Source organism: Aromatoleum sp., from assembly GCF_032027225.1.
Classification (GTDB): domain Bacteria; phylum Pseudomonadota; class Gammaproteobacteria; order Burkholderiales; family Rhodocyclaceae; genus Aromatoleum.
The window spans coordinates 57,672-106,974 of record NZ_JAVSMM010000019.1; the positions used below are offsets into that span (position 1 = coordinate 57,672).

The window sequence follows — 49,303 nt, forward strand, 5'->3', positions numbered from 1 at the left end:
TCTTCGACCTGCAAGCGATCCTCGATGAAATCTTCGTCGACAACTGGCTCTATCCGTGGCGGCTGACCGACGACCGCCGGGCGAGCCGCCGATGAGCGCGCTGATCCGGCAACTCGTCCGCTCGCCTGTAGTTTCAATGGGAAGCGCCATTGTCTGGGGTCTGCTCGAGTTCGTCGCGTTGCAACGGGCGCATCGCGGGCGACGCACCTCCAGGCCTCATCGACGCCGGGGCCACGCCTCAATGTAGCGCGCGAAACCGGGCTGTGGAATAAGGAAAAAACAGCTGCTCCGTCACCCTCGGAGCGACCTTTCCGCACGCGCCGAAACGCACGAGCGGACGACCGCGGTCGCGCCCGCGGCGCTGCGGAAACTGGCCGGCAACGCACGTGGCGGGGAATCCGCTGCCGGCCTTCCCGGCGGACGAACGTGCTTAAGCCTCGCTTAAGCCCCGACCGCAAGAATCGCATCCTGTCTTCGACTGCGATGCTCCCATGGACCCTCGAAACGGCTGTTGTCCCGATGCGATCGCGCGGATCGGGCGAGACCCTGCGCTGACCTTGCGCACGCTCACGCCACACGACGCGAACGGCCGGCGCGACGCGGCGGAAGCCTTCATCCGCGAACGCTTCGCTGCACGATACCGCGCGTCGGTGCGACAGTTCATGCCGACCCTTCTGCAGCTGGAGGACGACGCGGGGCGCATCCACGGCGCGGTCGGGGTGCGCGGCGCGATCGAGGAGGCGCTGTTTCTCGAGCGCTATCTCGACCGCCCCGTCGAGGCGGAACTCGGGCAACGCCTGGGCACCCCTGTGGCGCGCAGTCGCATCGTCGAGGTCGGCAACCTCGCCGCGCGCGGCCCCGGGCACGCGCGATTGCTGATCGTCGCGCTCACCGATCTCCTGGTCGCGCACGGCTTCGACTGGGTCGTCTTCACCGGGACGCCGGAGGTGCTGAACAGCTTCCGCCGCCTCCATCTCAGTCCGCTGGCGCTCGGCGAGGCGGACCCGGCACGCATGGGCGACGAACTCGGCGACTGGGGCAGCTACTACGACAGCCATCCGCAAGTGATGGCCGGCGACATCCGCGCCGGGCACGAGCGTCTCGTGAGGCAGGGCGCCTACCAGCGGCTGGGCTATCGGGGGTTTCTTCGAGACTTCGGAGGCTGCGATGTCGCAGTTGCCTGATTGTCCCGATAGCCTGTTTGCGGCAATGCGGGCGCACGGCGAGCGCCCTGCGCTGCGCGAGGACGGCCGCGAACTCGACTTCCGCGAAACGCTACGGGAAGTCGCGGTGCGCGCGGAGCGACTGCGCAGCGTCGGCTGCCGCCGCGTCGCGATCGCGCTCGATAACGGCATCGACTGGGCGCTGTGGGATCTCGCCGCGCTTCACGCGGGAGTGGTCTGCGTGCCACTGCCGGCCTTCTTCTCGACCGCGCAACTCGCGCACGTGCTCGACAGCGCCGGCATCGACACGCTGATCGCCGACCACAGCAGCGCGTTCCACGCCGCCGGTTTCGGCGCGAGCCAAGATCAGCTCGCGCAGCGCCTTGTCGAGCAACCGCCCCAACTCCCCGCGGGCACCGTGAAGATCACCTACACCTCCGGCAGCACGGGGCAGCCGAAAGGCGTGTGCCTCGACGCCGGCACGCAGTTCGCAGTCGCCCGCAGCCTGTGGCAGGCGAGCCTGACTAGCCTCGTGGCGCGTCACCTGTGCGTGCTCCCGCTCGCGACGCTGCTCGAAAACATCGCCGGCCTGTACGCCCCGCTCCTCGCCGGCGCCCGCGTCGAGCTGCTGCCGATGGCGGACATCGGTCTGGGCGGCGCGACCCGCTTCGACGTCGAGCGCTTTATCGCCACGCTCGTCCGTACCGAACCGCACAGCGTGATCCTGTTGCCGCAACTGCTGCTGATGCTGGTTACCGCGGCCGAGCGCGGTGCGCCGCTGCCGCAATCGCTGCGCTTCATCGCCGTCGGCGGCGGCCGCGTGTCGCCCGCGCTGCTGCGCCGCGCCGACGCGCTCGGGTTGCCGGTGTTCGAAGGCTACGGGCTGTCCGAATGCGGCTCCGTCGTGTGCCTCAACACTTCGACCGAGCGCCGCATCGGCACCGTCGGACGCCCGCTGCCGCACGCCGAGGTGCGGATCGCGCCGGATGGCGAAGTCCTCGTCCGCGGCCCCCGGATGCTCGGCTATCTCGGCGAAGGCGAATGCAGCGACGAGTGGCTCCCGACCGGCGATCTCGGACATTTCGACGACGGTTTCCTCGTGCTGCACGGGCGCAGCAAGCATCAGTTCATCACCGCCTACGGGCGCAATGTGAACCCGGAATGGGTCGAGGCGGAGCTTGTCCAGCAACTGCCGATCGCACAGGCGTGGCTGCACGGCGAAGCCCTCCCCGCAAACGTCGCGGTGCTGGTGCCGCGGCGGTCCGACGTGCCGGACGCTGCGCTCGCCGAAGCGGTCGCCGCCGTCAATCGCGAGCTGCCCGACTATGCGCAGGTGCACCACTGGCTGCGCGCCGACGAGCCCTTCACGCCGGCGAACGGACTCGCGACCGCCAACGGCAGGCTACGCCGTGCGGCGCTGCTCGAGACCTACCGCGACGCAGTCGAAACAGGCTCCGCCGCTGCAACCCTTTCAGGAGAGCGCTGATGTCGTTTCACGAATCCCTGCTCGAACAGACCGCCGCCGAGCGCGACTACCTGTTGAGCGCGCCGATCATTCGCGACGCGATGGCCGGCACGGTGACGCGCGCGAGCTATGTCGCCTTTCTCGGCCAGGCCTATCACCACGTCCGCCACACCGTGCCGCTGCTGATGGCCTGCGGCGCGCGCCTGCCGCCGCGGCTCGACTGGCTGCGCACGGCCGTCATCGACTACCTGCGCGAGGAAAACGGCCACGAGAAGTGGATCCTCGACGACATCCGGGCCTGTGGCGCAGACGCCGACGCCGCGCGCGACGCGACGCCGAACCTGCCGACCGAGCTGATGGTCGCGTATGTCCACGACCGCATCGCGCGCGACAACCCGGTGAGCTTCTTCGGCATGGTTCTCGTCCTCGAGGGAACGAGCGTCGCGCTGGCAACCCGCGCCGCCGGTGTGATCCAGGATCGCCTCGGCCTGCCCGCGACGGCTTTCAGCTACCTGACCTCGCACGGCAGCCTCGACCAGGAACACATCGAATTCTTCCGCTCGCTGATGGACCGCCTCGACGACGACGGCGACAAGGCGGCCGTCGTTCATACGGCACGCGTCGTCTACCGTCTGTACGGCGACATGTTCCGCAGCCTGCCGCGGGCGGCGTGAGGGGATCGTGATGAAGATCGATGATTGCCGGGTCCTGATCACCGGCGCGAGCGGCGGCATCGGCCAGGCGATCGCCGAGGCCTTGTGCGGCGAGCGCGCGCAGGTGCTGCTCGTGGGCCGGCGCACCGCACCGCTCGAAGCCTTGTCGCGCCGCTTTCCGGGCCGAGTCGACATCGTGCAGGCGGACATTCGCACGACTGCGGGGCGGCAAGCGGTGGAGGGGGCGGCCGAGCACTTCGGCGGGGTGAACTGCGTGATCAACGCGGCGGGCGTCAACCGCTTCTGCCTGCTCGAAAATCACGACGAGGACGCGATCGCCGAGCTGATCGGGCTCAACGTCACCGCGACGCTGCAGCTCACGCATCGCCTGCTGCCGATGCTGCGCCGCCGCGAGCGCGCGGTCGTGCTGAACCTCGGATCGACCTTCGGTTCGATCGGCTATCCGGGCTTCAGCGCGTACTGCGCGAGCAAATTCGCGCTGCGCGGCTTCTCCGAAGCGCTGCGCCGCGAACTCGCCGACACCCATGTCCGCGTGCTGTACGTGGCCCCGCGCGCGACACGCACGACGATGAACGGCGACGCGATCATCGCGATGAACGCCGACCTCGGCGTCACGATGGACGATCCGTCGGTCGTCGCATCGGCCGTCGTGAAGGCGCTACGCCACGAGCGCGAAGAGGTCTATCTCGGCTGGCCCGAGCGGCTTTTCGTGCGTCTGAATCAGCTTCTGCCGCGCCGGGTGGATCAGGCGCTGCGCAAGCAGTTGCCCGTCATCAAGCGTTTTGCCGGCACCCGATCCTGAAAGGAGGAACCCTCGATGCAAATCCTGCGCAATCTCGTTGTCACCGCCGCCTGCCTGTGCAGCCTGCCTGCTTTCGCGCTCAGCGACGAAGGCCGCCAAGCGCTCGCCGGCTTGCAGTCACGCTGGGCCGAGATCAACTACCGGCTGCCGAAGGACGCGCGCGAAGCGGCATTCGAGACGCTCGGCCAGACGGCCGACCGGGCCGTCAAGGCCGAGCCCGACGCCCCCGAACTGCTGATCTGGCACGGCATCATCCTGAGCACCTGGGCCGGCGCGAAGGGCGGGCTGGGCGCGCTCAGTCTCGTCAAGGAGGCGCGGGCGAACTTCGAAGCCGCCCTCGCGATCGACCCGCGCGCGCTCGACGGTTCGGCCTACACGAGCCTCGGCTCGCTGTACTACCAGGTCCCGGGCTGGCCGATCGGGTTCGGCGACGACAAGCGGGCCGAGGCGATGTTGCAGAAGGCCCTCGAAATCAATCCGACCGGCATCGATCCGAACTATTTCTACGGGGATTACCTGTACCACCAGAAGCGCTATGCTCAAGCCCGCACGGCGTTGCTGCGCGCGCAGGCGGCACCGGACCGACCCGGCCGGGCGCTCGCCGACGAGGGGCGTCGCGGCGAAATCCGCGCGCTGCTGGGCAAGGTGGAAGCCGAGCTGCACTGACCGGACCGGCGGCAGCCCGAACAAGGACGCGAAGGAAATCGCTGGATGCGAATACTGCTGGTGGAGGACGACGAAGGGCTCGGCAAGGGCATCCTCACGTCGTTGAAACCCGAGGGCTACACGGTCGATTGGGTGCGCGACGGCGCGAGCGCGCTGCATGCGCTGACGCATGAGAGCTTCGAGCTGGCGGTGCTCGATCTCGGCCTGCCGCGCGTCGACGGACTCGAAGTGCTGCAGAAGCTGCGCGCCGCCGGGAACCAGGTGCCGGTGCTCGTCCTGACCGCGCGCGACGCGACCTCGGACCGCATCGCCGGGCTCGACGCCGGCGCCGACGATTACCTCGTCAAGCCGTTCGACGTCGCCGAACTCAAGGCCCGGCTGCGCGCGCTGCTGCGGCGCAGTTTCAACCGCGCGCAGCCCGCCCTCGAGTACCGCGGCATCACGCTCGACCCCGGCAGCCAGTCGGTGACCTGGAACGGACAGCCGGTGAGCCTGCAGCGCAAGGAGCTGATCCTGCTCCGCGAACTGATCGCGCAACCCGGGCGCGTGCTGACGCGCGACAAGCTGCAGCAGGTCCTCTACGGCTGGGGCGAGGAAGCCGAAAGCAACGCCCTCGAAGTGCATATCCATCACCTGAGGAAAAAGTTCTTTCCCGAGCTGATCCGCACCGTGCGCGGCGTCGGCTACCTCGTCGATAAAGCCTGATGCGCTCGATCCGCACGCGCACGCTGGCCCTCGTGCTCGGGCTGCTCGCGGTCTCGCTGGCCGGGATCTCGTGGAAGAGCTACAAGGACGCCGCACACGAAATCGAGGAGCTCTTCGATGCGCAGCTTGCGCAGACCGCGCGCCTGCTCGACGGCATGGTCGCGCGCGACATGCCGCGTTCGGCGCGCGAGTCGCTGCAGCGCGCGCTCGACCTTGCCTCCGGCGCGGGCGATGCCACGCGGCCGGGGCATCGCTACGAAGGCAAGCTCGCGTTCGAGGTGTGGGGCGACGGCGGCGGCGTCGTCCTGCGCTCGGCGAGCGCGCCAGCGGACCTCGTCGCCGGACTGCCGTCGGCGCCGGGCCCCGCCGCACCCGCGGCCCGCGCGCCCGCCCCCGCATCCGCACACGCGCCGGTGCGCCCGCTCGTCGGCTATCACAACGTCACGGTCGGCGAGCACCGCTGGCGCGTGTTCGTGCTGCAGGACGTCCGCGACGCGCAGTGGATCGTCGTCGGCGAACGCGAGGACGTGCGCGGCGAACTGGTGGGCAAGATCGCATTGCGCAGCCTGCTGCCGGACCTCGTCGGCCTGCCTCTGCTCGCGCTGCTCGTCTGGCTCGCGATCGGCTGGAGCCTGCGGCCGCTAAAGCAGATGGCTGCGCTGATCAAGTCGCGCAGCCCCGGCAACCTCTCCCCGCTCGCCTTGGCGCGCCTGCCGCAGGAACTCGAGCCGATGGTCGCCGCGCTGAACCGCCTGCTGCAGCAGCTCGCCGCGCAGCTCGAGCGCGAGAAGCGCTTCCTCGCGGACGCTGCGCACGAGCTGCGCACGCCGCTCGCGGTGCTGCGCATTCACGCGCAGAACGCGATCGACGCGCCGACCGCGGCGGACTGCGCCGAATCGTTGCGCCAGCTCGTGCAGGGGGTCGATCGCGCGACGCGTCTCGCCGCGCAGCTTCTGACCCTCGCGCGACTCGAACCGAACGCGGCGCAGTTCAGCATCGAGCCGCTCGACCTGCACGTCTTCGTCCGCAACGAACTCGCGGAAATCATCCCGCTGGCGCTCGAACGCGGGCAGACCTTGACGCTGCTCGCCGACGAAACGGGTGATTACCGGATCGAAGCCGACCGCACGAGCATCGGGGCGCTGTTGCAGAATCTGGTCGCGAACGCGATCCAATACACGCCCGACGGCGGGCGGGTGCGCGTGGTGCTGCACGCGGCGCCCGATCGCGTGACGCTGCACGTGCAGGACAGCGGGCCGGGTGTACCCGAGGCGATGAAAGCGAAGCTCTTCGAACGCTTCGTGCGGGGGGAAGCGGGCACCGGCGCCGGTCTCGGGCTGTCGATCGTGCAACGGGTCGTCGAGTTGCACCGCGGGACGATCGCGCTCGCCGACACGCGCTTGGGCGGACTCGACATCAGCGTCACGCTGCCACGCCGTCGCGCCGGCGCGGCGGTCGACGTCGCGCGGAACTCTTCCGGCGTGTGAATTGCCGATAGGATGGCGACTCTTTCACCGCCTTGCCCAATTCCAGGACTGTCCATGCACGTCGTCGTCCATGATGGCGCTTTCCACTCCGATGAAGTCACCGCCGTCGCGATTCTCCGTTTGTCGACGCCCGACCTCACCTATGCGCGGTCACGCCGTCCCGAAATCATCGACGCGGCCGACGTCGTCTTCGATGTCGGCGGAAAGTACGACGCCGACGCGGGCCGCTTCGACCACCACCAGATCGAGGGCGCCGGCGCTCGCCCCACCGGGGTTCCCTACGCCTCGGCAGGCCTTTCGTGGCGGCACTTCGGCGCCCGCGCGATCCGCGCCCTCGAGCCCGACCTCGACCCCGACCAGGTCTCGAGCGCGTACTTCAGCATCGATGCAACCTTCATCGCGAACATCGACGCCGTCGATTGCGGCGTTGACGTGCCCGGCCCGTTCCGCTTCGGCTATTCGAACCTGATCGGCGGCTTCAATCCCGGCTGGCGGGACGACCGCTCGGACGACGCCTATCTCGCAGCCTTCGAGCGCGCGACGCGCTTCGCGGAGCTGGCGGTGGGCAACCTGATCCGCGATGTCGCCGACGGCATTCTCGGCGCAAAGATCGTCCGCGAGATCTATGCGGCGACGCCGACCGCCGACAAGGCGATCCTCTTGCTCGAGAGCTACGTGCCGTGGAGTTCGGTCGTCACGCGGGAGTGTCCGAAAGTGCAGTTCGTCGTCTTTCCCGACACCGGCGGCGGCTGGCGCGTGCGCGCGGTGCGCAAGCGCGTGGACTCCTACGCCTCCCGCCGCGAACTGCCCGAGTCGTGGGCGGGGCTCGAATGGCAGGCGCTCGACGCGGTCACCGGCGTGCCCGGCGGGATCTTCTGCCACCGCGGCCGCTTCATCGCCGGACACGCGACGCGCGAAGGCGCCCTCGCGCTGGCGAAACGGGCGCTAGCCGACGGCTAGAAGACGAAGAAAAGGCGACCGCGGCACGGGTCTCCATTCGCGACCGGTGATCGTGAACCGGACTTCCCGGCTCCGTTGCGAGCGGTTCGCCAAGGGGCGTCCGATACGCCGAAGGTCATAGTCGGCCGCCCCTTCCGCCTACCGTCTGAACCGCTTTCCGTTCGCCCCGGACTGTTACATTTCGAAAGTTTGACTTTCTCCGAATTCATTGTTTTCATGGAGTCCTCGTCCTCGCGGGACGGGTTTTTCTACCGTCCATTCAAGAGGATGATTCATGCGGAAAGTTTTGTGCCTGCTTGCTGTTCTCCTGGCGGGCACCACTCGCCTGGCGGTCGCGGGCGAGTTCGACACCACGGTGGATATGCGCGCGAACAGCGCCACCACCTTCTACGTCAAAGGTCAGATCGCGGGGCTCGGTGAAGTCGACCTGATGGTCGACACCGGTTCGGGCTACATGACGATCAACGAGGAAATGCTCTCCGAGCTGGAGAGTGCAGGTCGTGCGCGCTACGTGAAGCAACTGCGCGGCAGGCTCGCGAACGGCAACGAGATGAACGTGCCGGTCTACGCGATCGAAGCGCTCAGCATCGGCAACGGCTGCTGGCTGAACAACGTCGAAGCCGCGGTGTTCCCGGGCAAGACCCGCGCCATTCTCGGGCTCAACGCACTGCAACGCGCGGCGCCCTTCATCTTTTCGTTCGAGCCGCCTCGGCTCGTGCTGAGCAATTGCACGACCACGGCGGAAGCGTCGGACCCGGCCCGCACATCCGATCTCGCGGCCTTTGACGCGCAGTAAACGAGGATGCGCCGGGCTGCCCTTTCGGGTTTCCCGGCACAAGCTCCTGTCGAGCGGCTAGCTGCCGCCCGTGCGCGTTTCGTAAATTACGGGGTGACCCGGTTGCCTTCCGGGTAGGGTTTGTCGCGCATCGTGGGGTCACGGTCGCCCGGCATCATGTCGAGCCCTTCGTGAGTCCCTGAGCGCTGCCAAGTCGCGCCCCTATCGCTAGGCACTGTCTCGAATGCCGAGAACTCGCTGATCGGTTGGTCGACGGGTTGCAGTTCGACGAACTTTTCGGACTGGTACGCCGGCCGAGCCTTCAGTTGGTCCTCGGTCGCGCTGGTCCGAAGCTTTTCACCGTCGTAACGCAGGCTGTTCAGGGGTACCGCGACTTCCCTGTCGCCGACGCCCATCAAGCCGCCGGCGGAGATCACCGCCTGGATGTTCTTCTCGTCACGACTGCGTACGACCGCCTTCACGGTTCCGACTTTCTCGCCCGCAGGCCCAACCACTTCGGTCCCGCGCAGCTGGCTTGGTGTCATGCCCCGCAGACTGGCCGACTCGGCCGTCCCCGAGCGGTACTCGCTGGTGGGTTGCCCCGTTTCGCCCCGCTCGTTCCACGTCCTGCCGCCTTCCGCACTCGCCAGCATCGGCGCCGCCGCTAGCGCAGCCACTGCACCCGCCAGCAAGGTCCTACGAAATATAGTGTTCATGTCACCCTCCTGTGCCGTACTTGGTCATCGAGGACCGGTCCCCTTTCGCCCATGGCGAACGGCCTCCGGTTTGTCGTCCAATAGACCCGATGCAAGATGCGAGCCACCCCGATGATGTCGGCGGCCGGTTCGGAAGGGTAACGCCAACTCTTTGATTAAACGGCAATTCAAACTAGAAAAGAGTTTCACCAGGCGCGTTTGGTATCGCCCCGGGTAAGCCGTCGAATGGCCGCAAGCACATGGATCGGCGCGGAAGTCGTCCGACGCCGGTAGGGCTGCGCACCTGTCCGTAAGAGTCTGATTAAACGTCGCTTTTCTTGAGACTCGTGATTCCGGACGGGCGCTGAGCGGGACAGCGCTGTGAAGTCGCTTATGAAACTCGTCGTCCGCAGGCGACATTCGCGGACCGCCCCGATCAACAGTCAGATAACCGTTTTCCTGCACGCGCGGGCGGAAGGCAGCGGACACGCGCCGCTTCCGGGACGTGGCGTCGCAGTTCGACGACAATGAATTTCATTAGGAATCTCGGGCTTAGCATTGATGTCGACACATCCGTCGTCACTCGGCGACAGAATTGCGCGCTCCCGTCCGAGAAGCGGAGCGTGAAACGCGGAAACGGCGCGGCCCCGATCATTCCGTGCCCCGTAGCGAACGTACGAAACATCATCCAGTCGACGTAGGGAGTGCCTCTCCCGGCCATGTGAAATGGCCCGGGCGTCGGAAATCACTAAATCGAAAGCGTTATTCTTGAAATTTTTTTGGGCAGCGTTGAGCGATGCATATCCCCGACCTTTCCACGGTAGCGAAATGGCCAGACGTGCCCGCGAGCTACGGCTGGCTTTCCCTCGATCGGCGCGGAAACTGGCGCCTGCAGGGCGAGGCGGTGACGCACGCCGGTCTCGCCGCATTCATGAATCGCAATTACGGCAGCGACAGTGCAGGCAGGTGGTTCGTGCAGAACGGGCCGCAACGCGTGTTCGCCGCGCTCGACTACACGCCTTTCGTGTTGCGGCTCGAAGTGGACGGGCGCGTCACCGCCCATACCGACGCTGACGCGGGCGGGGTCGAGAGTGTGCACCTCGACGACGAGGGCTGCGTGCTGTTGAAGACCACGCAGGGGGTCGGACTGCTCGACGACCGCGATCTCGCCAACTTCATCGCGAACTGCTGCCGCGACGACGGCACGCCGGCGAACGACGTCGACTTCTTCGACGTGATGAGCGGCGCGTTTCTCGCGCTCTTCTGGCGAGGCAACCGCGTGCAGCCGATCGGGCGCGACGAGGTCCCAACACATTTCGGCTTCGACCCCAATCCCGCGCCCTGAGCGTGCGCGATGGTCACCGCGACGTTCCGCTTCTACGAGGAACTGAACGACTTCCTCCCCCCGGCGCGGCGCCGGCGGGAGTTCGACGCACCCTGCGCGCAAGCGGCGAGCGTCAAGCACATGATCGAGGCCCTCGGCGTGCCGCACACCGAGGTCGAACTCGTCCTCGTCAACGGCGAGTCGGTGGATTTCGGACGGCTGCTGCGCGATCGCGACCGCGTCTCGGTGTATCCGAAGTTCGAGACGCTCGACGTCACGCCGCTGCTGCGCGTGCGCGCCGCGCCGTTGCGGACGAGCCGTTTCGTCGCCGACGCGCATCTCGGCGGCCTCGCGCACCTGCTGCGGATGACCGGGTTCGACACGCTGTACGACAACAACTTCCACGACGCGGAGGTCGAGGCCATCGCAGCGCGGGACAGCCGCATCGTCTTGACGCGCGACCGCGAGCTGCTGAAACGGCGGACGGTGACGCACGGCTGCTACGTCCGCGCCCTCAAGCCGGCGCAACAGGTGCGTGAAATCTTCGAGCGGCTCGATCTCGCCCGCAGCGCGCGCCCGTTCACGCTCTGTCTCGACTGCAACGCGCCGCTGCGCCCGATCGACAAGACGCTCGTCGCCGACCGCCTGCCGCCCGGAGTGCGCGCGAGCCGCAGCCACTTCAGCACCTGCGACGTGTGCCGGCGGGTGTTCTGGGAAGGCTCGCACTGGCAGCGGATGCGCACGCTCGTGGACGAGTTGCTGGGGCCGCCGGCGGACGCCGGCGCGGACGGCGAGCGCGGCCCTACTGCACCATCGGCAGCTTGAATTCCTCGGCACGCAACGCGACGTCGGGCGGAAACGGCTGCGACTTGCGGGTGACCGGGTTGAGGCAGACGACGGTGAATTCGCACTCCGAGCAGACCTCTCCGCTTTCGGTATTCACGAGTTCGTGGCGAAAGCGCAGCACCTTCTCGCGCATTTCGATGACGCCGGTCCGCACGAGAATCGTGTCGCCGGGATACAGCTCCTTCTGGTAGCTGATGTTCTGCTGCACCGCAGCGAGATGCACCACCCCGGCACGCAGCAGCGACGCGGTGAGGCCGAGCATCGAATAGAACTGCCAGCACGCCTCCTCGTGGAACTCCATGTAGGCGCGCACGTTGATGTGCCCCATGTGATCCCGCTGCCATTCGTGCACCGTGCCCCGTGCCGTCTCGACCATCGCCATTCGCGTCTCCTCGTGTGCGTGTTTTTCCGTGGTGCGGGAACGATATGTCGTCGGCGCGGAAATCGGCAATAGCAGAGCAACCGGCGCGCATTGCCGCGCTATCATCTGCCGCACTGCAACATCCCCGCTTCTTCATGGAAATCCTCATCGACATCATCCTTCGGGCCGGCCGCTCCGCGATCGAGCTCGCGCTTTTCGTGCTGCTGCCGGTGATGGTCGTGATGCTCGCGCTGATGCGCCTGCTCGAAGCGAAAGGCGTCGTCGACCGCGTCGTCGAGCGCCTCGCGCCCTTGCTGCGTCCGGTCGGACTGACCGGGCTCGGCGTGTTCGCGGCGCTGCAGATCAACTTCGTCAGCTTCGCGGCGCCGGTGGCGACGCTGACGATGATGGAAGGCCGCGGCGCATCGAGCCGGCATCTCGCTGCGACACTCGCGATGGTGATGGCGATGCAGCAGGCGAACGTCACCTTTCCGATGACCGCGATGGGGCTGGACTTCGGCCTCACGCTCCTGCTGTCGCTCGTCGGCGGGCTGATCGCCGCGGCGGCGACGTATCACGGCTTCGGCCGCGAGCTGTCGGCGCGCGAAGGCGACGTCGACGAGACGCTGCACCACCGCGTCGCCGAGGACGCGAAAGGCGTGCTCGACGTCATCAACCGCGCGGGGGCCGAAGCGTTCAAGATCGCGGTCGGCGCGATCCCGATGCTGGTGCTCGCGCTCGTCGCGGTGATGGCACTGCGCACGAGCGGCGCGATCGACCTCCTGACCCGCGCGCTCGCGCCGCTGCTCGCCGCGCTCGCGATCGACCCGGCGCTGATCCTGCCGACGCTGACGAAATACATCGGCGGCGGCACCGCGATGATGGGCGTGATGGACGAGATGATCCGCAACGGCAGCGCGACCGTCGCGTCGATGAACCGCAGTGCCGGCTTCCTGATCCATCCGCTCGACATCCCGGGCGTCGCGGTGCTGATCTCCGCGGGCCGGCGCGTCGCCGAGGTGTGGAAGCCCGCGGTGTTCGGCGCCATCGTCGGTATTGCAGTGCGCACGGTCGGTCACGTGTTGTTCGGCTGACCGGCACGCAGCTCGCGGCGCGCCGCTAGAATGGCGCGACGTTCAGACTCTTCATCGGCGCCCCGCGCTCCCGCCGCGCCCCCGCGCGTTGCCCGAACGACACTCCAGGAGACATCCCGATGATCGGCGCCCTCACCGTCCTCCTCGTGCTCCAGCTCGTCGGCGAGGTGCTCGCGCGCGCGCTGAACCTGCCGGTTCCGGGACCGGTGATCGGCATGGCGCTGATGTTCGTCGCACTGATCGTCCGTGGCGGCCCCGGCGAACCGTTGCGCGGCGCCGCCAACGGCCTGCTGCAACACCTGTCGCTGCTTTTCGTGCCGGCCGGCACCGGGATCATGCTGCACTTCGGACGCCTCGGCCACGAATGGCTGCCGCTGACGGTCGCGCTCGTCGCCAGCACGCTGCTGTCGATCGCGGTGTCCGCGCTGTTGCTGCAGGCGCTGACGCGGCGCTCGCGCAACGGCGGGGAGCAGACGTGAACCCCGCGTTCGGCGAGATCTGGGTCTACCTGGCGGCGACGCCGCTGCTCGGCCTGACGCTGACCCTGCTCGCTTATCAGGCCGCGTTGTGGCTGTACCGGCGCGCCGGCCACCATCCGCTGCTCAATCCGGTGATGCTCGCAGTGATCATGCTCGTCACGGTGCTGACGCTGACCGGCACGCCGTACCAGACGTATTTCGACGGCGCGCAATTCGTGCATTTCCTGCTCGGCCCGGCAACCGTCGCCCTCGCGATTCCGCTCTACATGCAGTGGGCGCGGCTGCGCGCGATGCTCGGGCCGCTGCTCGTGACGCTCGTCGCCGGCTCGCTGACCGCCGCGCTGTCGGCGGTCGGGATCGCCGCGCTGCTGGGCGCGAGCGACGAATCGACGATGTCGCTGGCGCCGAAGAGCGTGACGACGCCGATCGCGATGGGCGTGGCCGAGCGGCTCGGCGGCCTGCCGTCGCTGACCGCGGTGCTCGTCATCATGACCGGCGTCCTCGGCGCGGTCTTCGCGCGTTATGTGTATCGCCTCCTGCGCATCGACGACCCCGCAGTGCGCGGCTTCGCGCTCGGCATCGCGTCGCACGGCATCGGCACCGCGCGCGCGTTCCAGGTCAGTGAGCAGGCCGGCGCGTTCGCGGCGCTCGGCATGGGTCTCAACGGGCTCCTCACCGCAGCGTCGCTGCCTTGGATCGTGCCGCCGCTCCTCGCGTGGCTCGACGGGGTCGCCCGGTGAGCCGACCGGCGCGACGCGACGGCATGGCGGGCGATCGCCTCCCGCGGCAATTTCCCAACCCCTAACCGGATCGCGCCCTTGACCCACGCCCTATTCCGCTGGTTCGACCGCAACATCCTCGAACTCAGCCGCGAGATGCGCCTGTCTTACCTGCCGCCGCTGATGGTGTACGTCGCGGCCGGCGTCTCGGGCCTGACCGGCATTGTCGGCACGTTTTTCGTCAAGGACTACCTCGGCCTGTCGGCAGCCTTTCTCGCCGCGCTCGGCTTTTGGGCCGGCATCCCGTGGGCGCTGAAGATGCCGATCGGCCACCTCGTCGACCTGTGGTGGCGCCACAAGGCGGGGCTCGTGTATCTCGGCGCGAGCCTCATCGCGGCAAGCCTCGTGATCATGATCGGGCTGATTTCGCGTCCGGACGAGATGCGCGCGGTGATGAGCGCCGAAGCGTGGTTCGTGCTATCGACGCTGCTCGCGCCGCTCGGCTACGTGATGCAGGACGCGGTCGCCGACGCGATGACCGTCGAGGCGGTGCCACGGATCGACGCCGAAGGCCGCCCGCAAACGCCCGAGGCGCTGCGGCTGATGCACACGACGATGCAGATGCTCGGCCGCGTCGCGATCATCGGCGGCACGGTGCTCGTGTCGCTTGCGAACGTCGTGATGTTTCAGGGCGCTGAGACCTTGCCCGAAGCGGCGAAGGTCGCGATCTACGTGCGGATCTACGAACTCGCGCTGGTGATTCCGCTGCTGTCGATCAGCGGCGTGATCCTCGCGAGCGCACTGAAGCGGCGCGAAGCCCGGCGACTCGCGGCGCTCGGCCACGGACGCGACGAGATCGAGCGGCTCATCCACGTACCGGAAGACGCGACGTCGCCGAATTGGTGGATCCTCGGCGGCAGCGCGGTGTTCGTCGCGCTGACGCTCTCGGTCGGCCTGTCGGGCGTCGAGTATGGCCAGGAACTGATCTTCGCCGCGTCGTTCGGCATCATCGGCTTCATGATCATGAAACTACTGCGCGAGCTTTCGCCGGAAGCGGCGCGCACGCTGCTCGGCACGGTCATCGTGATCTTCGTGTTCCGCGCGATGCCGACGGCGGGCGCCGGCGCAAGCTGGTGGATGATCGACGAACTCGGCTTCGACCAGAGCTTCCTGTCGCGGCTCGACCTGATCACGAGCACGCTGACGCTCGCGGGCCTGTTCCTGTTCCGCCGCTTCATGGCCGAAAAATCGATCGTGCAGATCGTGATCTTCCTGACGATCGCCGCGACGCTCCTCTCCGCGCCGATCGTCGGCATGTACTACGGCCTGCACGAATGGACGGCGCGCCTCACCGGCGGCATCGTCGATGCCCGCTTCATCGCGATTGCGAACACTGCACTGGAGTCGCCGCTCGGCCAGGTGTCGATGGTGCCGATGCTGGCGTGGATCGCGAACTCGGCGCCCCCGCACCTCAAGGCGACCTTCTTCGCGGTGATGGCGTCCTTCACGAACCTCGCGCTGTCGGCCGCCCAACTCGGGACGAAATATCTGAACCAGCTCTACATCGTCACGCGCGAAGTGCGCGACGCCGCGACCGGCGCCCTCACCGTGGCCGCCGATTATTCGCAGCTCGGCACGCTGCTGATCGCCGTCACGGTGATCGGCTTTTCGTTGCCGCTGCTGGCGATCGCGATGACGCGGCTGTTCGGCCTGCGCAGCGTCTGAGCGCGCGGGCCGTTGCGCCGGGGGCGCGACAGGCGGAAACTCTCGCCCAACGACCACGGGAGGACAGCGCATGACACCGACCTCGGTAAACGACATCCGGAACGTCGCCCTGCTCGGCCACGCCGGCAGCGGCAAGACCAGCCTCCTCGAAGCCCTGCTCGTCGCCTCCGGGACGATCGGCGCGGCCGGCAGCATCGAGCGTGGCGACACCGTCGGCGACTTCGACCCGCAGGAAAAGGCGATGGGCCACTCGCTCGCGACCGCGGTCGCGCATTTTGAGTGGGCGCAGCACTGGGTGAACATGCTCGACACGCCGGGACTGCCGGACCTCGCCGGCCGGGCGCTGTCGGCGCTGCCCGCGGTCGAAACCGCAGCCGTCGTCGTCAGTGCGCAGGCCGGCATCGAAAGCGGGACGCGGCGGATGATGGAGGCGGCGGCGGGCAAGTGCCGGCTGGTCGTGGTGTCGAAGATCGACGCTGCAAGTCCCGCCGACCTCTCGGCGCTGATCGAGCACCTCGCCGCGACCTTCGGCCGCGAATGCCTGGCGATCAACCTGCCCGCAGCCAGCGGCGAGCGCGTCCTCGACTGCTTTTTCTCTCCGGACTACGACGCCGAAGCCGCCTTCTCGAGCGTGCGCGCTGCGCACGACGCGATCATCGACCAGGTCGTCGAGCTCGACGAGGCACTGATGGCGAGCTACCTCGAGCAGGGCGAGACGCTCGACCCGGAACAGCTCCATGCACCGTTCGAACAGGCGCTGCGCGAAGGGCACCTGATTCCGGTCTGTTTCGTCTCGTCGCGCTCGGGCGCCGGCGTGAAGGAGCTGCTCGACATCCTCGGCCGCCTGATGCCCGACCCGACCGAAGGCAACCCGCCGCACTTCCTCAAGGGCGAAGGCGCGAGCGCGCGGCCCGTCGAGGTCGCGCCCGATCCGGCGCGCCACGTGATCGCGCACGTCTTCCAGATCGCGAACGATCCCTATCGCGGCAAGCTCGGCCTGTTCCGCATCCACCAGGGCAGCATCGGGCCGAACACGCAGCTCTACATCGGCGACAGCCGCAAGAGCTTCAAGGTCGCGCACCTCCTGCGCCTGCAGGGCAAGAACCAGGTCGAAACCCCGCTCGGCGTGCCCGGCGACATCTGCGCCGTCGCGCGGGTGGACGAGCTCCATCCGGACGCGGTGCTGCACGACTCGCACGACGAGGACCTGTACCACCTCGAAGCGCCGCGCTACCCGCAGCCGGTGTTCGGCCTCGCGCTGATCGCGAAGAAGCACGGCGACGAACAGAAGCTCGCCGAAGCGCTCGCGCGGCTGACGGACGAGGACCCATGCCTCGAAGTCGGCTTCGACAACCAGGCGCGCCAGACCGTCGTGCGCGGACTCGGCGAGCTGCACCTGAAGATCGTCCTCGAGCAACTGCGCACGCGCTGGAACCTGCAGCTCGACACCGCGACGCCGAGCGTGCCCTACCGCGAGACGATCGGCGGCACGGCCGAAGCGCGCTACCGGCACAAGAAGCAGAGCGGCGGCGCCGGCCAGTTCGGCGAAGTCGCGCTGCGCGTCGAATCGCTGCCGCGCGGCTCGGGCGTCGAACTCGGCAACGAGGTCAAGGGCGGCACGATCCCGACGAACTTCCTGCCGGCAGTCGAAAAGGGCGTGCGCCAGGCGCTCGCCGACGGCGCGCTCGCCGGCTTCCCGGTACAGGACGTGCGCGTGGTGCTGACCGACGGCAAGCACCACGCGGTCGATTCGAACGAGGTCTCGTTCGTCACCGCGGGCCGCCACGCGACGCTCGAAGCCCTGCTCGCGGCGCGGCCGACCGTGCTCGAGCCGCTGGTCAACGTCACGGTGAAAGTCGAGGACAGGCATTTCGGCGACATCACGGCGGAGTTCTCGACCCGCCGCGGCCGGCTGACATCGACCGAAAGCCCGGCGAGCGGCTGGACGCTGATCACGGCGACGGTTCCGCTCGCCGAGATGGAAGGCTTCGAAGCGCGGCTGAAGGCGATCTGCGCCGGCGAAAGCGAGTTCGTGCTGACCGCCTGCGGCCACGAGCCGGCGCCGCAGGAAGTCCAGCAGCGGCTGGCGAAAGCCTATTCGAGCCGCAATGCCGCACAGTGACGTGCCCCGCCGGTGGGCATGGCGTGCGGGTTCGGGGCTGACGGCGGGGCCGGAACCGGAGACCCGCCAAATCCCGCGGCGCGGCGGAACGGTTGCCGCCGTGTCGTGCGGGAACGCGAGCGCGCTGGTCATCGGCGGCTGCGGGGACGTGAGCATGTCGATCACCGGCGGCTGCGGTAACACGGTCGACGATCGGGTGACGTCGGCGTCTTCGTCCGTCGGAGTGTTCGTCTGATGAAGCTCACCGACCAGCATCGCACCTATTGGCGCCGCAACCTGTGGCTGACGCTCGCACTGCTGTCGGTCTGGTTTTTCGTCACCTTCGCGTCGGGCTTCTACGCCGACGAACTCAACACGATCACCTTCCTCGGCTTTCCGCTCGGCTTCTACATCCTCGCCCAGGGCTCGCTGATTACCTACCTCGTCATCATCGGCATCTACGTCCTCACGATGAACCGCCTCGACCGCAAGTACGGCGTCGCCGAGCGCCGCTGACCGCGCAGTCGGGCTCCTGAAACGGCGAAGCCCCCTCGCGGGGGCTTCCATAGGCAGCAGGGAACCGGCGCGCGCGGACGCGGCGACTGCCGACGCGCGGGATTTACATGCGCGCGATCATCGCCTCGCCGAAGGCCGAGCAGCTCACTTCGGTCGCGCCGTCCATCAGGCGCGCGAAATCGTACGTGACCTGCTTGTCGCCGATCGCCGCTTCCATCCCCTTGATCACGAGGTCGGCCGCTTCGGTCCACCCCATGTAGCGCAGCATCATCTCGGCCGAGAGGATCAGCGAACCCGGATTCACCTTGTCCTGGCCCGCGTACTTCGGCGCGGTGCCGTGCGTCGCCTCGAAGCACGCGTACTGGTCGGAGATGTTCGCGCCCGGCGCGATGCCGATGCCGCCGACCTGCGCGGCGAGCGCGTCGGAGATGTAGTCGCCGTTGAGGTTCGTCGTCGCGATGACGTCGTATTCGGCCGGACGGAGCAGGATCTGCTGCAGGAAGGCGTCGGCGATCGCGTCCTTGACGACGATCTCGCGCCCGGTCTTCGGATTCTTGAACTTGCACCACGGACCGCCGTCGATCGGCTGCGCACCGAACTCTTCCTGCGCGAGCTTGTAGGCGGTGTCGCGGAACAGGCCTTCCGTGAACTTCATGATGTTGCCCTTGTGCACGATCGTCAGCGACTTGCGGTCGTTCGCGATCACGTAATTCAGCGCCGCGCGCACGAGGCGCTGCGTGCCCTCGACCGACACCGGCTTGATGCCGATGCCCGAGGTCTCGGGGAAGCGGATCTTCTTGACGCCCATCTCGTTCTGCAGGAAAGCGATGACCTTCTTGACCTGCTCCGAATTCGCCGCCCATTCGATGCCGGCGTAGATGTCTTCGGTGTTCTCGCGGTAAATCACCATGTCGGTGAGTTCGGGCTGTTTCAGCGGCGACGGCACGCCCTTGAAGTAGCGCACCGGACGCACGCACTGGTACAGGTCGAGCTCCTGGCGCAGCGCGACGTTGAGCGAGCGGATGCCGCCGCCGACCGGCGTCGTCATCGGCCCCTTGATCGAAACCGAAAACTCCTTGAGCGCGTCGAAGGTTTCCTTCGGCAGCCACTCGTCGGGGCCATAGAGCTGCGTCGACTTTTCGCCCGCGTAGACTTCCATCCAGTGGATCTTCTTCTTGCCGCCGTAGGCTTTCTGGACCGCCGCGTCGATGACCTTGATCATCACGGGAGTGATGTCGACGCCGATGCCGTCGCCTTCGATGAACGGGATGATCGGTTGGTCGGGAACAGCCTGCCCGGGGACGATCTTCTGGCCGCCTGCGGGAACCTTGATCTTGGATGCGCTCATTCCTACTCCCTCTTCGTGTGGACGTTTCGATCGATTCAGCTTGTCGCTGAAAACCCTCGCGTTGAGCCTGGGCACCCCACGCACGCCCCGTCCCCGAGAAAGCGGAAGCGCGTCGCGCGACGATGCATCCCTCCAATCCAGGCCAATAATTATGGCCCAAAATCCGGCCGCTTCGTGCCCGCAGGCCGAATCGGCGGTTCGGCTCGATCAGGGGTGGCCGCACGAGGACGAGGAGTTCCCCCCGCGCATACGTCGGTGATTACAGGAAAGGTCCGCGCAGAAGTCCGCGATCGTGGGGTTCGAGACGGCATTCAGCCGTTCATCGCGTCATCGCGGGAAACGAGGGAGGACGCGCACCCCGTCTTGCCCCTCGCCCGGCTTACTCCGGGGATCGCGGACCGACCGCGCGCAAGGCGCCGCGGGCCTCGCAAGACCGCGGGATCACGCCCCCGCGGCCGGGTGGGTCAGACGCGACGGCCGCGCGGGTGGTCAAGGACTGCGAATATCCAGATGGACGACGAGGTTGGCCTCGAAGCCGCGCCACCGCAGGGGGATCACGTAAGGCGTGCCCGACGCGGGTGCGCCGACCCGGCACGCGCCGCGCAGGCTGGAACGCGGCGTGGAGATTTCTAGGGTTTCGCCGAAGTGTCGGCGGGCGCGTCCCGACATCATGTTCGCGATCTCGCCGACGACGTCCAGGCACTTCGACGTGGACTGATCGTTCTCGCCCATCACGCCGAGCAGCTGCGCGAGCATTCCGTGCGGCGCCGAGAAGGCGATGCTGCCGCGGAACCCGCCGGAGACGTCGATCACGCCGTTGAAGTCGCCGCGAAGCTCCGGCGCGGCGCCTTCCAGCAGGTACGCCGTGCGCACTGCTGCGGCCTCTTGCGTCATGTTCAGGAAGAACGCGGATATCGCTTCCGAGAAGACCTCGATGTCTTCGTTGGCGAGGGCGCGGTAGGTCAACTCATCAGCTCCAGCAGGGCTTCGACCAGTTGGTCGTCGGTGAAGGGTTTGTGCAGGAAGCCGTGCGCCCCCTTGCTGATCGCGCGCAGCGCGGTGGCTTTGTCGCTGAGCGCGGACACAACGATGATGCGCGCGTTGGGCAGGGCCGCGGACAGGTGCTCGATGCATGTCTCGCCGTCCATGTGCGGCATCGTGAGGTCCATGGTGATGACGTCGGGCTTCTTCACTTTCGCCAGCGCGAGGGCCTGCTCGCCGTCGCTCGCGAGCCCCACGACGTCGATCGGAGGCAGGCGCCGGTCGATCATCTGCCGCGCGATCAGGTTGCGGATGACCATCGAGTCGTCGACGATCAGCAGTCTTGCGGTCATGCCGGACTCCATTGCAGGGTGAAGCGCGTGTAGGCGTTCGGTGCGGAAGCGAGCTTGAGGCGCGCGCCCGTCTCCCGCGCCAGCGTGCCCACGACGTCGAGGCCGACGCCGCGGCCCGCGTGGCGCGTGATTTCCGCCGCCGTCGAAACGCCTGGCTCGAAGAGCGCGGCGACGACTTCGCGGTCGCTCATTGCGGCGACGGCCGATGGCTCCCTCGCGCCCGATTCTTCGAGGCGGCGGCGCACCCCGGCGACGTCGATCCCGCGTCCGTCGTCGGAGATCGTCAGCTCGATGCCGCCGTCGTCCGCCCGCAGGAGCTCGATGCGCAGCCTGCCTTCCTCCTTCTTGCCCAGTCGGCTGCGCTCGGCGGCCCCCTCGATCCCGTGCACGACCGCGTTGCGCACCAGCTGCGGCAGGCCTTCACGCAGCACCTTGTGGACAGCCGCGGGCAGTCCGGGCAAATGCGGGACGGACGTCTCCACCCGCAGCTTCTTGCCGAGCTCGGACGCCACCCCGAGCGCAAGGCGCTGGATGCGCTGGACCGCATCGAATACCGCGTGGTCGCCGCCTTCGTCGGCAGCGGCTTTTGCCGTCGCGACCTCACCTGGAGCCGCACCGCGGCCTGCGTAGTCGGCGAGCCGGCCGACCACCGCTTCCACCTTCGCCACCTCCTGCATCAACCGGGCGACGGCTGTCGCGACGGGAATCAGGTCTTCGCCTGCCAGGTTGCGGCGCTTGCGCAGGGCTTCCAGTTCGTCCTCGAAGCCATGGGCGTGATCGGCGATGGTCGTGAGCGACAGTGCGGATGCCTCGCCCTTGATCGCATGGATCTGTCGGAACACCTTCGTGACGAGGAGCTGGTAGGCGTGCGCATCGGGTTGCACGTCGCGCAGGGCGTCATTCAGGACCGTGATGCGCGCCCTCGCGTCGACGAGGAAGCGTGCCACTTCCGAAGGGTCGGTTTCGAGCACGCCCAGTAGGAGCGACACTTCACGCTGCGCCCGCGACTGGGCCGCGGCGAGTTCCTGCTCGAGCCGCACTTCGCGGCTGACATCGACCGCAGCCACCAGCAGCGCGCTCACGCCGGGCCGCCCCTCGCTGCGCACCGGGTGGAAGCTGAAGTTCAGATACATCGGGCCGTCGCGCCCCGCGCGGCGCACTTCCACCCGCTGCAGGGGATTGAGCTCGAGCAGGAGTGCGGGCTTGACCCGCTCGTTGAAGAGCAGCTCCACGTATTGCCGCGCCGCCTGGACCGTTTCCTCCGACACCAGCGCGCCCAGCGTGAGCAGGAAGTTGTCACCCGGCTGCAGCGGGTGCGGAAAGACCTTGTCGAGGTGGGCCGAGCGCTGGGTGCCCACCGTGCCATCGCGTGTCATCAGGAACAGTCCCTCGCGCACCGTGCGAAGGATGTCGCCCGTTTCGCGGCGCGCCTGCTCGGCTTCGCGTTCGCTGCGCTGCAGCCTCCGGGCGACATGGACGACGATGAACAGGAAATTCAGCAGCGCGAGCGCGATGGCACCGAACTGGATGTATCGCAACTCCTGCGCGCGCTCGGCCGCGCGGCGCTCCTCATGGCGGGTGAAGTCGTCCGCGAGCTGCAGCAGGCGCACGTTGCGCGTATTGACGAGGGTGACCGCCGCATCGATGTCGGCGGGGGTCACGGTGTCGCGCAGAAGCGCCCGCGCCGCCTCGCGCAGCGGCTGCCACTGTCTGTCGATCGTGGCCACCAGTTGGCGCGCTACCTCCTCGTCCGGACGCTCGATCGCACGGATGTCGGACAGGGAGGTGTCGAACGCGAGTTGTGCTTCCGAAATCTGGGCCCGGCTCGTCTGCATGGGATCACCCGCTGCGAACTCCTGTGCGAGCGTGAGGACGGCTTTCGCGAACTGCTGCGAGTAGCCCCGCAGCTTTCCGCCTGCGTTGATCCGCGCCGCATCCAGCCCGACCTGGCTCAGGAGGAGGTAGTTCAGCGTGTAGACGCCCACGCTCAAGCTGAAGAACGCTGCGATCGCGGCGACGAGAACACGGTACTTGCCGAGGAAGGACGAGAGCACGAGCCGGCCCGGAAAACAGGTAGAGCCGTGCAGCGTAGCCGGTCCGTGTTGCAGTTCCGTTGCGGAGGGGCTGCGGCGCGGGCGCCGGCAGCGAAATGGAAGGCGCGCCCTCCGCCCAGCGGGCGGAGGATGGCGGCAAGTGCGGGGGCGCGACGAAAAGCCGCGCCCCCCGCGGGGGACCGATCAACGATCGCGGACGGACCGCCGTGCGGACGGACCGCCGGACTTCGCGCCCGTCAGGCGGCGGACGTGGCCAGGAGCGAGTTCAGCGTCGCGCTCGGACGCATCACGGCTTCGACCTTCGCCGGGTCGGCGGCGTAATAACCACCGACGTCCGCCGGTTTGCCCTGCACTGCGTTCAGTTCGCCGATGATCTTCTGCTCGTTGTCGGCGAGCACCTTGGCGAGCGGCGCGAAGTGCGCCTTCAGCTCCGCGTCCTCGTTCTGCGCGGCGAGCGCCTCGGCCCAGTACAGCGCGAGGTAGAAGTGGCTGCCGCGGTTGTCGAGCTGCCCGGTGCGCCGCGACGGCGACTTGTCGTTGTCGAGCAGCTTGCCGGTCGCCTCGTCGAGGGTCTTCGCGAGCACCTTCGCCTTCGCGTTGCCGGTCTTGATGCCCGTGTCCTCGAGCGATACCGCCAGCGCGAGGAACTCGCCGAGCGAATCCCAGCGCAGGTGGTTCTCTTCGAGGAGCTGCTGCACGTGCTTCGGCGCCGAGCCGCCGGCGCCGGTTTCGTACATGCCGCCGCCGGCCATCAGCGGGACGATCGACAGCATCTTCGCGCTGGTGCCGAGCTCCATGATCGGGAAGAGGTCGGTGAGGTAGTCGCGCAGGATGTTGCCGGTCACCGAGATCGTGTCGAGACCGCGCTTGACGCGCTCGAGCGTGAAGCGCATCGCGCGCACCTGCGACATGATCTGGATGTCGAGCCCGGCCGTGTCGTGATCCTTCAGGTACTTCTGCACCTTCTTGATCAGCTCGCTCTCGTGCGGACGGTACGGGTCGAGCCAGAACACCGCCGGCGTGCCCGAGTTGCGCGCGCGCGTGACGGCGAGCTTGACCCAGTCGCGGATCGGCTCGTCCTTCACCTGGCACATGCGCCAGATGTCGCCCGCCTCGACGTTCTGCGACATCAGCACTTCGCCGGTGTCGAGGTCGGTTATGTTCGCGACGCCGTCTTCGGGGATCTCGAAGGTCTTGTCGTGCGAGCCGTACTCCTCGGCCTTCTGCGCCATCAGACCGACGTTCGGCACCGTACCCATCGTGGCCGGGTCGAAGTTGCCGTGCCATTTGCAGAAGTTGATCATCTCCTGGTAGATGCGGGCGAAGGTCGACTCCGGCATCACCGCCTTGCAGTCGTACTGCTTGCCGTCAGCCCCCCACATCTTGCCGCCGCCGCGAATCATCGCCGGCATCGACGCATCGACGATGATGTCGTTGGGCGAATGGAAGTTGGTGATGCCCTTGGCCGAGTCGACCATCGCCAGACGCGGACGGTGCTCCTGGCACGCGTGCAGATCGCGGATGATCTCGTCGCGCTGCGATTCGGGCAGCGTCTCGATCTTCTCGTACAGCGTCGCCATGCCGTTATTGACGTTGATGCCGAGCTCGTCGAACAGCTTGCCGTGCTTCTCGAACGCTTCCTTGTAGTAGATCTTCACGCAATGACCGAAGACGATCGGGTGCGAGACCTTCATCATCGTCGCCTTCACGTGCAGCGAGAACAGGATGCCCGCTTTACGGCAGTCGTCGAGCTGCTGCTCGTAGAACTCGCACAGCGCCTTCTTGCTCATGAACATCGAGTCGATGATCTCGCCGTCGAGCAGCGCGGTCTTCGGCTTGAACACGATGGCCTTGCCGCTCTTGGTAAGGAGTTCCATCTTGACGTTGCGGGCGCGGTCGAGCGTCATCGACTTCTCGCCGTGATAGAAGTCGCCGTGCTCCATGTGCGAGCAGTGGGTCTGCGACCACTGCTTCCACTCGCCCATCGAGTGCGGGTGCTTCTTGGCGTAGTTCTTGACCGCGAGCGGGGCGCGGCGGTCGGAGTTGCCTTCGCGCAGCACCGGATTCACCGCGGAGCCGAGGCACTTGCCGTAGCGGGTCTTCAGCGCCTTCTCTTCGTCGGTCTTCGGGTGTTCCGGGTAATCGGGGATCGCATAGCCCTTCGACTGCAGCTCCTTGACGCAAGCGATCAGCTGGGCGACCGACGCGCTGATGTTAGGCAGCTTGATGATGTTCGTATCCGGGTCCTGCGTCAGCCGGCCGAGCTCGGCGAGGTTGTCGGGGACCTTCTGCGCGTCCGTCAGGTAGTCCGAAAACTCGGCGAGCACGCGCGCGGCAACCGAGATGTCGCTCTTCACGATGTCGATGCCGGCCGGCGCAGTAAAGGTTTCGATGATCGGCAGCAGCGAGTAGGTCGCCAGCAGCGGCGCCTCGTCGGTGAGCGTGTAGATGATCTTCGGACTCTTGGTTGTCATGCATTTCTCCCGGATTATCTTCCTGTGGCGCGAAGCCGAACGGACGCAAGGACCGGCGCGCCGAGCCCCCTTCCCGGCTCGATCGCACCTCATCGTCTCTTGACGGCGCATGATTATAGACCTCTGGGCGGGCTCGCACGCGCGCCACGCGATCATGCTCTTATATAAGACTGAAGAGCGGGGGTATCACCGCCGACCGAGATCCGGTATTCGGTCACCATTGAGGGAAATGCGCACCGCCCCGCAACGAGCGAATGCGCCACCGCGCGCGATCACGTTACAATGTTTGCCCAAATACGGAACCGCGCATCGGCGTGACCCCAGCCCTTCGCTCGGATTGAGACCGCTTTTCGGCTCGGCAGGTCCCCGCGCGCCCTCGCGATGGCGAACCTCCTTCTTCCGATCGTCGCGCTGCTCTGCGGCATCGCACTACTCCTCCTCGGCTCGGGCCTGCTGACCACGCTGATCGCACTGCGCGGCGCGCTCGAAGGCTTTTCCCCGGAAGCGCTCGGCCTCATCGGCTCGGCGTATTTCTTCGGCTTCTTCCTCGGCACCTTCGTCGCGCCGCCGCTGATCCGCCGCACGGGCCATATCCGCGCGTTCGCATTCTTCGGCGTCGCCATCGCGGTAACCGTGCTGCTGCATGCGCTGATCGTCGCCCCGACCTTGTGGTTCGTGCTGCGGCTGCTGACCGGCATCGCGCTCGTCGGCTTCTACACGGTCATCGAGAGCTGGCTCAACAGCGAAACCCACGGCGGCCGGCGCGCGAAGATCTTCGCGATCTACATGGTCGTGAACCTCGGCGCACTCGCGGCGGCGCAGCAGTTGCTGCACATCGCGTCGCCCGCCGGCTTCACGCTTTTCGCCATCGCCGCGATCTTCGCCTGCCTGTCGGTGATGCCGGTCGCACTGACGCGGTTCGCGCCGCCGGAGCTTCACGACTCGCCGCACCCGGACGTGCGCAAGCTGTGGCAGGTCGCGCCGCTCGCATTCGTCGGCGCGTGCGCGTCGGGGCTCGGCATGGGTGCGTTCTGGACGATGGCGCCGGTCTACGGGCAGCGGATCGGCCTCGAACAGGGCGACGTCGGCCTGCTGATGTCGCTCGCGATTCTCGGCGGCGCGGTGGCGCAGTGGCCGGTCGGGTATTTTTCGGACCGACACGACCGCCGCCGCACCCTCGGCTGGGTCGCCGCCGCGGCGGCGGCATCGGCGGCACTGATGGCCGTGCTCGGCCACTTCGGCGCGATCGTGCTCGCCGGCGCGTTCCTGTTCGGCGCGGCCGGTTTCGCGATCTACCCACTCGTCATCGCACACCTAATCGACCACCTTCCGCATGGCGAGATCCTCGCCGGCAATGCCGGAATCCTGCTGCTGCACGGGCTCGCCGCGGCGTTCGGCCCGGCGCTCGCCGGTGCGTTGATGGGCCTCATCGGGCCCTCCGCGCTGCCGCTGCATTTCTTCCTGGCGTTCGCGCCGCTCGCGGTGTTCGGCCTGTGGCAGGCGCGCCGCCGCGCCGACGAGATCGTCGAGGAGCCGGCGCACTGCGTGCCGATGCTGCGCACGTCGCCGACGGTCCTCGAGATGATGAGTCCGAACGACGACGCGACGAGCACCCCACCAGCTCCCATCGGGGATTGAGCCCCCGATCTTTCCATCCAGTCGGCAACGATGTCGGCGTTCAACCAGAAACTGGAGGATTTTCATGCTACTTGCGACCGATCTCGACGGCACCTTTCTTGCCGGTCACCCGGAACAGCGGCTGCGCCTGTATCAGTTGATCACCGCGCACCCCGAGATCGGATTGGTCTTCGTCACCGGTCGCGGGCTCGAAGTCGTGATCCCGCTACTGTCCGACCCCTCGGTGCCGACGCCCGACTACATCGTCTGCGACGTCGGGGCATCGGTCGTCGACGGCCGCACGCTGCAGCCGGTGCAGCCGCTGCAGGCGGACATCGACGCGCGGTGGCCGGGGGAGCGCGTCGTCGTCGCGGCAATGGAATCGTTCGCGGGACTGGAACGCCAGGAGGTGCCGCAGCAGCGCCGCTGTTCGTATTTCTGCGCCCCCGGCACCGTCGGCAGCGACATCCATACGATCGCCGCCGGCTTCGGCTGCGACGTGCTGTATTCGGCCGACCGCTATCTCGACATCCTGCCGAAGGGCGTCAACAAGGGCAGCACCCTCGACGCATTGATCCGTCACCTCGGCCTCGACCGCGAAAGCGTCCTAGTCGCCGGCGATACGCTCAACGACCTGTCGATGTACAACCAGGGCTTCCTCGGCGTCTGCGTCGGCGAATCCGAGCCGGGGCTGCTGGACGCGACGCGCGACCGCGCGCACGTGCTGCACGCGCGCCAGCAGGGTTGCGGAGGCATCCTCGAAGCGATCGGGCACTTCGGCTTCCTCGGCCCGGCGGGCGTCGACGCCGAGCTGCGCGACGCCGACGCGCCCGGGCGCTCGGAGCTCGTGATGGTCTACCACCGGCTGCCGTACGAGGAAGTGCGCGACGACAGCGGGCGCGTCACGCGACGACCGCCGACCTCGCCGAACGGCATCATCCCGACGCTGCTGAGTTTCTTCGGCGACGGCCGGCCCGGGGCGTGGGTCGCGTGGTCGGTGCACGATGCGAAAAAGGCGATCCCGTTCGAAGTGCATACGACGGTCGACCGCGAGCGCTATCCGCATCTCGTCGCCGCGCGCGTGGCGCTCTCGAAGGAGGACGTCGACGTGTTCTACAAGCGCTTCTCGAAGGAGGCGTTCTGGCCGACGTTGCACACCTTCTGGGAGCGCGCACAGTTCAGCGAGGACGACTGGCGCATCTACCTGAAGGTCAATCGGCTGTTCGCCGAGCGCGCCGCCGCCGAAGCCGCCGAGGGCGCGGTCGTCTGGCTGCACGACTACAACCTGTGGATGGTGCCCGCAGTGTTGCGGGAGTTGCGGCCGGACGTTCGCATCGCGTTCTTCCATCACACGTATTTCCCGTCGGCGGACGTATTCAACGTGCTGCCGTGGCGCCGCGAGATCATCGGCAGCCTGCTGCAGTGCGACTACATCGGTTTCCATATTCCGCGCCAGGCGGAGAACTTCGTCGACGTCGCGCGCGGCGTCGCGCCGCTGACCGTGCTCGAACGCCGCAACTGCGCACCGCGCTACCTGACTTACGGCTGCGCGGTCGGCCTTGACGAAGTGACCACTGCAATCGAGGTGCACGGGCGCCGCATCGGCCTCGGCGCACATCCGGTCGGCCTCGACGTCGGACGCGTGCGCGCGATCCTCGCGAGCGAGGCGACGCAGGCGCGGATGGCGAAGCTGCGCGAAGAGCTCGCAGCGACACGCGTGATCCTGTCCATCGAACGGCTCGACTACACGAAGGGCACGCTCGAAAAGCTCCTCGCATTCGAGCGCCTTCTCGACGACCACCCGGAACTGCAAGGCAAGGTGTCGCTGATGGCCGTGTGCGTGCCGGCGGCAAAAGAGATGACGATCTACGACGCGTTGCAGACGCAGATCGAGCAGGCGGTGGGCCGCATCAACGGGCGCTTCTCGCGGATCGGCTGGACGCCGGTGCAGTTCTTCTTCCGCGCGCTGCCGTTCGATGAAGTCGTCGCGTGGTACGCGATGGCCGACGTGATGTGGATCACGCCGCTGCGCGACGGGCTCAACCTGGTCGCGAAGGAATACGTCGCGACGCAGGGTCTGAACGGCGGGCGAGGCGTGCTCGTGTTGTCCGAGTTCGCAGGGGCGGCTGCCGAACTGCACGGCGCGGTGCTGACGAATCCGCACGATGCCGCCGACCTCGCCGCGCGCGTATACCAGGCGATCGCGATGAACGCCGCGGAGGCGGAATCGCGGCTGCGCGAGCTCTTTGCGATCGTCGAGCACAACGACATCCACGCGTGGGGCAAGGACTTTCTCGACGCTGCCACCGCCGCCGACTCGCGCACCGGAGCCGTGCCGCTTCCGGGTTAAGATAAGCGCGCAGCGACGTCAGGCGGGTGAGGCCCGCCACACCGGCACGAGGGACGCATGGACGCACCGCTGGGGGAAATCCCCGTCGCCCATTCGATCGCGCAGGCGATGATCGAAGGCTTCAACAAGCACTACCGCATCTTCCGCGAGACCTCGCGCCGCGCGAAGGAGAGCTTCGAAGCCGCCGACTGGCAGGCCCAGCTCGAGGCGGTGCGCGTCCGCGTGCAGTTCTACGACAACCGTGTGGACGAAGCGGTGCGGCGGCTGCGCGACGAATTCGACGCCGACTCGCTCGACGACAACACCTGGCAGCAGCTGAAGCTCCAGTACATCGGCATCCTGATGCGGCACAAGCAGCCGGAGCTCGCCGAGACCTTCTTCAATTCGGTGTGCTGCAAGATCCTGCACCGGACCTACTTCAACAACGACTATCTCTTCGCGCGGCCCGCCGTCTCGATCGAATACATCGAGTCCTACCCGCCGGTCTACAGCAGCTATTACCCCCAGGACGAGGGACTGCGCGCGACGGTCCGGCGCATCATCGAGGACTTCGACTGGCAGCGGCCATTCGAGGATCTCGACCGCGACGTCGACAACATCCTGAACGCGACGCGCGCGCATCTCGGCGAATGGCCCGACATGGAGGTCAACTGCCAGATCCAGGTGCTGTACTCGGCCTTCTACCGCAACAAGACCGCGTACATCATCGGCAAGGCCGTCAATGGTTACCAGGAATACCCCTTCGCGATCGCAGTGCGTCACAACCGGGCGGGGCTCCTCGAAATCGACACGATCCTGCTCGACCCGTGGCGGATCTCGGTGCTGTTCTCGCTGTCGCGCGCGTATTTCCTCGTCGACATGGAGGTCCCGTCGGGCTATGTGCAGTTCCTGCGCTCGATCATGCCGAACAAGCACCGCTCCGAGCTCTACACCATGCTCGGCCTCGGCAAGCAGGGCAAGACGATGTTTTTCCGCGACCTGATCGCGCACCTGCGGCACTCCAACGACCAGTTCGTCATCGCGCCCGGCATCCGCGGCCTCGTGATGCTCGTATTCACGCTGCCGTCCTATCCCTACGTGTTCAAGATCATCAAGGACGTCTTCGGCCCGTCGAAAAACATGGACCGGGCGACGGTGAAGCGCAAATACCTGATGGTCAAGCAGGTCGACCGCGTCGGCCGGATGGCGGACACACTCGAGTTCTCGTACGCCGCGCTGCCGCGCTCACGCTTCCACCCCGAACTTGTCGAAGAGCTGCGCACGCTCGCGCCGTCGGCGTTCGAAATCGAAGGCGATTCGGTGATCATCAAGCATCTGTATATCGAACGGCGGCTCACGCCGTTGAATATCTATCTCGAACACGCCGACGACGCGCAGGTCGACTACGCGGTCAAGGAGTACGGCAACGCGATCCGCGAGCTTGCGAGCGCGAACATCTTCCCGGGTGACATGCTGTGGAAGAACTTCGGCGTCACCCGTTACGGTCGTGTCGTGTTCTACGACTACGACGAGATCGAGTTCATGACCGACATGAACTTCCGCAAGATCCCGCCGGCGCCGTTCCCGGAGATGGAGATGGCGAGCGAGGCGTGGTACGCCGGCGGACCGATGGACGTGTTTCCCGAAGAATTCGCGACCTTCCTGCTCGGGCCGCCGCGCGTACGCAAAGCCTTCATGAAATATCACCGCGACCTGCTCGAGCCGAAGTTCTGGCAGGACGTGCAGTCCTCAATCCGGCGCGGCTACCTCGAGGATTTCTTCCCGTACCCGCTGGAACTGCGCTTCCGTTACCGAGCGGAAGCCGAGCCGGCGGGCGAAAGCAGCGCTGCGTGAAGCCCGGCAACGTCGCCGGGCATCCGCTCTCGAGCCGGACTCACCAGCCGAGTTCGATCACCCACGGCCCCGCGCCCGCATCGAGCGCGGCGCGGATGTAGGGCACGACGTCCGCCGGCAGCCGGTCGCGCTCGAACCAGCGCAGCTCGTCGCACTTGTCCGGCTCGAGGTTTCGCGGTTCGGCGGGACAGTCAGGTGCCCGGCAGAAGAAATCGACACGGTTCGTATCCGACAGCCGATGCACGACGCCGACGTACGTGAGCGAATCGGCATCGAAGCACAATCCCGTCTCCTCGCGCATCTCGCGCACCGCCGCGGTCCGCAACGATTCGCCGGGCTCGACGTGTCCGCCCGGCAGGCTGAACAGCCCGTCGAAGAAACCGGTGCCGGCGCGGCGCATCAGCAGGACGCGCCCGTCCCGCTCGACGATGACATGCACGCCGACCGGAATCCCGGCGCGCATCGTCAGTGCTTGCCGGTGCTGCCGAAACCGCCCGTACCGCGGTCGCTCTCCGCGAAATCCTCGACGATGTTGAAGCCGACCTGCAGGACGGGCACGACGACGAGTTGCGCGATGCGCTCCATCGGCTGCACGGTGAAAGTCTCCCGCCCGCGGTTCCACACCGAGACGAAGATCTGCCCCTGGTAATCGGAATCGATCAGGCCGACGAGATTGCCGAGCACGATGCCGTGCTTGTGACCGAGACCGGAGCGCGGCAAGACCATGGCCGCAAACCCCGGGTCGGCGAGATGGATCGCGAGGCCGCTCGGGATCAGCGACGTCTCGCCGGGATGAAGGCTGACCGACGCGTTGAGGCACGCGCGCAGATCGAGGCCTGCGGCCCCCGGCGTCGCATAGCCCGGCATGTGCGTACGCAAGCGGTCGTCGAGAATCTTGACGTCTATTCGGTGCATGGTTCCCCCCCGCAACTTGAGAATTCATCGCGCGCCGGACGAGCCGCGCAGCCGCTGCGGAATGTACACGACTCGCGATCGTTGCGGCAGCTTGCCGCGGCGGCCGACGCGTCAGCGCGCGGCCGGCCCGCCCGCGCACGCTGCGAGCAGCGCGGCGAGATGTTCGACGATCTTCTTCGCGACGACGGCCTTCGCAGCGCGCGGCTGCGGATGGCGGCCCGCATCGTCATACAGGACCACCTGGTTGTCGTCGCTGCCGAGGCCATCCTGCACGAGGTTGCCGACGAGCATCGGCAGCCGCTTCGCGCGCCGCTTGCCTTCCGCGTAGGCGTCGAGATCACGGCTCTCGGCCGCGAAGCCGACGCAGAACGGCGCATCCGGCCGCGCCGCGACTTCGGCGAGGATGTCGGGGTTCGGCGTAAGCGTCACAGTCAGTTCCGCGTCGGACTTCTTGACCTTGTGCTCGGCCGCGTCGACCGGCCGGTAATCGGCGACGGCTGCGACGCCGATGAAGACGTCCGCGTCCGGCAGCGCCGCCACGACCGCGTCGCGCATCTCGAGCGCGCTGCGCACGTCGACGCGCTCGACGCCGAGCGGCGCCGCAAGCCCGGTCGGACCGCTGACGAGCAGCACGTCCGCACCGGCGCGCCGGCAGGCCTGCGCGATCGCGTAGCCCATCTTGCCGGAACTCGTGTTCGTGATGCCGCGTACGGGATCGATCGCCTCGAAGGTCGGTCCGGCCGTCATCACGACCTTGCGACCCGCGAGCCGCTTCGGCTCGAAGAACGCGATCAGGTGTTCGAGCAGTTCGTCCGGTTCGAGCATCCGCCCCATGCCGACTTCGCCGCAAGCCTGGTCGCCGGCGCCGGGGCCGAGGACGGTCGCGCCGTCCGCCGCAAGCTGGGCGACGTTGCGGCGCGTGGCGGGGTGCTCCCACATCTGGCGGTTCATCGCCGGCGCGACGAGCAGCGGGCACTCGCGCGCGAGGCACAGCGTGGTCAGCAGATCGTCGGCGAGGCCGTGCACCAGCTTCGCGATGACATCAGCGGTCGCCGGCGCGACGAGGATCGCATCGGCACCGCGGGTCAGGTCGATGTGCGCCATGTTGTTCGGGACGCGAGGATCCCAAAGGTCGCTCCACACCGGATTGCCCGACAGCGCCTGGAAGGTCACCGGCGTGACGAAGCGGGCGCCGCCTTCGGTCAGCACGACGTGGACTTCGGCGCCCGCCTTCCCGAGCAGCCGCACGAGTTCCGCCGCCTTGTACGCCGCGACGCCGCCGGTGACGCCGAGCACGATCCTGCGTCCGCCCAATTCTCTCATGTCATATTCCGTATAATTGGCCGCACCACCGCTTCCGCCCGAAACCATGGCAATCACCGACTGGCCGGCAGACGAACGGCCGCGCGAAAAACTTCTCGGACGCGGCGCGGCCGCACTGTCCGACGCCGAACTCCTCGCGCTCTTCCTGCGCGTCGGCATCCGAGGCAAGACCGCCGTCGACCTCGCACGCGAGCTGCTCGGCACTTTCGGTTCGCTGACCCGGCTGTGCGCCGCGCCCGCGAACGAATTCGCCGCGATCCCCGGCATGGGCCTCGCGAAGTATGCCCAACTGCAGGCAGTCATGGAACTGGCGCGGCGCGCGCTGTCCGAGCAGATGAACGACGCCGACGTGTTCGAGTCGCCGGCGACGGTGCGCGACTGGCTGCGCCTGCGGATCGGCTCGCTGCCGCACGAGGTGTTCTACGTGCTCCTCCTCGACGCGCGCCACCGCCTGATCGAAGCGGCCGAACTGTTCCGCGGCACCTTGACGCAGACGAGCGTCTATCCGCGCGAAGTCGTCAAGCTCGCACTCGCCCGCAACGCCGCCGCAGTGATCCTCGCGCACAACCACCCTTCCGGCGCCGCCGAGCCGAGTTCGGCGGACGAGCTGCTGACGCGCAGCCTCAAGCAGGCGCTCGAGCTCGTGGATATCCGCGTGCTCGACCACTTCATCGTGACCGCGCACGCGAAGCCGCTGTCCTTCGCCGAGCGGGGCTTGCTGTAGTGAAACAGCGCGGAAGGCATTGAAATCCTTGACGAACGAGCGCCGCGTGATTAAAGTGCCCGATTCTTTTGCAAAACCATCAACTGGAGCAACACCATGTACGCGGTGATAAAAACCGGCGGCAAGCAGTATCGCGTCGCGGCCGGCGAAAAGATCAAGGTAGAACAGATACCGGCTGACGTGGGCTCCGAAATCACCATCGACCAGGTCTTCATGGTCGGCGAGGGCGAGTCGGTCAAGATCGGCACCCCGGTGGTTTCCGGCGCCGTAGTCAAGGCCACCGTGGTTTCCCACGGCCGTCACGACAAGATCAAGATTTTCAAGATGCGCCGCCGCAAGCATTACCAGAAGCACCAGGGGCATCGTCAGAACTACACCGAGCTTCGCATCGAAGCGATCTCGGCCTGATTCGCCAGTAGGAGGTAATTCGTCATGGCACACAAAAAAGCTGGCGGTAGTTCCCGTAACGGCCGCGACTCGGAATCGAAACGACTCGGCGTCAAGCGCTACGGCGGCCAGTTCGTGCTCGCCGGCAACATCATCGTTCGCCAGCGCGGCACCGAATACCACCCGGGCGAGAACGTCGGCATCGGCAAGGACCACACGCTGTTCGCGCTGACCGACGGCACGGTGCAGTTCACGATCAAGGGCGCGCAACGCCGCCGCACCGTCGTCATCGTGCCCGAAGCTGCCTGATCTGGCGGCGTTCCGGTTCGAAAAGCCCTATCCTTGCGATAGGGCTTTTTTGTTTTTGGCACAGGCTTACCACACATGAAGTTCATTGACGAAGCGCGCATCGAAGTCATCGCCGGCGACGGCGGCAACGGCTCGGCATCGTTCCGGCGCGAGAAGTTCATCCCGCGCGGCGGTCCCGACGGCGGCGACGGCGGGCGCGGCGGCAGCATCTTCGCGGTCGCCGACCGCAACCTCAACACGCTCGTCGATTACCGCTTCACCCGCACCCATCGCGCCCAGCGCGGCGAAAACGGCGGCAGCAAGGACTGTTACGGCAAAGGCGGCGAGGACATCGTGCTGCGGATGCCGGTCGGCACGACGATCACCGACCTCGAGACCGGCGAACCGGTCGCCGACCTCGATGAAGACGGCAAGCGGGCGCTCGTCGCCCGCGGCGGCAAGGGCGGCCTCGGCAACCTGCACTTCAAGTCGAGCGTCAACCGCGCGCCGAGAAAGCGCACGATGGGCGAGGAAGGCGAACGCCGCGGCCTGCGGCTCGAACTCAAGGTGCTCGCCGACGTCGGTCTCCTCGGCATGCCCAACGCGGGCAAGTCGACCTTCATCCGCTCGGTGTCCGCCGCGAAACCGAAAGTGGCCGACTACCCGTTCACGACCCTCGCGCCGAACCTCGGCGTCGTACGCACCGACGAGAACCGCAGTTTCGTGATCGCCGACATTCCGGGCTTGATCGAGGGCGCGGCCGAAGGCGCCGGTCTCGGGCACCAGTTCCTGCGGCACCTGCAACGGACGCGCGTGCTGCTGCATCTGGTCGACCTCGCGCCGTTCGATCCCGACACGGACCCGGTGCGGGACGCGAAAGCGATCGTCGAGGAGCTGCGCAAATACGACGAATCGCTGTACCAAAAACCCCGCTGGCTCGCGCTGAACAAGCTGGACCTGATTCCGGAAGACGAGCGCGCTGCCCGCGTGGCCGCCTTTCTCGAGGCCTATGGCCCGGTCGAGCGGCACTTCGAGATCTCTGCGCTGACCGGAGACGGCTGCCGGAAACTGATCTTCGCGATCCAGGATTTCCTCGACGCCGGACGTGCGGAAGCGGAGGCCGAGCGCGCGGCGCGCGCCCATGCGGAAGCGCTCGCGGCGGCCGAAGCCGAAGCGCGGGTGGAAGCCGCGTACCAGGAACGGCTGCAGGCGATCCTCGCGGACGACAGCGACGACCAGGACAGCGAAAGCGAAAACGACGCTTCGGCCGCCGACCAAAAAACGCCCCGTACCCGCTAGCATTCCCGTCCGACATCATGAGAAACAAGATCCGCAATGCGCGTCGCCTCGTCGTGAAGGTTGGCAGCGCGCTGGTCACGAACAACGGCGCCGGACTCGACAAGCGCGCGATGGCGGACTGGGCGCGCCAGATCGCCGCGCTGCGCGAGAGCGGCCGGCAGGTCGTGCTGGTGTCGTCCGGCGCAATCGCCGCCGGGATACAGCGCCTCGGCTGGACCAAGCGCCCACAGGAGATGCACAAGCTGCAGGCCGCGGCAGCCGTCGGGCAGATGGGTCTCGTCCAGGCCTACGAGGACGCGTTCTCGCGGCACAACCTCCATACCGCCCAGATCCTGCTGACCCACGACGATCTCTCCGACCGCAAGCGCTACCTCAACGCGCGTTCGACGCTGACGACGCTGCTCGATCTCGGCGTCGTGCCGATCATCAACGAGAACGACACGATCGTCACCGACGAGATCAAGTTCGGCGACAACGACACGCTCGGCGCACTCGTTGCGAACTTGATCGAGGCCGATGCGCTGATCATCCTCACCGATCAGCAGGGCCTGTACACCGCCGACCCGCGACGCGACCCGGCGGCGACGCTGGTGTCGGAAGGACGCGCCGAGGACCGGGCTTACGAGGCGATGGCCGGAGGCGCCGGCAGCGGCATCAGCAAGGGCGGGATGATCACGAAGATCCGCGCCGCGCAGCGCGCCGCACGAAGCGGAGCGCATACCTGCATCGCGAGCGGCCACGAGGCCGAAGTGCTCGTCCGCCTCGGGGACGGCGAGCCGCTCGGCACGCTGCTCTTCGCGACCAGCTCGCCGTTGCAGGCGCGCAAGCAGTGGCTCGCCGACCATCTGCAGCTCGCCGGCGACCTGATCCTCGACGACGGCGCGGTGTCGGCGCTGCGCAGCGGTCGCAGCCTGCTGCCGGTGGGCGTCGTCGACGTGCGCGGAGACTTCGAGCGCGGCGCCGCGGTGGCGCTTCGCAACGGCACCGGCGAAGAAATCGGGCGCGGGCTCGTCAATTACAGCGGCAACGAATGCCGCCGCGTCGCGCGCAAGGCGAGTGCCGAGATCGAAAAGCTGCTCGGTTATATCGACGAGCCCGAACTGATCCACCGCGACAACATGGTCCTGCGATAGCCGCGCGAACGCACGACCGTCACCGGACTCGAGGATGACTGCGCAGAACGCTCCGGCCAACCGCTTCCTGATGCAGATCGCCGACGACCTGTCGTCCGGCGACGTGAACTTTCCGACCTTCCTCGACGCGGCGATGAAGATCCGGATCGCGATGAACAATCCGGACATCACAGTCGAGGCGTTGAGTCGGCTGATTCTCACCGAACCGCTGGTGGCGGCAAAGATCATCCGGCTCGCGAACTCGGTCGCGCTGAACCCGTCCGGCATCGAAGTCGGCGACGTGCGCAGCGCGGTGATGCGCGTCGGTTTCTCATCGATCCGGTCGATCGCGATCTCGGTCGCGATCGAGCAACTGATGCTCGAAAAGCAGATGGGCCCCTACCTCGCCGGGGCGCGGCAGCTGTGGGAGCACAGCATCGAAGTCGCCGCGTTGTCGTTCGTCATCGCGCGCCGGATGACGAACATCAATCCCCATGAGGCGATGTTCGCCGGCCTGGTGCACGACATCGGCCACTTCTACCTGCTGTCGCGGATCGCCCACCATCCCGAGATGCTGCGCGACCACGACGATGTCGGCCGCCTGCTGTTCGAGTGGCATGCGAGCATCGGTCACGCGGTGCTCGGCGTGCTCGAAACGCCGGACCGGATTCTCGAGGCGGTGTCGGATCACGAGATCGCATTCGACGGAGACGTTCCCGTCACGCTGGCGAACGTGCTCCACCTGACAAATCGCCTCGCGGCGAACGTCAATCCGTTCGCCCCGCCCGAAGGGGCGTGCGCGGCGCCCGCCGATGTGGCCGTCGCGGCGATCATCGACGAGTCGCGCGACGAACTGCGTTCGCTCATTACCGCGGTAAAGGGCTAGGCGCGCCCGGCCCCGCCGCGTTGGGCGGAAGGCCATTCGGCACCTCGCCTCCTCCGCCTTCCTCGGCACTCCTCACAGCCGGCCGGAAAATCCACTCCGAATACTTCTTCGCCCCATCTTTCGCACCCGCGAGCTCGGGCGGCAGGTCGCGCTCGCGAATCGGCGTCCCCCGCGCGAGGCTGTAGACCCCCGTGATCTGTCCGGCCGCCTTTTCCAATCCCCAGTTCGTCTCGCCGGTGAACGGATCCCGGTAGATGCGTCGCAGATGCCGGACGGGCACGCCACTGCGTCGGTCCTCGACGAGCGGCTGCAGGCTTCCGGGCAGCACACCGTCAGGTGACGCATCGCGATAGCGCGCAAGCGCGCGGGCAAACTCGACGCCGATCGCGAGGAGTTCAGCCTCACGTTCGCGCTGGGTCGCATGATGCCAGACGACTCCGGTCTGCGCGGCGAAGACTCCGAGCGCAGCGACGAGGAACAGCACGAGCAGGTAGGTGAAGCCGCTTTGAACGCTCCGCGACGCGCGCCGTCGTGAGCAGGCCGCCGCGACCGGCGCCCCCATCGTCCGCCCAAACCCGAGCGTGCCTGCTTCGTCCCGCGGCGCCCGAGGCCCGCCCCCGCGCGCGCACCCCGACTCACCATTCGGCATAGCGCGTGCCGTCCTTTGCCGTGTCTTCGGACCCGCTATGCACGTCCCAAACTCCCTCGCCGTCGTCGCCGGACGGGGGTTCGACAAGCAGCCAGGTCTCCCCGCTCCCGGTGATCGGGTCGACCGGCACCTTGCGCAAGTAACGCTTGCTGACCAGCGTTTCGATGTTCTCGGGCCACTTGCCGGTATCCGCGTGGTACTTGTCGATCGCATCGCGCATGACTTCGAGCGACTGCCGCAGCGTCGCTTCGCGCGCGCGGTCGATGTGGTCGAAATAGCGCGGCGCGGCGATCGACAGCAGCGTCGCGATGATCGCCATGACGACGAGCAGCTCGATCAGCGTGAAAGCGCGCGACAACGCGTTGCGGTCGGTCCGGTCGCGACGGCGGCCGACCTTTTCCCGCCCGCATTTGCGGTCGGAATCGGCTGCAACGATGGCTGCGCGGCGATCGCTCATCGCGTCGCTCCTACCATTCCCGGTACGGCACGCCGTTCAGTCCGACGCGCGGCGACAGCGAATAGACATCGAACACGTCCTTGCCCTCGGACGGCTCGTCGGGCGGACTCGCATAGCTGCGCTTACCCCAGGTCTCCTCCGCGGGAACGCGCGGATCGGGATGGAACGGGTCGCGCGGCACGCGCCGCAGGAAGTAGATCTTGCTTCCGGCCGGATCGGTCACGTCGGGAACCCCATCCACGAGCGAGTCGAGATACGGCGGATACCCCGTCAGTCCGACCTTCTGCTCGATACGCTTCGCGTCGTAAGCCGTCTTGTACGCGTCGATTCCGGCGCGGATCTGCCGCAACGCGACGCGCAGGTCCGATTCGCGGCTGCGCTGCGCGGTGAGTTCGGCGAGCGGCAGCGCACCGGCCGCGAGAATACCGACGATCGCGACCGTCACGACGAGCTCGATCAACGTGAAGCCGCGGACGGTCATGATCTATTCGACGAGACGAATCGTGGCACCGACCGTCAGCGGAAGCACCTGGTCCTCCCCGTTGCCCCGCACCGCCACACTGCTGACGACGAGCGTAGCGGCGCCGCTCGCTTCGGGCTTCGCGCGCAGATTGACGGTCGCCTCCGCCTTGCCGTTCGCGATCTGCAGCGGCACCTGGATCGTTCCCGGCGTGCTCGTCTCGGCTTCGAGGCGGGCCGCGTCATAGACGAGAGTCGCCTCGCCGGCGTTGCCGTCACCCAAGCCTTCGAAGCGCAACGATACGGTGACCACATCGCCGCGGCGGACCGCGTCCGGGGCAACCAACGCGACGTCCGGCGCGCCCTCGCCCGGCTCCGGCGGCGCGGCTTCGGGAGACGACGTCATGTCGGGAGACGATCCGGCGTCGGGAGACGACCCCGGCTCGGGGGGTGGCGCCGCGCGGCGAGGCGGCTCCGGTTCCGGCTCCGGTTCCGGCTCCAGGTCGGGCACGGAGGAGGAGCCGATTGCCCCCCCGCGCGAGCCGCTCGCGGCACCGCGATCGTCGCCACGCAGGCCGAGGCTGCCGGGCGCGGTGGTGCCGAGCCGCAACGGCTCGGCACCGGCGCTGGTTTCGGTTCCCGCCGGAATGTCGGCGAGCAGCGCGACCGGAGGCAAGACGTTGCGCAGGATTCGCGGCGTGATCAGCAGCGCGATCTCGGTCTTGTTCTTGCTGTCGCGCTGCGCGGAGAAGAGTCGCCCGAGAATCGGCAGGTCGCCGAGCCCCGGCAGACGCTGCGCCGCCGACCGGTCCTCGTCGCTGATCAGGCCCGCGAGCACCTGCGTCTCGCCATTGCGCAGCCGCAGGGCCGTCGCCGCGCTGCGCGTGCCGATCTGGTATGCGAGCGAGCTCGCCGGACCTGGCACCTCGCGGACGATGCTGCTGACTTCGAGGTTCAACTTGATGCCCACCTCGTCATCGCGATAGACCGAAGGTTCGACTTCGAGCTTGAGGCCGACGTCGAGGTAAGCGACCGACGCCGACACGCCGACGTTCGCCGTCGAGGTCGTCGTGAACACCGGCAGCTTGTCGCCGATATGGATTTTCGCCTTGTCGCGGTTGCGCACCCGGATGCGCGGATTCGCCAGCGTGCTCGAGTCGCCGTCCTCGCTGCGCAGCCGCAGGATCGCGGCCGGGTTGCTGACGAAGGGCACGAGTCTGCCGGTGTCGCGCAGATTGACGTTGCCGTCGAGCAGTTTCCCGCCGAGCTCGGTCGTACCCGAGATGACGACGCCGTTGACGATCTGGCTCGGCGCCGGAATGTTCGGCGTCAGCAGGCCGTAGCCGATCTGATCCGGGAAGTCGATGCCGAGGTCGAGCAGCTTGTTGCGGCTCACCTCCAGCACTTCGAGCTCGAGCATGACCTCGGGCTCCGGCACGTCGAGCGTCGCGATCAGCCGCTCGGCCATGCGCACCGCCTCCGACGTGTCCTTCATGACGACGAGGTTGAGTTTCTCGTCGATGAAGATGTCGCGGCTCTTGACGAGCTGCTTGAGCATCGTTTGCGCGGACTTCGCGTCGGCGTTCGCGAGATAGAAGCTGCGCGTGACGAGGTCGACGTGCTCGCGCTGCTTCGCTGTCGTGGCCGGGTAGATCATCACCGAGTTCGCATTCAGCAGCTTGCGCTCGATGCCCTGCGTCGCCGTCAGCAGCCGCAGCACCTCGTCGACGGTGTTCTCGCGGACGAAGAGCGTGACGCGGCTGTCGGCGCGCACGTCCTTGTCGAAGACGAAGTTCAGGCCGCTCGCGCGCGACAGCGCTTCGAACACGACACGCAACGGTGCGTCGCGAAATTCGAGCGTCACCGGCTTGGCCATCGCCCCCTGCAGCGCCTCGGTCGCGGGCTTGCGCGTGCGTTCCGCGCGTTCGTCGAGCTCGCGCAGCATCTCGCGCGCAGCGCGATCACCGGGTGCCTCGGCGAGGACACCGCGTACAAGACGCAGCGCCGCGGTCGTGTCGCCCGATGCGAACGCCGCTCGTGCACGCGACAGCCGTTCGATGCGCCGACGGCCCCGCTCGATTTCCTCGAGACCGAGCCGGGCGCGCGGATGATCCGGCTCGATCCGCTGCACCTCGCGATATAGCAACAGCGCCTCGTCGAGGCGGCCGGCCTCGTGCGCACGTTCCGCGGCCGTCAGCCTTTCGAGGACGAGCCGGTCGCGCTGCCGGATGTAGAAGTTGCGCAGCTCCGCATTGCCGGGCTTCTCCTTCACTGTCTGCTCGAGCCGGGCGAGCGCGGCGACGGGATCGCCGGTCGCGAGATCGCGACGGCTGTGCTCGATCTCCGTGTTCGTCGCACACGCGCCGAGCATCAGGGCGACGACTCCGGGCGCGAGCGCACTTCGCAGCCACATCGCGACCATCTTCGCCGTCCGGGCGGGTTCCGATCCGATCGGGTCGGGCCAAGGGTCTGCGTCGGCGGGCGCGATGAGGGTATCCGGCTGATCGGGCGAAGTCGAAATCGACGGGGTCATGGGGTGCGGAGGGTAAGGGTCTGCTTGGTTTTGAGCGGCAAGTAGGTGAACTCGACGCCGGCGGGGGTGATGCGATCCAGGCGGTAGTTGCCTGCGACCTGCTCGCCGGCCCGCAGCATGTGGACCTGGCTGCCGTCGAGCAGGAAGACGGCCTTGCCGTGTTCGTCGTCGATCGCGCCGACGAGTCGGAACGGCAGCGGCGGCGCGACCGGGACCGGGGCGGCCGCGGACCGTACAGGCCGCGGCGGGGCGAAGCTGACGATGCGGACGACGTCCGGCAGGTCGGGCCAGGAGGAACGCGTGACGGAGAGCCGTTCGAGCCGGCTCGGAGCGTTCGCGCCGGCGCCCGTCGCGGAGCGCGCACCGCGAAGGGCCGAAGCGGGAACGGCCCGCTCGGCCGGCTGCACGACGGCGGCCGAATCGACTTCATCCTCCTCGCGTTGCGCGATCCACCAGCTCGCAGCGAGCGTCGCGACGAGCGCGACGGCGAGAACCGCCTGCCGCGCGTTCACAGTCGCCCCCGCAGGTAAAGCTGCAGCCGCAGCTCGGCCGCGACGGTGTCGGTGTCGGTTGCCGCGCGCTCGACGCTGAGCGATTCGAGCGCAACCTCCGGCATCTCGCGCAGCAAGTCCGCGAGCCATTCGTAGAGCGGACCGAATCCCCCTTCGACGGGGATGCTCAGCGTGACCTGCACCAGCGGCGTACCGGCCACTGTGGCGCTGCGGTAATCGGTGCGCTGCAGGTCTACGCCGTGCGCGCTCGCGTGTTCGTGCAAGCGACGCAGGCTCGCCGGCAATTCGGCCACGCGCGGAAAGCGGCCGTAAAACGCCTCAAGCCGCTCGCCATCGCTGACGACCGGTGCCGCGCGGTCCTCGCCCCGCAGCAGGCGTACTCGTTCGTCGGCGAGCTCGACCCGGCGCTCGTCGGTAGCGAGGCGACCGGCATAACCGACAACCGAAGCGAGAACGACCAACACGACGCCGACGATGCCCGGCCAACCGGCGCGCAGGACGGCCCGTCCCGCCCGTTCCCGGATCAGCGCTCCGCGGCCGTGTCCGGGCGCCGGGGAGCGGCGGCGCGAACGCGCTGCATCGGCGGAGCCGAGCCTCTCGCCGGCGTCGACGGGAACGACGCCGGCCGGAGGCGACGCACGGAAAGAATCGCGAAGCGCACGAAGACTCATCGCGCTGAATTCCACTTCGCGTTCGCGTTGAAACGCACCGTCTCCACCGGTCCGGCGCGCATCCATTCGTAGCTCGACAACTGCGCGTCGGCAATGCCTTCGGCCTCGTCGAGCCGCGCGAGGAAATCGAACACCGCGGACAACGAGCGCGCCTCGCCGACGACGCGCAGAGTCCCGCGCGGAGCGTCGCCATCGAAGCTGACCCACGTCGCCGCGTCGCTTTGGGCCGCGGCGATGCCGGCGAACATCGCGCCCCAGTCCGCGTTGAGCCTCGCGGCGACATCGAGGGCAGCCCTTGCCTCCTCGGCGCCGACCGCGCGTCCGCTCGACGACGGTTTCGGCGGCGGGCGCTGGATCTCCTGGCGCAGTCGCGCGACGATCGCCTCGCGCTCGGCAAGATCGAGCTGCGCCGCCCGGTACTTGAGCACCTCGAACCCGGCTGCAGTCAGCCCGACCGCGAGCAGAACCCAGCCGAGCCAGCCCGTCGCGCGTCGCGCTGGCGGGAAATCGAGATCGACGGCTAGCGGGACGCCGCGCATCAGTCCCATGCGTCATTTCCCAGCATGAAGGCGCGCCAGCCGGCCGGCGCGTCGAGCATCGGACCGAAGCAGTACAGAACGCCGCCCTCGCCGCCCAAGCGCCCGCGCATCGACGCCAGCATCACACCGACGGCGTTGTCACCCCCGGCGCCAAGCGGCTGACTGCGCAGCGCGTGCCACACCGCGTCGTGCCACATGCCGATCGTCAGGCGGCCATCGCGCTGCAGGCCGAGCGCGCCGAACCCATGCGCGACTCGGGGCCGCGCCCGGTTGTAGGCTGCGACGAATTCGCCGCTGAGGCCGGCGAGCCGCACGCGATGCCGTCGAGCCCACGCCGCGATGGCTTCGATGAGGGCAGCCGGCGCTGCGCACGCGAGCGCGGGAAATCCGCCGGCCGTCGGCTCGACCATGATCTGCCAGTCCGGTGCCGTGACGGCGTGCACCTCCCGGAAACGGTGTGCAACGAACGCGGCGCGCTCGGACCGCCCGCGAAGTCCGGACGGCCACTGGATCACGAGATAGCGGACCAGCGCATCGGCGAGCAGCACCTGGCAGCGACTGCCGCGGGGCACGAGCGCGTCCGGCACGGACGCGGCAAATGCGGCGTCGGCCTCCCCGTCGAAACCGACGCGCCGCCACTCCGCCCCGCCTACGACGGCGAGCGCGTCCGCTTCTACCAGCAGTCGCCGCGGCTCAGCCCAGAAGCGTGACACGGTTCACCTCCTCCAGCGTCGTCTCCCCAGCGGCCGCGACATCGAGCGCGGCGTCGCGCAGGCTGCGAAACCCCGCGCGCCGCGCCGCCTCCTTGACGCTGCGAATCGGTGCACGGGCGACGATGAGTTCGCGGATTTCGTCGTCGAGCAGCAAGACCTCGGCGATCGCGTGTCGCCCGCGGTAGCCCGTGCCGCGACACTGGCCGCAGCCGTGGCCGGCGCGGAAGCGATAGGCGCTCGCATCCGCGATGCGCGAATCCTCGATCAGCTGCGGATCGGGCACAACATCCTCGCTGCAATGGGGGCAGTTGATGCGCACGAGGCGCTGCGCGACGATGCCGTTGAGCGCGGCGACGAGGTTGTACGGGTCGATGCCCATGTGCATGAAGCGGCCCATCACGTCGAAGACGTTGTTCGCGTGCACGGTCGTGAATACCAGGTGTCCGGTCAGCGCCGCCTGCACCGCGATTTCGGCGGTCTCGCCGTCGCGAATCTCGCCGACCATGATCTTGTCGGGATCGTGCCGCAGGATCGAGCGCAGTCCGCGCGCGAAGCCGAGGCCCTTCTTCTCGTTGACCGGAATCTGCAGCACGCCCGGCAGCTGGTATTCGACCGGATCCTCGATCGTGACGATCTTGTCGACTCCGCGGTTCGTCTCCGCGAGCGTCGCGTACAGCGTCGTCGTCTTGCCCGATCCGGTGGGACCGGTCACGAGCAGCATGCCGTACGGTTCGCTCGCGAGGCGGCGGAGCGTCGCGCGCACCGCATCGTCGAAGCCCAGCGTCTCGAGCGTGAGCCCGCTCATCTCGCGACTCAGGTGCTCCTTGTCGAGGATCCGCAGCACCGCGTCCTCGCCGTGGATGCTCGGCATGATCGACACGCGGAAATCGATCTCGCGCCCGCCCGCGCGCACCTTGAAGCGGCCGTCCTGCGGCACACGCCGCTCGGCGATGTCGAGTTCGGCCATCACCTTGATGCGCGAGATCGCCTGCTCGGCAAGGTCCGCGCCCTGCACCGTGCCGAAGCGCGACAACACGCCGTCCAGGCGGTACTTGATGACGAGGCCGCCGGGCACCGATTCGAGGTGGATATCGCTCGCGGCCTGCTTGAGCGCGTCGTAGAGCGTCGAGTTCACGAGACGGACGACCGGGCTCGCGTCGGCGCTGATGCGCTTCAGCGACAGGTCCTCGACCCCCACGCCTGCGGTGTCCGCCTCACGCGACTCGATGAGTCCGGCCGCACGCCGCACCTCGTCCTCGTGCCGTGCGAGGCAGGCGGTGAGATCGTCGTGATCGGCGAGCACGAGCGCATAAGGCTCGGCGAGCCGGGCTCCGAGGCCGTCGAGCAGGTCGGCGTCGAAAGGATCGGCGACGACGACGAGGAGCTTCCCGTCCTCGTCGCGCAGCGCGACGCATTCGCGGCGCAGCGCCAGTTCGAACGAGATCGCCTCGAAATCGGGCGCGAGCGCCATCAACCGGCCGTGCCCGATCGCCGGCAAGCCGCTCGTCTGTGCAAGCCGCGCGAGGCGCAGCGCCGGATCCGGCTCGAGCTTCGCCAGGCCGTCGACGACGCGGGCATCGGCTGCCGCCACCGCGAGATCCGCGGATGAGAACGGCTGCGGGGCCAACCCGGCGGCGGATGGCTCGCTCATCCTATGCTCTCTGCAAGTTGGAAGATCGGCAGATACATTAGCACCACGATCAGGCCGATGGCGCAACCGATCAGCAGCATCAGCAGCGGGCCGAACAGCCTCGTGACCCATTCCATCTGCCGCGCCGTGTCCTCCTCGTGGAACTCTGCCGCGCGCGTCAGCATCTCGCCGAGGTTGCCCGCGCGCTCGCCGACTTCGAGCATCCGCAGCGCGACCGGCGTCGTCAGGCCCCGAGCCGCGAGCGTCGAGGAAAAACTGCGTCCTTCCCGGATCGACGCGATCGCCGCGGCAAGGCCGACGCGCAGCATCGGCGATAACAGGCCCGACACCATGCCGAGTGCGGTAACGACCGGTATGCCGCCCGACAACAGCATCCCCACCGTGCGATAGAAGCGCGCGAGCTGAAATACGCGCATGCGTTCGCCGACGAACGGCATGCGCCACAGGCGGCGACCGACCGCGACCCGCACGGCGGGGCTGCGCGCAAGCAACAGGCCGGCGGCAAGCGTCGCGAGCGCGACGAGTCCGAGCGCCATCGCATGCGCTTCGACGAACTGCCCCCAGTCGAGCAACAGTCGCGACATGAACGGCAGGTCGCTGCCGACGTCCTCGTAGATGTGCGAGAAGCGCGGCACGACGTAGCCGAGCAGGAACAGCACGACGAGTCCGCCGACGCCGACCAGCAGCAGCGGATAGATAAGCGCGCTGACGAGCTTGTCGCGCAGCCGGTTTTCCTCCTGCTGATGGGCGATGAAACGGGCGACAGCCTGGTCGAGGTCGCTGGTGCGCTCGGCCGCGCGGATCATCGCGACGTAGAGATCGGGAAACGCGTGCGGCGCCGCTTCGAGTGCGCTCGACAGGCTGCGTCCCTCGCGCAAAGCCTGCAGCACGTCCGCGAGCACGGCACGGACGGCGGGCCGGCTCTCCTTCTCCGCCAGCGCCGCGACCGCCTCGGCGAGCGAGATGCCCGCACGCAGCAGCGCGAGCAGCTCCTGGTTGAACAGCAGCAGCGGAAAACGGCTGCGCCCCGGACCGCGCACGAGCGACTTCAGCGTCAGGACGGACAGTCCGCGCGTCTGCGCGAGCGCGCGGACTTCGGCCTCGCTCCCAGCCTCGAGCTCGGTCTCGACGAGTGTCGCGTTCGGTCCGATCGCCTTGATGCGAAAGCGCATGGCTCACCAGTTGGTGACGTCTGCCGCTTCGCCTTCACCTCCGGGCTGCCCGTCCGGCCCATAGGAAAACAGGTCGAAATCCCCGTGCTCACCCGGCTGGCGGTACTGGTACGGCTTACCCCACGGATCTTCGGGAACGGCCTTGCGCAAGTAGGGCCCCGCCCAGCGTCCCTCGCCCGAGGGGGCCGTCATCAGCGCCGGCAACCCCTGCTCGGTCGTCGGGTAATGCCCGACATCGATACGGTACTGGTCCAGCGCCTTTTCGAGTGCGTCGATCTGCGCGCGGGCGGCCTTGACCTCGGATTTGCCGATCTGCGAGAAATAGCGCGGCCCCACATAGCCGGCGAGCAGACCGATGATGACCATCACGACCAGCAGTTCGAGCAAGGTGAAGCCGAACGAGAATTTCCGCTTGACGTCCGCGCGCCGCGCAACCATCTTAGATTTCGCCATAGAAGTCATGCGCAAACCTTAGCATGGAACCATGACAGCGATTCTTACATCACCGGCCACGCCCGTCTTGTCGACTGCCGCCCCTCGCGGGGCATATCGCGGGACCGATAAACAGTCGACGATCGAGCACCAGCGCGGCCCCGGCAAGCATCGAAATCGCCCGTCGTCGCGACTGCATCGCCGCGTGCACCGCGCTCTGCTCCGATCGGCCCTGCTCGTCGCCTGTCTGCCGTCGACGTCTCACGCCGACCAGCTCTTCGGCTTCACCGATGACCGCGGCGTATTCCATTTCAGCGATGCACCGAGTGATCCGCGACACGAGCCGCTGCTCGCCCCAGATCGGGCACGCGTGGTTCGCGCCGACCCCGGCAGCGTCCGGGCGACTCGAGCAGGGGCCGAGCTTGTGAAGCTGATCCACGACGCAGCCCGACGTGCGCGCGTCGATCCGGCGCTGATCGAAGCCGTCGCCTTGATCGAGAGCGGTTTCAACGAACGCGCGCGCTCACCGAAAGGCGCGCTTGGATTGATGCAGCTGATGCCCGCGACCGCGACGCGATTCGGGGTCACCGACCCGTTCGATCCGCGCCAGAACCTTCTCGGCGGCGCACGCTACCTGCGCGAGCTCATCGACCGCTTCGAAGCCCTTCCCCTCGCGTTGGCGGCCTACAACGCAGGAGAGGGCGCGGTCGGGCGATATAACAATTCGATCCCGCCCTACGCTGAGACGGTTAAATATGTGCCCGCCGTTCTGGGACAGTACAGCCGCATTCGTGCACCGGCCGAAGATCGCAAGGACGCTCTGCCGCGCGTCTTGGCCACATCGCGGTCGCAAGCGTCAGGAGTTCTTCTGGACTAGGAGTCTGCGCGGCAGAACTCCAGAGAGTGGGTTTTAGCAGAAGGATCGGCGAAGCGAGAGGTGCGGGAAGAGACTGCGGCCGTGGTTGAGTTGCTTTGCGACGGTGCTGCGCCCGTGCCGGACGGGAAGGGGGACAG

At 67.6% G+C, this 49,303-nt stretch carries 48 protein-coding genes; 27 read left to right on the plus strand and 21 right to left on the minus strand.

The window, feature by feature from the left end; all coding sequences use genetic code 11:
- The first annotated feature begins 491 nt into the window (after positions 1-491).
- From ROZ37_RS17980 to ROZ37_RS18020, 9 genes are all read left to right on the plus strand, one after another.
- Positions 492-1,184: a thermostable hemolysin gene (locus ROZ37_RS17980; protein WP_312661403.1), complete on the plus strand. Its 693-nt coding sequence runs from the start codon at positions 492-494 to the stop codon at positions 1,182-1,184.
- Positions 1,168-2,649, plus strand: coding sequence for an AMP-binding protein (locus ROZ37_RS17985; RefSeq protein WP_312661404.1), 1,482 nt, complete (start codon positions 1,168-1,170; stop codon positions 2,647-2,649). The genes ROZ37_RS17980 and ROZ37_RS17985 overlap by 17 nt, the downstream gene beginning before the upstream one ends.
- Entirely contained in the window at positions 2,649-3,302 is a 654-nt protein-coding gene (locus ROZ37_RS17990) for an iron-containing redox enzyme family protein (protein WP_312661405.1), read from the plus strand. Before ROZ37_RS17985 ends, ROZ37_RS17990 begins: the two co-directional genes overlap by 1 nt.
- A gap of 10 nt (positions 3,303-3,312) precedes the next feature.
- The gene (locus tag ROZ37_RS17995; RefSeq protein WP_312661406.1) at positions 3,313-4,104 is read left to right on the plus strand and encodes an SDR family oxidoreductase; all 792 of its coding nucleotides are present in this window, start codon (positions 3,313-3,315) and stop codon (positions 4,102-4,104) included.
- A gap of 15 nt (positions 4,105-4,119) precedes the next feature.
- Positions 4,120-4,770, plus strand: a complete 651-nt coding sequence (locus tag ROZ37_RS18000) for a tetratricopeptide repeat protein (protein ID WP_312661407.1) — start codon at positions 4,120-4,122, stop codon at positions 4,768-4,770.
- A 45-nt stretch (positions 4,771-4,815) separates the two neighbouring features.
- Positions 4,816-5,475, plus strand: coding sequence for a response regulator (locus ROZ37_RS18005; protein WP_312661408.1), 660 nt, complete (start codon positions 4,816-4,818; stop codon positions 5,473-5,475).
- On the plus strand, positions 5,475-6,962 hold the full coding sequence (locus ROZ37_RS18010; protein WP_312661409.1) for an ATP-binding protein: 1,488 nt from the start codon (positions 5,475-5,477) through the stop codon (positions 6,960-6,962). Before ROZ37_RS18005 ends, ROZ37_RS18010 begins: the two co-directional genes overlap by 1 nt.
- A 54-nt stretch (positions 6,963-7,016) precedes the next feature.
- Positions 7,017-7,922, plus strand: coding sequence for an MYG1 family protein (locus ROZ37_RS18015; RefSeq protein WP_312661411.1), 906 nt, complete (start codon positions 7,017-7,019; stop codon positions 7,920-7,922).
- A 274-nt stretch (positions 7,923-8,196) separates the two neighbouring features.
- Positions 8,197-8,718 carry a retropepsin-like aspartic protease gene (locus tag ROZ37_RS18020; protein ID WP_312661413.1) on the plus strand — a complete coding sequence of 174 codons (522 nt, stop codon included), beginning with the start codon at positions 8,197-8,199 and terminating at the stop codon, positions 8,716-8,718.
- 86 nt (positions 8,719-8,804) lie between these two features.
- Here ROZ37_RS18020 and ROZ37_RS18025 read toward each other — a convergent pair whose 3' ends face one another.
- On the minus strand, positions 8,805-9,413 hold the full coding sequence (locus tag ROZ37_RS18025) for a PRC-barrel domain-containing protein (protein ID WP_312661414.1): 609 nt from the start codon (positions 9,411-9,413) through the stop codon (positions 8,805-8,807).
- Between the two features lie 775 nt (positions 9,414-10,188).
- On the opposite strand from ROZ37_RS18025, the gene ROZ37_RS18030 reads away from it, so the two are divergent.
- Both ROZ37_RS18030 and ROZ37_RS18035 read left to right on the plus strand, forming a co-directional pair.
- Positions 10,189-10,737 carry a DUF2946 family protein gene (locus ROZ37_RS18030; RefSeq protein WP_312661415.1) on the plus strand — a complete coding sequence of 183 codons (549 nt, stop codon included), beginning with the start codon at positions 10,189-10,191 and terminating at the stop codon, positions 10,735-10,737.
- 9 nt (positions 10,738-10,746) lie between these two features.
- Positions 10,747-11,541 carry a Mut7-C RNAse domain-containing protein gene (locus ROZ37_RS18035; protein WP_312661416.1) on the plus strand — a complete coding sequence of 265 codons (795 nt, stop codon included), beginning with the start codon at positions 10,747-10,749 and terminating at the stop codon, positions 11,539-11,541.
- On the opposite strand, the gene ROZ37_RS18040 is transcribed toward ROZ37_RS18035, so the two are convergent.
- The gene (locus ROZ37_RS18040) at positions 11,519-11,944 is read right to left on the minus strand and encodes a thioesterase family protein (RefSeq protein WP_312661417.1); all 426 of its coding nucleotides are present in this window, start codon (positions 11,942-11,944) and stop codon (positions 11,519-11,521) included. The genes ROZ37_RS18035 and ROZ37_RS18040 overlap by 23 nt on opposite strands.
- A gap of 134 nt (positions 11,945-12,078) precedes the next feature.
- Between ROZ37_RS18040 and ROZ37_RS18045 the strand changes: the two genes are divergently transcribed.
- From ROZ37_RS18045 to ROZ37_RS18070, 6 genes are all read left to right on the plus strand, one after another.
- Positions 12,079-13,017 (plus strand): nucleoside recognition family protein, encoded by a 939-nt coding sequence (locus tag ROZ37_RS18045; protein ID WP_312661419.1) that lies wholly within the window; start codon positions 12,079-12,081, stop codon positions 13,015-13,017.
- A gap of 119 nt (positions 13,018-13,136) precedes the next feature.
- Entirely contained in the window at positions 13,137-13,496 is a 360-nt protein-coding gene (locus ROZ37_RS18050) for a CidA/LrgA family protein (protein ID WP_312661421.1), read from the plus strand.
- On the plus strand, positions 13,493-14,236 hold the full coding sequence (locus ROZ37_RS18055; RefSeq protein ID WP_312661422.1) for an LrgB family protein: 744 nt from the start codon (positions 13,493-13,495) through the stop codon (positions 14,234-14,236). Before ROZ37_RS18050 ends, ROZ37_RS18055 begins: the two co-directional genes overlap by 4 nt.
- A 78-nt stretch (positions 14,237-14,314) precedes the next feature.
- Positions 14,315-15,940 carry a hypothetical protein gene (locus ROZ37_RS18060; protein ID WP_312661423.1) on the plus strand — a complete coding sequence of 542 codons (1,626 nt, stop codon included), beginning with the start codon at positions 14,315-14,317 and terminating at the stop codon, positions 15,938-15,940.
- A 70-nt stretch (positions 15,941-16,010) separates the two neighbouring features.
- A complete protein-coding gene (gene fusA / locus ROZ37_RS18065) occupies positions 16,011-18,062 on the plus strand; it encodes an elongation factor G (protein WP_312661425.1) in 2,052 nt (683 codons plus the stop codon).
- Positions 18,063-18,296: 234 nt separating this feature from the next.
- Positions 18,297-18,557, plus strand: coding sequence for a DUF4212 domain-containing protein (locus ROZ37_RS18070; protein ID WP_312661426.1), 261 nt, complete (start codon positions 18,297-18,299; stop codon positions 18,555-18,557).
- Positions 18,558-18,660: 103 nt separating this feature from the next.
- Here ROZ37_RS18070 and icd read toward each other — a convergent pair whose 3' ends face one another.
- The 5 genes from icd to ROZ37_RS18095 all read right to left on the minus strand — a co-directional run bounded on the left by icd (position 18,661) and on the right by ROZ37_RS18095 (position 25,767).
- Positions 18,661-19,905 (minus strand): NADP-dependent isocitrate dehydrogenase, encoded by a 1,245-nt coding sequence (gene icd / locus ROZ37_RS18075; protein WP_312661427.1) that lies wholly within the window; start codon positions 19,903-19,905, stop codon positions 18,661-18,663.
- A 489-nt stretch (positions 19,906-20,394) separates the two neighbouring features.
- Positions 20,395-20,871 carry a chemotaxis protein CheX gene (locus ROZ37_RS18080; protein WP_312661429.1) on the minus strand — a complete coding sequence of 159 codons (477 nt, stop codon included), beginning with the start codon at positions 20,869-20,871 and terminating at the stop codon, positions 20,395-20,397.
- Positions 20,868-21,239, minus strand: a complete 372-nt coding sequence (locus ROZ37_RS18085; protein ID WP_312661430.1) for a response regulator — start codon at positions 21,237-21,239, stop codon at positions 20,868-20,870. Before ROZ37_RS18085 ends, ROZ37_RS18080 begins: the two co-directional genes overlap by 4 nt.
- Positions 21,236-23,293 (minus strand): ATP-binding protein, encoded by a 2,058-nt coding sequence (locus ROZ37_RS18090; protein WP_312661431.1) that lies wholly within the window; start codon positions 23,291-23,293, stop codon positions 21,236-21,238. The genes ROZ37_RS18085 and ROZ37_RS18090 overlap by 4 nt, the downstream gene beginning before the upstream one ends.
- 236 nt (positions 23,294-23,529) lie before the next feature.
- Positions 23,530-25,767 carry an NADP-dependent isocitrate dehydrogenase gene (locus ROZ37_RS18095; RefSeq protein WP_312661433.1) on the minus strand — a complete coding sequence of 746 codons (2,238 nt, stop codon included), beginning with the start codon at positions 25,765-25,767 and terminating at the stop codon, positions 23,530-23,532.
- 381 nt (positions 25,768-26,148) lie between these two features.
- Here ROZ37_RS18095 and ROZ37_RS18100 point away from each other — a divergent pair, with 381 nt between their 5' ends.
- The 3 genes from ROZ37_RS18100 (at position 26,149) to aceK (ending at position 31,567) form a co-directional block, all read left to right on the plus strand.
- Entirely contained in the window at positions 26,149-27,405 is a 1,257-nt protein-coding gene (locus ROZ37_RS18100; RefSeq protein WP_312661434.1) for an MFS transporter, read from the plus strand.
- 64 nt (positions 27,406-27,469) lie between these two features.
- Positions 27,470-29,734, plus strand: coding sequence for a glucosylglycerol-phosphate synthase (gene ggpS / locus ROZ37_RS18105; protein WP_312661435.1), 2,265 nt, complete (start codon positions 27,470-27,472; stop codon positions 29,732-29,734).
- A gap of 57 nt (positions 29,735-29,791) precedes the next feature.
- Entirely contained in the window at positions 29,792-31,567 is a 1,776-nt protein-coding gene (aceK, locus tag ROZ37_RS18110) for a bifunctional isocitrate dehydrogenase kinase/phosphatase (RefSeq protein WP_312661437.1), read from the plus strand.
- A gap of 40 nt (positions 31,568-31,607) precedes the next feature.
- Here the strand turns inward: aceK and ROZ37_RS18115 are convergent, their stop codons facing one another.
- The 3 genes from ROZ37_RS18115 to coaBC form a co-directional block, all read right to left on the minus strand.
- Positions 31,608-32,030 (minus strand): NUDIX domain-containing protein, encoded by a 423-nt coding sequence (locus ROZ37_RS18115; protein WP_312661441.1) that lies wholly within the window; start codon positions 32,028-32,030, stop codon positions 31,608-31,610.
- A 2-nt stretch (positions 32,031-32,032) separates the two neighbouring features.
- A complete protein-coding gene (dut, locus tag ROZ37_RS18120) occupies positions 32,033-32,482 on the minus strand; it encodes a dUTP diphosphatase (RefSeq protein ID WP_312661443.1) in 450 nt (149 codons plus the stop codon).
- A 111-nt stretch (positions 32,483-32,593) separates the two neighbouring features.
- Positions 32,594-33,805, minus strand: coding sequence for a bifunctional phosphopantothenoylcysteine decarboxylase/phosphopantothenate--cysteine ligase CoaBC (coaBC, locus tag ROZ37_RS18125; protein ID WP_312661445.1), 1,212 nt, complete (start codon positions 33,803-33,805; stop codon positions 32,594-32,596).
- 46 nt (positions 33,806-33,851) lie between these two features.
- Between coaBC and radC the strand changes: the two genes are divergently transcribed.
- From radC to ROZ37_RS18155, 6 genes are all read left to right on the plus strand, one after another.
- Complete coding sequence (radC, locus tag ROZ37_RS18130; protein WP_312661446.1) at positions 33,852-34,529, plus strand: RadC family protein; 678 nt, start codon at positions 33,852-33,854, stop codon at positions 34,527-34,529.
- A gap of 96 nt (positions 34,530-34,625) precedes the next feature.
- Entirely contained in the window at positions 34,626-34,937 is a 312-nt protein-coding gene (gene rplU / locus ROZ37_RS18135) for a 50S ribosomal protein L21 (protein WP_312661449.1), read from the plus strand.
- Between the two features lie 24 nt (positions 34,938-34,961).
- Positions 34,962-35,225: a 50S ribosomal protein L27 gene (rpmA, locus tag ROZ37_RS18140; protein ID WP_312661450.1), complete on the plus strand. Its 264-nt coding sequence runs from the start codon at positions 34,962-34,964 to the stop codon at positions 35,223-35,225.
- Positions 35,226-35,300: 75 nt separating this feature from the next.
- The gene (gene cgtA / locus ROZ37_RS18145) at positions 35,301-36,503 is read left to right on the plus strand and encodes an Obg family GTPase CgtA (RefSeq protein WP_312661451.1); all 1,203 of its coding nucleotides are present in this window, start codon (positions 35,301-35,303) and stop codon (positions 36,501-36,503) included.
- 17 nt (positions 36,504-36,520) lie between these two features.
- Positions 36,521-37,636 (plus strand): glutamate 5-kinase, encoded by a 1,116-nt coding sequence (gene proB, locus ROZ37_RS18150; RefSeq protein ID WP_312661452.1) that lies wholly within the window; start codon positions 36,521-36,523, stop codon positions 37,634-37,636.
- Between the two features lie 34 nt (positions 37,637-37,670).
- Positions 37,671-38,501 carry an HDOD domain-containing protein gene (locus ROZ37_RS18155; RefSeq protein ID WP_312661453.1) on the plus strand — a complete coding sequence of 277 codons (831 nt, stop codon included), beginning with the start codon at positions 37,671-37,673 and terminating at the stop codon, positions 38,499-38,501.
- Here ROZ37_RS18155 and ROZ37_RS18160 read toward each other — a convergent pair.
- The 11 genes from ROZ37_RS18160 to gspG all read right to left on the minus strand — a co-directional run bounded on the left by ROZ37_RS18160 (position 38,482) and on the right by gspG (position 48,310).
- Complete coding sequence (locus ROZ37_RS18160; protein WP_312661455.1) at positions 38,482-39,063, minus strand: type II secretion system protein; 582 nt, start codon at positions 39,061-39,063, stop codon at positions 38,482-38,484. The genes ROZ37_RS18155 and ROZ37_RS18160 overlap by 20 nt on opposite strands.
- Positions 39,064-39,136: 73 nt before the next feature.
- Positions 39,137-39,607, minus strand: a complete 471-nt coding sequence (locus ROZ37_RS18165; RefSeq protein WP_312661458.1) for a prepilin-type N-terminal cleavage/methylation domain-containing protein — start codon at positions 39,605-39,607, stop codon at positions 39,137-39,139.
- 10 nt (positions 39,608-39,617) lie between these two features.
- A complete protein-coding gene (locus ROZ37_RS18170; RefSeq protein ID WP_312661460.1) occupies positions 39,618-40,088 on the minus strand; it encodes a type II secretion system protein in 471 nt (156 codons plus the stop codon).
- A 3-nt stretch (positions 40,089-40,091) separates the two neighbouring features.
- Positions 40,092-42,479: a secretin N-terminal domain-containing protein gene (locus ROZ37_RS18175; RefSeq protein ID WP_312661462.1), complete on the minus strand. Its 2,388-nt coding sequence runs from the start codon at positions 42,477-42,479 to the stop codon at positions 40,092-40,094.
- Positions 42,480-42,595: 116 nt separating this feature from the next.
- On the minus strand, positions 42,596-43,111 hold the full coding sequence (locus tag ROZ37_RS18180) for a hypothetical protein (RefSeq protein WP_312661463.1): 516 nt from the start codon (positions 43,109-43,111) through the stop codon (positions 42,596-42,598).
- Complete coding sequence (locus tag ROZ37_RS18185; protein WP_312661465.1) at positions 43,108-43,782, minus strand: GspMb/PilO family protein; 675 nt, start codon at positions 43,780-43,782, stop codon at positions 43,108-43,110. The genes ROZ37_RS18180 and ROZ37_RS18185 overlap by 4 nt, the downstream gene beginning before the upstream one ends.
- Positions 43,779-44,330 (minus strand): hypothetical protein, encoded by a 552-nt coding sequence (locus ROZ37_RS18190; protein ID WP_312661467.1) that lies wholly within the window; start codon positions 44,328-44,330, stop codon positions 43,779-43,781. The genes ROZ37_RS18185 and ROZ37_RS18190 overlap by 4 nt, the downstream gene beginning before the upstream one ends.
- The gene (locus ROZ37_RS18195) at positions 44,321-45,034 is read right to left on the minus strand and encodes a hypothetical protein (RefSeq protein ID WP_312661469.1); all 714 of its coding nucleotides are present in this window, start codon (positions 45,032-45,034) and stop codon (positions 44,321-44,323) included. The genes ROZ37_RS18190 and ROZ37_RS18195 overlap by 10 nt, the downstream gene beginning before the upstream one ends.
- Complete coding sequence (locus ROZ37_RS18200; protein WP_312661470.1) at positions 45,015-46,685, minus strand: GspE/PulE family protein; 1,671 nt, start codon at positions 46,683-46,685, stop codon at positions 45,015-45,017. The genes ROZ37_RS18195 and ROZ37_RS18200 overlap by 20 nt, the downstream gene beginning before the upstream one ends.
- Positions 46,682-47,857: a type II secretion system F family protein gene (locus ROZ37_RS18205; protein WP_312661471.1), complete on the minus strand. Its 1,176-nt coding sequence runs from the start codon at positions 47,855-47,857 to the stop codon at positions 46,682-46,684. The genes ROZ37_RS18200 and ROZ37_RS18205 overlap by 4 nt, the downstream gene beginning before the upstream one ends.
- 3 nt (positions 47,858-47,860) lie before the next feature.
- Positions 47,861-48,310 (minus strand): type II secretion system major pseudopilin GspG, encoded by a 450-nt coding sequence (gene gspG / locus ROZ37_RS18210; RefSeq protein WP_312661472.1) that lies wholly within the window; start codon positions 48,308-48,310, stop codon positions 47,861-47,863.
- Positions 48,311-48,341: 31 nt separating this feature from the next.
- Between gspG and ROZ37_RS18215 the strand changes: the two genes are divergently transcribed.
- The gene (locus ROZ37_RS18215; RefSeq protein ID WP_312661473.1) at positions 48,342-49,166 is read left to right on the plus strand and encodes a lytic transglycosylase domain-containing protein; all 825 of its coding nucleotides are present in this window, start codon (positions 48,342-48,344) and stop codon (positions 49,164-49,166) included.
- The last annotated feature ends 137 nt before the right edge of the window (positions 49,167-49,303 follow it).

Excerpts from the sequence above, each read along its gene's own strand:
- ROZ37_RS17980 (WP_312661403.1), top strand. The coding sequence starts at position 492 with ATGGACCCTCGAAACGGCTGTTGTCCCGATGCGATCGCGCGGATCGGG.
- ROZ37_RS17985 (WP_312661404.1), top strand. The coding sequence starts at position 1,168 with ATGTCGCAGTTGCCTGATTGTCCCGATAGCCTGTTTGCGGCAATGCGG.
- ROZ37_RS17990 (WP_312661405.1), top strand. The coding sequence starts at position 2,649 with ATGTCGTTTCACGAATCCCTGCTCGAACAGACCGCCGCCGAGCGCGAC.
- ROZ37_RS17995 (WP_312661406.1), top strand. The coding sequence starts at position 3,313 with ATGAAGATCGATGATTGCCGGGTCCTGATCACCGGCGCGAGCGGCGGC.
- ROZ37_RS18000 (WP_312661407.1), top strand. The coding sequence starts at position 4,120 with ATGCAAATCCTGCGCAATCTCGTTGTCACCGCCGCCTGCCTGTGCAGC.
- ROZ37_RS18005 (WP_312661408.1), top strand. The coding sequence starts at position 4,816 with ATGCGAATACTGCTGGTGGAGGACGACGAAGGGCTCGGCAAGGGCATC.
- ROZ37_RS18010 (WP_312661409.1), top strand. The coding sequence starts at position 5,475 with ATGCGCTCGATCCGCACGCGCACGCTGGCCCTCGTGCTCGGGCTGCTC.
- ROZ37_RS18015 (WP_312661411.1), top strand. The coding sequence starts at position 7,017 with ATGCACGTCGTCGTCCATGATGGCGCTTTCCACTCCGATGAAGTCACC.
- ROZ37_RS18020 (WP_312661413.1), top strand. The coding sequence starts at position 8,197 with ATGCGGAAAGTTTTGTGCCTGCTTGCTGTTCTCCTGGCGGGCACCACT.
- ROZ37_RS18025 (WP_312661414.1), bottom strand. The coding sequence starts at position 9,413 with ATGAACACTATATTTCGTAGGACCTTGCTGGCGGGTGCAGTGGCTGCG.
- ROZ37_RS18030 (WP_312661415.1), top strand. The coding sequence starts at position 10,189 with ATGCATATCCCCGACCTTTCCACGGTAGCGAAATGGCCAGACGTGCCC.
- ROZ37_RS18035 (WP_312661416.1), top strand. The coding sequence starts at position 10,747 with ATGGTCACCGCGACGTTCCGCTTCTACGAGGAACTGAACGACTTCCTC.
- ROZ37_RS18040 (WP_312661417.1), bottom strand. The coding sequence starts at position 11,944 with ATGGCGATGGTCGAGACGGCACGGGGCACGGTGCACGAATGGCAGCGG.
- ROZ37_RS18045 (WP_312661419.1), top strand. The coding sequence starts at position 12,079 with ATGGAAATCCTCATCGACATCATCCTTCGGGCCGGCCGCTCCGCGATC.
- ROZ37_RS18050 (WP_312661421.1), top strand. The coding sequence starts at position 13,137 with ATGATCGGCGCCCTCACCGTCCTCCTCGTGCTCCAGCTCGTCGGCGAG.
- fusA (WP_312661425.1), top strand. The coding sequence starts at position 16,011 with ATGACACCGACCTCGGTAAACGACATCCGGAACGTCGCCCTGCTCGGC.
- ROZ37_RS18070 (WP_312661426.1), top strand. The coding sequence starts at position 18,297 with ATGAAGCTCACCGACCAGCATCGCACCTATTGGCGCCGCAACCTGTGG.
- icd (WP_312661427.1), bottom strand. The coding sequence starts at position 19,905 with ATGAGCGCATCCAAGATCAAGGTTCCCGCAGGCGGCCAGAAGATCGTC.
- ROZ37_RS18085 (WP_312661430.1), bottom strand. The coding sequence starts at position 21,239 with ATGACCGCAAGACTGCTGATCGTCGACGACTCGATGGTCATCCGCAAC.
- ROZ37_RS18095 (WP_312661433.1), bottom strand. The coding sequence starts at position 25,767 with ATGACAACCAAGAGTCCGAAGATCATCTACACGCTCACCGACGAGGCG.
- ROZ37_RS18100 (WP_312661434.1), top strand. The coding sequence starts at position 26,149 with ATGGCGAACCTCCTTCTTCCGATCGTCGCGCTGCTCTGCGGCATCGCA.
- ggpS (WP_312661435.1), top strand. The coding sequence starts at position 27,470 with ATGCTACTTGCGACCGATCTCGACGGCACCTTTCTTGCCGGTCACCCG.
- aceK (WP_312661437.1), top strand. The coding sequence starts at position 29,792 with ATGGACGCACCGCTGGGGGAAATCCCCGTCGCCCATTCGATCGCGCAG.
- ROZ37_RS18115 (WP_312661441.1), bottom strand. The coding sequence starts at position 32,030 with ATGCGCGCCGGGATTCCGGTCGGCGTGCATGTCATCGTCGAGCGGGAC.
- dut (WP_312661443.1), bottom strand. The coding sequence starts at position 32,482 with ATGCACCGAATAGACGTCAAGATTCTCGACGACCGCTTGCGTACGCAC.
- coaBC (WP_312661445.1), bottom strand. The coding sequence starts at position 33,805 with ATGAGAGAATTGGGCGGACGCAGGATCGTGCTCGGCGTCACCGGCGGC.
- radC (WP_312661446.1), top strand. The coding sequence starts at position 33,852 with ATGGCAATCACCGACTGGCCGGCAGACGAACGGCCGCGCGAAAAACTT.
- rplU (WP_312661449.1), top strand. The coding sequence starts at position 34,626 with ATGTACGCGGTGATAAAAACCGGCGGCAAGCAGTATCGCGTCGCGGCC.
- rpmA (WP_312661450.1), top strand. The coding sequence starts at position 34,962 with ATGGCACACAAAAAAGCTGGCGGTAGTTCCCGTAACGGCCGCGACTCG.
- cgtA (WP_312661451.1), top strand. The coding sequence starts at position 35,301 with ATGAAGTTCATTGACGAAGCGCGCATCGAAGTCATCGCCGGCGACGGC.
- proB (WP_312661452.1), top strand. The coding sequence starts at position 36,521 with ATGAGAAACAAGATCCGCAATGCGCGTCGCCTCGTCGTGAAGGTTGGC.
- ROZ37_RS18155 (WP_312661453.1), top strand. The coding sequence starts at position 37,671 with ATGACTGCGCAGAACGCTCCGGCCAACCGCTTCCTGATGCAGATCGCC.
- ROZ37_RS18160 (WP_312661455.1), bottom strand. The coding sequence starts at position 39,063 with ATGGGGGCGCCGGTCGCGGCGGCCTGCTCACGACGGCGCGCGTCGCGG.
- ROZ37_RS18165 (WP_312661458.1), bottom strand. The coding sequence starts at position 39,607 with ATGAGCGATCGCCGCGCAGCCATCGTTGCAGCCGATTCCGACCGCAAA.
- ROZ37_RS18170 (WP_312661460.1), bottom strand. The coding sequence starts at position 40,088 with ATGACCGTCCGCGGCTTCACGTTGATCGAGCTCGTCGTGACGGTCGCG.
- ROZ37_RS18175 (WP_312661462.1), bottom strand. The coding sequence starts at position 42,479 with ATGTGGCTGCGAAGTGCGCTCGCGCCCGGAGTCGTCGCCCTGATGCTC.
- ROZ37_RS18185 (WP_312661465.1), bottom strand. The coding sequence starts at position 43,782 with ATGAGTCTTCGTGCGCTTCGCGATTCTTTCCGTGCGTCGCCTCCGGCC.
- ROZ37_RS18190 (WP_312661467.1), bottom strand. The coding sequence starts at position 44,330 with ATGGGACTGATGCGCGGCGTCCCGCTAGCCGTCGATCTCGATTTCCCG.
- ROZ37_RS18200 (WP_312661470.1), bottom strand. The coding sequence starts at position 46,685 with ATGAGCGAGCCATCCGCCGCCGGGTTGGCCCCGCAGCCGTTCTCATCC.
- ROZ37_RS18205 (WP_312661471.1), bottom strand. The coding sequence starts at position 47,857 with ATGCGCTTTCGCATCAAGGCGATCGGACCGAACGCGACACTCGTCGAG.
- gspG (WP_312661472.1), bottom strand. The coding sequence starts at position 48,310 with ATGGCGAAATCTAAGATGGTTGCGCGGCGCGCGGACGTCAAGCGGAAA.
- ROZ37_RS18215 (WP_312661473.1), top strand. The coding sequence starts at position 48,342 with ATGACAGCGATTCTTACATCACCGGCCACGCCCGTCTTGTCGACTGCC.